General features: G+C 61.0%; 47 protein-coding genes and 2 pseudogenes (1 of these 49 only partly in view). 28 read left to right on the top strand and 21 right to left on the bottom strand.

The window, feature by feature from the left end:
• The 4 genes from HMPREF9720_RS11445 to HMPREF9720_RS11430 form a co-directional block, all read right to left on the bottom strand.
• Nucleotides 1-787, bottom strand: partial view of an SDR family NAD(P)-dependent oxidoreductase gene (locus HMPREF9720_RS11445; protein ID WP_009598519.1) — the 5' portion only. It extends 194 nt beyond the left edge of the window; only the first 787 of its 981 coding nucleotides appear in the window; its start codon is at nt 785-787; the stop codon falls past the left edge of the window.
• A gap of 2 nt (nt 788-789) precedes the next feature.
• Nucleotides 790-2,001 carry an NADH:flavin oxidoreductase gene (locus HMPREF9720_RS11440; protein ID WP_009598505.1) on the bottom strand — a complete coding sequence of 404 codons (1,212 nt, stop codon included), beginning with the start codon at nt 1,999-2,001 and terminating at the stop codon, nt 790-792.
• A gap of 7 nt (nt 2,002-2,008) precedes the next feature.
• Entirely contained in the window at nt 2,009-2,770 is a 762-nt protein-coding gene (locus HMPREF9720_RS11435; protein WP_009598502.1) for a DUF1295 domain-containing protein, read from the bottom strand.
• A gap of 793 nt (nt 2,771-3,563) precedes the next feature.
• Nucleotides 3,564-4,979, bottom strand: coding sequence for a glutamate decarboxylase (locus HMPREF9720_RS11430; RefSeq protein ID WP_009598473.1), 1,416 nt, complete (start codon nt 4,977-4,979; stop codon nt 3,564-3,566).
• A gap of 600 nt (nt 4,980-5,579) precedes the next feature.
• On the opposite strand from HMPREF9720_RS11430, the pseudogene HMPREF9720_RS16055 reads away from it, so the two are divergent.
• From HMPREF9720_RS16055 to HMPREF9720_RS11400, 5 genes and pseudogenes are all read left to right on the top strand, one after another.
• Nucleotides 5,580-5,885, top strand: a pseudogene (locus tag HMPREF9720_RS16055) (SPFH domain-containing protein); the annotation flags it as partial.
• An 11-nt stretch (nt 5,886-5,896) separates the two neighbouring features.
• A pseudogene (locus HMPREF9720_RS11415) lies at nt 5,897-6,076 on the top strand (hypothetical protein); the annotation flags it as partial.
• 395 nt (nt 6,077-6,471) lie between these two features.
• Nucleotides 6,472-6,960 carry a hypothetical protein gene (locus HMPREF9720_RS11410; protein ID WP_254654390.1) on the top strand — a complete coding sequence of 163 codons (489 nt, stop codon included), beginning with the start codon at nt 6,472-6,474 and terminating at the stop codon, nt 6,958-6,960.
• Nucleotides 6,957-7,556 (top strand): hypothetical protein, encoded by a 600-nt coding sequence (locus tag HMPREF9720_RS11405; protein ID WP_039940558.1) that lies wholly within the window; start codon nt 6,957-6,959, stop codon nt 7,554-7,556. Before HMPREF9720_RS11410 ends, HMPREF9720_RS11405 begins: the two co-directional genes overlap by 4 nt.
• A 3-nt stretch (nt 7,557-7,559) precedes the next feature.
• Complete coding sequence (locus HMPREF9720_RS11400; protein WP_009598508.1) at nt 7,560-8,258, top strand: SIR2 family NAD-dependent protein deacylase; 699 nt, start codon at nt 7,560-7,562, stop codon at nt 8,256-8,258.
• Nucleotides 8,259-8,376: 118 nt separating this feature from the next.
• On the opposite strand, the gene meaB is transcribed toward HMPREF9720_RS11400, so the two are convergent.
• Nucleotides 8,377-9,492, bottom strand: a complete 1,116-nt coding sequence (gene meaB / locus HMPREF9720_RS11395; RefSeq protein ID WP_009598497.1) for a methylmalonyl Co-A mutase-associated GTPase MeaB — start codon at nt 9,490-9,492, stop codon at nt 8,377-8,379.
• Between the two features lie 4 nt (nt 9,493-9,496).
• Complete coding sequence (locus HMPREF9720_RS11390; RefSeq protein ID WP_039940556.1) at nt 9,497-9,967, bottom strand: TlpA family protein disulfide reductase; 471 nt, start codon at nt 9,965-9,967, stop codon at nt 9,497-9,499.
• A 69-nt stretch (nt 9,968-10,036) separates the two neighbouring features.
• Here HMPREF9720_RS11390 and HMPREF9720_RS11385 point away from each other — a divergent pair, with 69 nt between their 5' ends.
• From HMPREF9720_RS11385 to tsf, 11 genes are all read left to right on the top strand, one after another.
• The gene (locus HMPREF9720_RS11385) at nt 10,037-11,800 is read left to right on the top strand and encodes a glycosyltransferase (protein ID WP_009598500.1); all 1,764 of its coding nucleotides are present in this window, start codon (nt 10,037-10,039) and stop codon (nt 11,798-11,800) included.
• A gap of 154 nt (nt 11,801-11,954) precedes the next feature.
• The gene (gene mce / locus HMPREF9720_RS11380) at nt 11,955-12,365 is read left to right on the top strand and encodes a methylmalonyl-CoA epimerase (RefSeq protein ID WP_009598511.1); all 411 of its coding nucleotides are present in this window, start codon (nt 11,955-11,957) and stop codon (nt 12,363-12,365) included.
• A 168-nt stretch (nt 12,366-12,533) separates the two neighbouring features.
• Nucleotides 12,534-14,096 carry an acyl-CoA carboxylase subunit beta gene (locus tag HMPREF9720_RS11375; protein WP_009598470.1) on the top strand — a complete coding sequence of 521 codons (1,563 nt, stop codon included), beginning with the start codon at nt 12,534-12,536 and terminating at the stop codon, nt 14,094-14,096.
• Between the two features lies 1 nt (nt 14,097).
• A complete protein-coding gene (locus tag HMPREF9720_RS11370) occupies nt 14,098-14,547 on the top strand; it encodes an OadG family protein (protein WP_009598471.1) in 450 nt (149 codons plus the stop codon).
• Between the two features lie 149 nt (nt 14,548-14,696).
• A complete protein-coding gene (locus tag HMPREF9720_RS11365; protein ID WP_009598478.1) occupies nt 14,697-15,152 on the top strand; it encodes a biotin/lipoyl-containing protein in 456 nt (151 codons plus the stop codon).
• Between the two features lie 4 nt (nt 15,153-15,156).
• Complete coding sequence (locus HMPREF9720_RS11360) at nt 15,157-16,332, top strand: sodium ion-translocating decarboxylase subunit beta (protein ID WP_009598515.1); 1,176 nt, start codon at nt 15,157-15,159, stop codon at nt 16,330-16,332.
• Nucleotides 16,333-16,659: 327 nt separating this feature from the next.
• Nucleotides 16,660-17,094: a DUF3592 domain-containing protein gene (locus HMPREF9720_RS11350; protein ID WP_014776336.1), complete on the top strand. Its 435-nt coding sequence runs from the start codon at nt 16,660-16,662 to the stop codon at nt 17,092-17,094.
• A 377-nt stretch (nt 17,095-17,471) separates the two neighbouring features.
• Nucleotides 17,472-17,927: a 50S ribosomal protein L13 gene (gene rplM, locus HMPREF9720_RS11345; protein WP_009598490.1), complete on the top strand. Its 456-nt coding sequence runs from the start codon at nt 17,472-17,474 to the stop codon at nt 17,925-17,927.
• A gap of 5 nt (nt 17,928-17,932) precedes the next feature.
• A complete protein-coding gene (rpsI, locus tag HMPREF9720_RS11340; protein WP_009598525.1) occupies nt 17,933-18,319 on the top strand; it encodes a 30S ribosomal protein S9 in 387 nt (128 codons plus the stop codon).
• A gap of 183 nt (nt 18,320-18,502) precedes the next feature.
• The gene (rpsB, locus tag HMPREF9720_RS11335) at nt 18,503-19,444 is read left to right on the top strand and encodes a 30S ribosomal protein S2 (RefSeq protein ID WP_009598479.1); all 942 of its coding nucleotides are present in this window, start codon (nt 18,503-18,505) and stop codon (nt 19,442-19,444) included.
• Nucleotides 19,445-19,495: 51 nt separating this feature from the next.
• A complete protein-coding gene (gene tsf, locus HMPREF9720_RS11330; RefSeq protein ID WP_014776337.1) occupies nt 19,496-20,326 on the top strand; it encodes a translation elongation factor Ts in 831 nt (276 codons plus the stop codon).
• A gap of 469 nt (nt 20,327-20,795) precedes the next feature.
• Here tsf and HMPREF9720_RS11325 read toward each other — a convergent pair whose 3' ends face one another.
• The 4 genes from HMPREF9720_RS11325 to HMPREF9720_RS11310 are packed head-to-tail and all read right to left on the bottom strand — an operon-like array spanning nt 20,796 to nt 27,841.
• A complete protein-coding gene (locus HMPREF9720_RS11325) occupies nt 20,796-21,761 on the bottom strand; it encodes a hypothetical protein (protein WP_009598514.1) in 966 nt (321 codons plus the stop codon).
• Nucleotides 21,761-22,750 (bottom strand): hypothetical protein, encoded by a 990-nt coding sequence (locus HMPREF9720_RS11320; protein ID WP_009598534.1) that lies wholly within the window; start codon nt 22,748-22,750, stop codon nt 21,761-21,763. The genes HMPREF9720_RS11325 and HMPREF9720_RS11320 overlap by 1 nt, the downstream gene beginning before the upstream one ends.
• Nucleotides 22,751-22,752: 2 nt before the next feature.
• On the bottom strand, nt 22,753-24,696 hold the full coding sequence (locus HMPREF9720_RS11315) for an ATP-binding cassette domain-containing protein (protein ID WP_009598482.1): 1,944 nt from the start codon (nt 24,694-24,696) through the stop codon (nt 22,753-22,755).
• Nucleotide 24,697: 1 nt separating this feature from the next.
• Complete coding sequence (locus tag HMPREF9720_RS11310; RefSeq protein WP_009598498.1) at nt 24,698-27,841, bottom strand: UvrD-helicase domain-containing protein; 3,144 nt, start codon at nt 27,839-27,841, stop codon at nt 24,698-24,700.
• A gap of 106 nt (nt 27,842-27,947) precedes the next feature.
• On the opposite strand from HMPREF9720_RS11310, the gene HMPREF9720_RS11305 reads away from it, so the two are divergent.
• A complete protein-coding gene (locus HMPREF9720_RS11305; protein ID WP_009598489.1) occupies nt 27,948-28,655 on the top strand; it encodes a GIN domain-containing protein in 708 nt (235 codons plus the stop codon).
• A gap of 218 nt (nt 28,656-28,873) precedes the next feature.
• Nucleotides 28,874-31,756, top strand: coding sequence for a PD-(D/E)XK nuclease family protein (locus HMPREF9720_RS11300; RefSeq protein ID WP_009598486.1), 2,883 nt, complete (start codon nt 28,874-28,876; stop codon nt 31,754-31,756).
• Nucleotides 31,757-31,762: 6 nt separating this feature from the next.
• On the opposite strand, the gene HMPREF9720_RS11295 is transcribed toward HMPREF9720_RS11300, so the two are convergent.
• From HMPREF9720_RS11295 to HMPREF9720_RS11285, 3 genes are all read right to left on the bottom strand, one after another.
• Nucleotides 31,763-32,410 carry an HAD family hydrolase gene (locus tag HMPREF9720_RS11295; RefSeq protein ID WP_009598468.1) on the bottom strand — a complete coding sequence of 216 codons (648 nt, stop codon included), beginning with the start codon at nt 32,408-32,410 and terminating at the stop codon, nt 31,763-31,765.
• A 62-nt stretch (nt 32,411-32,472) separates the two neighbouring features.
• On the bottom strand, nt 32,473-33,423 hold the full coding sequence (locus HMPREF9720_RS11290; protein WP_009598533.1) for a M23 family metallopeptidase: 951 nt from the start codon (nt 33,421-33,423) through the stop codon (nt 32,473-32,475).
• 3 nt (nt 33,424-33,426) lie between these two features.
• On the bottom strand, nt 33,427-34,425 hold the full coding sequence (locus HMPREF9720_RS11285) for a M23 family metallopeptidase (RefSeq protein WP_009598512.1): 999 nt from the start codon (nt 34,423-34,425) through the stop codon (nt 33,427-33,429).
• A gap of 99 nt (nt 34,426-34,524) precedes the next feature.
• On the opposite strand from HMPREF9720_RS11285, the gene alaS reads away from it, so the two are divergent.
• Nucleotides 34,525-37,146: an alanine--tRNA ligase gene (gene alaS, locus HMPREF9720_RS11280; RefSeq protein WP_009598484.1), complete on the top strand. Its 2,622-nt coding sequence runs from the start codon at nt 34,525-34,527 to the stop codon at nt 37,144-37,146.
• Between the two features lie 257 nt (nt 37,147-37,403).
• Nucleotides 37,404-38,930: a 2,3-bisphosphoglycerate-independent phosphoglycerate mutase gene (gene gpmI, locus HMPREF9720_RS11275; RefSeq protein WP_009598467.1), complete on the top strand. Its 1,527-nt coding sequence runs from the start codon at nt 37,404-37,406 to the stop codon at nt 38,928-38,930.
• A gap of 111 nt (nt 38,931-39,041) precedes the next feature.
• Here gpmI and HMPREF9720_RS11270 read toward each other — a convergent pair whose 3' ends face one another.
• From HMPREF9720_RS11270 to HMPREF9720_RS11245, 6 genes are all read right to left on the bottom strand, one after another.
• Nucleotides 39,042-39,494, bottom strand: coding sequence for a hypothetical protein (locus HMPREF9720_RS11270; RefSeq protein ID WP_022044019.1), 453 nt, complete (start codon nt 39,492-39,494; stop codon nt 39,042-39,044).
• A 234-nt stretch (nt 39,495-39,728) separates the two neighbouring features.
• Nucleotides 39,729-40,229 (bottom strand): prolyl-tRNA synthetase associated domain-containing protein, encoded by a 501-nt coding sequence (locus HMPREF9720_RS11265; protein WP_009598491.1) that lies wholly within the window; start codon nt 40,227-40,229, stop codon nt 39,729-39,731.
• Nucleotides 40,230-40,247: 18 nt separating this feature from the next.
• Nucleotides 40,248-41,291 carry a glycosyltransferase family 2 protein gene (locus HMPREF9720_RS14860; protein ID WP_009598528.1) on the bottom strand — a complete coding sequence of 348 codons (1,044 nt, stop codon included), beginning with the start codon at nt 41,289-41,291 and terminating at the stop codon, nt 40,248-40,250.
• Nucleotides 41,291-42,232 carry an NAD(P)-dependent oxidoreductase gene (locus HMPREF9720_RS11255; RefSeq protein ID WP_009598493.1) on the bottom strand — a complete coding sequence of 314 codons (942 nt, stop codon included), beginning with the start codon at nt 42,230-42,232 and terminating at the stop codon, nt 41,291-41,293. The genes HMPREF9720_RS14860 and HMPREF9720_RS11255 overlap by 1 nt, the downstream gene beginning before the upstream one ends.
• 14 nt (nt 42,233-42,246) lie before the next feature.
• Complete coding sequence (locus tag HMPREF9720_RS11250) at nt 42,247-42,975, bottom strand: tRNA threonylcarbamoyladenosine dehydratase (protein WP_175282412.1); 729 nt, start codon at nt 42,973-42,975, stop codon at nt 42,247-42,249.
• Nucleotides 42,976-42,995: 20 nt separating this feature from the next.
• A complete protein-coding gene (locus HMPREF9720_RS11245) occupies nt 42,996-43,631 on the bottom strand; it encodes a TatD family hydrolase (protein WP_039940551.1) in 636 nt (211 codons plus the stop codon).
• A gap of 165 nt (nt 43,632-43,796) precedes the next feature.
• On the opposite strand from HMPREF9720_RS11245, the gene HMPREF9720_RS11240 reads away from it, so the two are divergent.
• From HMPREF9720_RS11240 to HMPREF9720_RS11210, 7 genes are all read left to right on the top strand, one after another.
• Nucleotides 43,797-45,152 carry a Na(+)-translocating NADH-quinone reductase subunit A gene (locus tag HMPREF9720_RS11240; RefSeq protein WP_009598477.1) on the top strand — a complete coding sequence of 452 codons (1,356 nt, stop codon included), beginning with the start codon at nt 43,797-43,799 and terminating at the stop codon, nt 45,150-45,152.
• A gap of 2 nt (nt 45,153-45,154) precedes the next feature.
• A complete protein-coding gene (locus HMPREF9720_RS11235; RefSeq protein ID WP_009598532.1) occupies nt 45,155-46,303 on the top strand; it encodes an NADH:ubiquinone reductase (Na(+)-transporting) subunit B in 1,149 nt (382 codons plus the stop codon).
• Nucleotides 46,304-46,311: 8 nt separating this feature from the next.
• Complete coding sequence (gene nqrC / locus HMPREF9720_RS15970) at nt 46,312-47,181, top strand: NADH:ubiquinone reductase (Na(+)-transporting) subunit C (protein WP_009598541.1); 870 nt, start codon at nt 46,312-46,314, stop codon at nt 47,179-47,181.
• The gene (locus HMPREF9720_RS11225) at nt 47,174-47,830 is read left to right on the top strand and encodes an NADH:ubiquinone reductase (Na(+)-transporting) subunit D (protein ID WP_009598523.1); all 657 of its coding nucleotides are present in this window, start codon (nt 47,174-47,176) and stop codon (nt 47,828-47,830) included. Before nqrC ends, HMPREF9720_RS11225 begins: the two co-directional genes overlap by 8 nt.
• 11 nt (nt 47,831-47,841) lie before the next feature.
• Nucleotides 47,842-48,462, top strand: a complete 621-nt coding sequence (gene nqrE / locus HMPREF9720_RS11220; protein ID WP_009598469.1) for an NADH:ubiquinone reductase (Na(+)-transporting) subunit E — start codon at nt 47,842-47,844, stop codon at nt 48,460-48,462.
• 22 nt (nt 48,463-48,484) lie between these two features.
• Nucleotides 48,485-49,747 carry an NADH:ubiquinone reductase (Na(+)-transporting) subunit F gene (gene nqrF / locus HMPREF9720_RS11215; RefSeq protein WP_009598516.1) on the top strand — a complete coding sequence of 421 codons (1,263 nt, stop codon included), beginning with the start codon at nt 48,485-48,487 and terminating at the stop codon, nt 49,745-49,747.
• Nucleotides 49,748-49,885: 138 nt separating this feature from the next.
• Nucleotides 49,886-52,102 (top strand): sodium-translocating pyrophosphatase, encoded by a 2,217-nt coding sequence (locus HMPREF9720_RS11210; protein WP_039940549.1) that lies wholly within the window; start codon nt 49,886-49,888, stop codon nt 52,100-52,102.
• 305 nt (nt 52,103-52,407) lie between these two features.
• On the opposite strand, the gene HMPREF9720_RS11205 is transcribed toward HMPREF9720_RS11210, so the two are convergent.
• Nucleotides 52,408-53,451 carry a DUF2776 family protein gene (locus HMPREF9720_RS11205; protein WP_009598518.1) on the bottom strand — a complete coding sequence of 348 codons (1,044 nt, stop codon included), beginning with the start codon at nt 53,449-53,451 and terminating at the stop codon, nt 52,408-52,410.
• Nucleotides 53,452-53,520: 69 nt separating this feature from the next.
• On the opposite strand from HMPREF9720_RS11205, the gene HMPREF9720_RS11200 reads away from it, so the two are divergent.
• Nucleotides 53,521-54,108 (top strand): HAD family hydrolase, encoded by a 588-nt coding sequence (locus HMPREF9720_RS11200; protein ID WP_014776355.1) that lies wholly within the window; start codon nt 53,521-53,523, stop codon nt 54,106-54,108.
• A gap of 72 nt (nt 54,109-54,180) precedes the next feature.
• Here the strand turns inward: HMPREF9720_RS11200 and HMPREF9720_RS11195 are convergent, their stop codons facing one another.
• On the bottom strand, nt 54,181-57,465 hold the full coding sequence (locus HMPREF9720_RS11195; RefSeq protein ID WP_009598501.1) for a TonB-dependent receptor: 3,285 nt from the start codon (nt 57,463-57,465) through the stop codon (nt 54,181-54,183).
• Nucleotides 57,466-57,483: the final 18 nt, after the last annotated feature.

Below are 57,483 nucleotides of genomic sequence, written 5' to 3'. Positions count from 1 at the left end.
GCCAGCGGGGCGTCAGCCCGTAAAGGTCGGTCGCCACGCCTGCCGGACAAACCGCCGTGACGCGGATGCCGCGGTCGCGCACCTCCTTGGCGAAAGCCACCGAGAACGACCGCATGTAAGCCTTCGACGCGCTGTACAGCGCCAGTCCCGGAAACGGCATCCACAACGAGTAGGAGGACATGTTGAGAATGTGCCCCCGCACCCCGCGGCGAACCATGTCGGCGGCGTAGAGACGGCATAGCTGCGAGACGGTCAGGTCGTGCAGCAGGATGATGCGTTCGATACGCTCGGCGGGCGTCGTCAGGATGTCGCAGAACGAGAAGATGCCCGCGTTGTTTATCACCACGTCGATTTCGATCCCTTCGGCCGCTGTCCGGTCGTGCAACTCCTGTGCTGCCCCGACCCGCGCGAGGTCCATCGGCATGACCCGGACTTCGGGAAAGGATGCGGAAGCGTTCGCCCCCGCCGCACGGCGTATCTCTCCGGCCACGGCTTCGAGCGGCGCGGCGTTGTTGCCGACGATCACCAGCCGGTAGCCCAGCGCCGCCAGCCGCAGGGCGTAACAGCGTCCGATGCCCGATCCGGCTCCCGTCACCAGCGCCCATGCGCTTCCCGGCCGGACTTCGCCGCGCTTCATCCGCCGGGAATGCCGTGCCGTCTCCTGCCCGGTGCGGATGCCCGGTGCCGTTCCCGTCGTCTCTTGCACGGCGCGGGTGCCCGGCGCGCCTTCGCCGGGCATATGTCCCGATTGCTTGTCCATCGGGTTTGTGTCGTTCTTATGTTCCATGTTTACGGCAGTTTTGCCAGCTCTTCGCGGATTTTGCGCGGCAGGTCGCCGCAGTGCTTGCAGCACTTCATGTCCACCGAGTACATGCGCGCGATGCAGTAGTTGCGGTGGTCGCACTCGCTGCGGGTCGCGGCGTCGCCCTCCCGAAGCTTGTTGACGAACGCAGGGTCGTTGACCAGCGCCCGCGCCATCTGCACCAGTTCGAATCCCGCGTCCAGCGCTCTGTCAATGCCTTCGCGGCTCACCAGCCCGCCCACATAGACCAGCGGGCACTTCAGCTCGGCGCGGAACTTCTTGGCGTCCTCCAGAAAATAGCACTCCTCGAACGGGAACTGCCGGATCATCCACGGCCCGCACCAGCGGATGAAGTAACGCAGCCACAGCGGCGAGTAGTAGCTCATCGTGTAGATCGGAATCAGCCCCCGCATCACGGCCATCGGGGCCTTCGACACGAATCCGCCCGACAGCACGATGCCGTCCACACCGAAACGCTCGATCTCGCGGGCGATTTCGAGACTTTCGGGGATTTCGATGCCGCCCTTGAATCCGTCGTACATGTTATGCTTCACCAGCACGGCCGTCCCGGTCTGCGCCGCGGCTTCCATGACCTCCTCCAGACACATCCGCATGAAGCGCATGCGGTTTTCGAGCGATCCGCCGTACTCGTCGCGGCGGCGGTTGGTGTAGGGCGAAAGGAACTGCGAAATCAGGTAGCCGTGCCCGGCGTGTACCTCCACCGAGTCGAATCCCGCGTCGTGGGCCGTATGGACGGCCCGCCCGAAGTCGCGGGCCACCTGCTCGATCTCGCCGGCCCGCATACCCCGGACCGGCGTGTAGGCGTAGAGGTTGAAGCCCGTGGACGCGCCGATCGGAATCTGCCCCGCCGTGGTCAGGTGGGTCATGTTGCCGCAGTGGCCGATCTGAATTCCCGCCGCCGCGCCTTCGCGGTGCACGGCGTCGGTGATGTCGCGCAGCCCCGGCACGATTTCGGGCCGCAGCCACAGCTGCTTGTCGAACGAAAGCCCGCTGCGGCAGACCGCCGCATAGGCCAGCGTGGTCATGCCCACGCCGCCGCGGGCCACCGATACGTGGTACTCCTTCAACTGCTGCGTCGGGCCGAAATGGCGGCCCATCGACTCGAACGCCGCCGAGCGTATCGTGCGGTTGCGCAGCGTTACGGGGCCTAACTTATAGGGGGTGAAAAGCGATGACATGATAGGGTCAGTAAATGAAAGGTATGATTTTTTTGCGTCCGAGCGACGTGAATTCGTCGCCGAACTCCTTGGCGTAGCGTTTGTTGAGCGATGCGGCGCGGGGCGCGAGGTTGGCGAAGGTCCACCACGCGAACACCGCTCCGGCCCACGACCACGAAGCCACGGCGAAGCCCGTCCATTCGAGCAGTTCGCCGAAGTAGTTGGCCGACGAGACGTAGCGGAACATGCCGCCGCGCGGAATGTAGTGGCGCGTGTCGCCCGGCCGGCGCAGGTTGCGGATGATGTGGTCCGAATGGAGATTCACGGCCATTCCCGCGAGGAACATCGCCCCGCCGATATAAATATAAGGTTGCGCGAACCAGTCGGCGTAGTAGCCTTCGGGCGAGACGTAGAAGATCCACCCGCCCTGCATCAGGGCGTTGAGCGTGTTGAAGCACATGCCCATCACGACGATGCCGAGCGGCATTTTCGACGCGCCGCGCATGAGCAGCGGAAAGATGAACGCCCGTTGCAGGTAGTGGGCCTGAAAGAGCGCGAAGAGCGTCAGCGGCCCGGCTTCCCACGTCCTTTCGGAGAGCAGCCACAGCACGCACATCGCCACGAATACGGGCGACTCCATCAGCACCCAGCCGATCTTGTTGGGCACGGGCGGCCCGTATTTGGGGTTGAAGAGATAGCCGTATCCGGCTTCAAAAAAATGCAGGGCAGCGAAGACCACCAAGGCCAGCAGCGCCATGACGATCAGGAATATATCGAATGTTTGGGCCATATCGGAACGGTTTCGGTAAAACGACATAAAGATAATAAAACTTTCCCGCTCCGACAAGTCCCCGAAAGGGCCGTTTTTGTTCTTTTTGACAGTTGGGAAACGGGTTTCCTCCTGCTTTTTTTTGCACTCTTTTCGCGGCCCATGACGGCTCTGCCTTCTCACCTGCCGGTTTTCTCGTTTTTCGGCGGTTCTTTTTTTTCTCTCTGCAGTCTTTCTTGTCCCGCAACGGTTTTCCTCGGTGTTTTTCAGGGTAAGGGGGCTGCATTTCGCCCGTCTCTTTTTCGCGGCTTGAAATATTGCAAGAGGCCTGATAAAAAAAGGCGGTCGCCGCTGTATGCGGAAGCCGCCTGTCAAGTTCCCGTGGCGCCCGGAAAGTGTGCGTGTCGCGGTCGTGCCCGCCGATCCCCCGAAATCGGACCGAAGCCGGAAGTGTGCTCTTTCGACCGCCGTGACGGGGCGCAGAACCGTGAAAACGAGCTGCCTGCGAGAAAGCGCCGCCTCAGGGCGCACGGGAGTTTGATGTGGTAGCCGAAACCCCGGTCTCGCCTGCCGCGGAACGGGCTGGATCGACCTTTTCCGCAATCTTTGCGACAGACTCCGGGGCGTGTCGGCGCACCGGGATAAAAACCCCTGCCGAAGCAGGGGTGCCGGAAGCGGCGGCCAGCCGGCGGCGTCCCGCCGTTGACTGAACCTCAATAAATGGGAGTCTTTCCGCCTTCCGGCTGTAATGCCGGTCCGGAAACCGGCCGGAAGTCCGGGGCGAACCCCGGACCGCCGGTCCGAATCCCCGATTCTAGTGCGTGAATACCTTGCCCTTCTGGTGCTCCATGTTGTCGTACTTGATGCGCGACGTAGTGGGGTATTCGAGCTGTTCGAACTCTGCGACGGCGTTGCGGATGTCGCCCATCAGCATGTCGGCCATGTCGCGCGACATGCCCTGACGTACCACGATGCGCATCACGACCACGTTCTCGATGTTCTTGGGCATGGTGTACGCGGGAACCATCCAGCCGCTCTGCTGCAGTTTGGCCTGCAGGTCGAAGAGCGTCCATTTGGCCTTCTTGTCGTATTCGGGATCCATCATCCAGATGAAGAGCGGATTGACGACCTCTTTCGAGTAGTTCTTGAAGCACTTCATCGTGCCGATCTGCTGGTGGCAGTACTTGGCGACGTCCATCGAGTTCTGCTGAATCTCCTTGTAGCCCTCGAATCCCAGCCGGATGAAGTTGTAGTACTGGCCCAGAATCTGCGCCGCGGGACGCGAGAAGTTCAGACCCACCTGCGTGATGTTGGCGCCGAGGTAATTGACCGAGAACGACATTTCGTCGGGCAGATACTTCTTGTCCTTCCAGACCACCCAGCCAAGGCCCGGATATACCAGACCGTATTTGTGGCCCGACGTGGAGATCGACAGCACCCATTTGAGGCGGAAGTCCCACTTCTTTTCGGGTTTGAGGAACGGCAGGATGAAACCGCCCGACGCGGCGTCCACGTGGATCGGAATCTCATACCCCGTCTTGGCGTTGTACTCGTCGAGCGCCTTGTCCAGCCCCTCGATGTCGTCGTCCAGACCCGTCCACGTCACACCGGCTATGGGCACGATGCAGATCGTGTTTTCATCGCACATCTCCAGCGCCTGCTTGGGATCGAGCGTGATGTGATCCAGCGTCAGGGGCACGGTGCGCAGTTCGATCTGCCACAACTGGCAGAATTTCTCCCATACGACCTGAAATCCGGCGCTCATCACCAGATTCGGCTTGTCGAAAGGTTTGCCTGCGGCCTTGCGGCGGTTGCGCCAGCGCAGCCATGCGGCCACGCCGCCCAGCATGCAGGCTTCCGACGAACCGATGCCCAGCGCTCCGGTCTTCCACTCGGCCTTTTCGGGGGTGTTCCACAGATTGGCGACGATATTCAGACAGCGGCCGCACATCACCGCGACACGCGGATACTCCGTCTCGTCGATATAGTTGACGTTGATCGCCTCGTTCATCAGGCGCGTGGCGTAATCATCCATGTAGGTCGTCACGAACGTCGCCAGATTGAGCCGCGGCTGCGTCTGCGGATAGGTTTCGTCCTTGACTAACTGGTAGGCGATTTCGGGCGATGTCTTGCCTTTGGGGATAAACTCCGTGGGCGCGGGATTGCGCATCTCTTCCGAACCGAAAATATCGGTCAGCGTGTCCTCGTTGGTGTGTCTTTGCTGATTCATAACGTAAATTTATTTTTGGTTTACGAGCATACGACCTTGCATGAACCGTGCCGTGGTGAGGTTGCCCGGACCTGAAATCCGGCGTGCTTTTTTTGCCTGAAAACCTCCGTCTGCGGCCCGCAAGCCCCTTTCCGCTTTGTACTCAACCTGCTGCCGGACCAACCTCCCGCGGGTGATGCCGTTTTCGGCTCCGAACGGTTGATTTTTTTGCATCATTCCGTCCTGTCCCGTCCCGTCCTGTCCCGTCCCGTTGTCCCGTCCTGTCCCGTCCTGTTCCCGTTTCCGTTTCCGTTTCTGCTTGTTTGCCTTCCGATCCCGCCCCCCCCCCCTGAAAAAAGCGGGGGAATATTTGGAATCCCGGAAAAATTCGATATATTTGTGATATCAAAATAATATCACCTAAAACTTACGGATATGGAGAATGGAAATTTTGTCTACAAGGGCTGGAAATGCAATGGTTTTCTGGCTTTGACGCTGATCTTCGTCGGGTTGGCGCTGGGTGTGTGCGCGATCGTGTTCGGCGCGCAGCGTATCGACGCAGGGCTGGCGTTCGGCGTCGGGCCGGTCGTGATCGGCTCGGTCTGGTGTCTCTGCATGCTGATCTGCATGGCGGGCTTTATGCTGCTGGAACCCAACGATGCCCGCGTCAACTATCTGGCCTATGCCCCCGAAATCGCCGCCGTGATGCTGCGCCGCCAGCAGGCCGACGCCATCATTTCGGCCCGCGAAAAGATCGTCGAGGGCGCCGTGTCGATGGTTCACATGGCCTTGGAGCGTCTGGGCAACGAACATATCGTCGAACTGGACGAGGAGCGCAAGGCGGCGATGGTCACCAACCTGCTCGTCGTGCTCTGCGCCGACGAAGCCGCGCAGCCGGTAGTCAATGCCGGAACCCTTCACCATTGATTTAACTGCCGATGGCTAAAGAGAACAATAACAAGAGTTTCGTACTTCGCATCGACGCCGCGACCATGGAGGCGCTCGAAGGGTGGGCGGCCGACGAGTTCCGCTCGATCAACGGGCAGCTGCAGTGGATCATCGCCGACGCCCTGCGCCGCAGCGGCCGCCTGAAAAAGCCCCGTCCCGCCGGACCGGAGTCCGGCGATTCGACGGGGCTTCCGTCGGGCGATGCCGCTTCTGCAAAACCCCCGGTTCCGCCCCGGAGCGATTATCCCGACGATATTTAACCGATACGCTAATTGATATGTGCAATCTATTGAGCAAAAATCGAATAGGATTGTGTGGAAAACTCCGTGGCTCGCAATCAGACGGGGGCATGTCCGCTTTGTGTCCGGTTCGGAGCGTGTCCGGTGTGCGTCCGGGGCGGGGTGTGTCCGGTTTGCGTCCGGGGCAGGGCATTTCCGCTTTGCGTCCGGTTTGGAGCGTGTCCGGTGTGCGTCCGGGTCGGGGTGTGTCCGCTTTGCGTCCGGGGCAGGGCATTTCCGCTTTGCGTCCGGTTCGGAGCGTGTCCGGTTTACGTCCGGTTCTGGGTGTGTCCGGTTTACGTCCGGGACGGAATATGTCCGGTCGGCGGTATGGGCGGATTGTCTCCGGTTTGCAGGTCGTGGGCGGACTGCTGGTCTTTTTTCTCCTGCTTCGGCCCGACTGGCTGCCCCGCTGGGTCTATTGGGGTGTGCTGGCGCTGGGCGCCGCCCTCACCCTCGGCGAAATGGCGCTCGATTACCGCCGCCGTCGTCCGCGCCGGCGGTGGCGCGATGCGGGGCTGGTGCTGTTGTCGCTTTCGGTGGTCTGGATTGTCATTTTGCCGCCGTTCTTTTTCTGGGGAGTCTCCGGCGAGAAGGAGTTGACCCGCGCCACGCTGGGATTGGGTGTCGCTGCGCTCGTCGCATGCGTCGTCTGCCTGCTGCGCTGGCGGCGTTTGCGCGCCGAGGCTGAAATGCGCCTTTGGAAGCTGAAAGCCGAACGCCGAAGACGCGACATGCTTTGCGCCCGTGCCGCGGCGGAAGGAGGTGGGCGATGAGACTCCGGAGATGGTTTTATGCGATTGCTTCGGTGTTTGCGGTCGCGCTGGTGATGTTCCCGCTCAATTTTTTGTGGGTGGGGCAGTCGCCGCTGCATGCGGCGGTAAGTTCCCTGCTGTTCGGCCTGCCCGCATTGCTCTCGGCATGGACGCCCAAGGAGCGGCGTACCGGCAGGCGCAACGAATCCCGTGGGACTGCCGTGTGTGCGCAATCCCGCAGATGTGCCGGAGCCGGCATCCATGCCGCACCTGCCGGGCGTATTGACTCCGCCGCGAATGCCGGAGCCGCCATGCCAGCCGGGGTCGCAAGGTGCAGCGAATCCGCCGGTCGTGCCGGCGCTGAAAGGTTCGGCGAATCCGCTGCGCATCCGGAATCCTGCGGCCGCACTGCGTCCGCGGACGGCACCGAACCCGCCCGGCGGAAATCCCTGTTGTCGAAAGCCGCGCTGGGGATCGCTTTTTGTGTGCTGGCGGCGATGCTGGCGTACGATATTGTGACCGAAGGCGTGGCCGTCGGCGTTACGAAAGCGGTCGGATTCGTCCTGTTGATATTGGTTGCCGCATTGGGGAGTAGATTGGGTTACCTAAAGTTTTAGTTTATGAAAAGAATAGTCGTTTTTACGGGCGCCGGGGTGAGCGCCGACAGCGGCCTTGCCACGTTCCGCGATTCGGACGGCCTGTGGGCCGACTACCGTATCGAGGATGTCTGCACGCCCGAAGCCTTGGCGCACAACCGCGCCACCGTGATCGAATTTTACAACAAACGCCGCCGCGAGATGCTTGCCGCCGAGCCGAACGCCGGGCATCGGGCCATCGCGGAGCTGGAGCGGGATTTCGAGGTCGAGGTGCTGACACAGAACGTCGATAACCTCCACGAGCGCGCCGGATCGTCGCGGGTGACGCATCTGCACGGCGAGCTGATTCGCCTGCGTTCGTCGCGCGATTCCGGGCTGATCGTCCCGATCGAAGGGTGGGAGCAGCGGCTCGACGCCACGGCTCCCGACGGGTCGCTGCTGCGGCCGCATATCGTCTTTTTCGGCGAGTCGGTGCCGATGTTCGAACGTGCGGCGGAGATCGCGCAGACGGCGGATATCATGGTCGTCGTGGGCACTTCGCTGGCGGTCTATCCTGCGGCGTCGCTGGTGCGTTACGTGCGGCCCGACATTCCGATTTACGTCGTCGATCCCGGCAATCCCGATACGGCGGGCATCCGCAATCCGCTGACCCTGATCCGCAAACGCGCTGCCGAAGGCATGCCCGAACTGGCCGCCCTGCTACGGGAACGCTATGCCGGATAGATAGGGTGTTGCTACGAAAGAGGGTGTCTGCACTGCGGCAGACACCCTCTTTTTTGTTCGTATTTCTCCCAGAAGTTTCCGCAATCCGCAGTTCGCGCGGCGTGCGTCGGCCGGAGGACTATTTCAGGTCCTTGAAATAGATGTCCAGCAGCTCTTTGGCGGCGATGAACGACGAGATCTTGTCGTCCAGCACGCGCTGTTCGTATTCGGCGATGCGCGATTCGACCGCGGGATCGTGGTAGAACGAGTTGCGCAGCACTTCGTTGATCGACTCGTACATCCAGTATTTGTTCTGGCGGTTGCGGTTGTGTCGGAAGTAGCCGTTGGCCTCGATGTGGTCGAGGAACTCTTCGACGCCTTTCCATACCTCTTCCAGTCCCGTTCCGGCTACGGCCGAGCAGGTGTAGACTTTGGGCCGCCAGCCCGATTCCGGCAGAGGGAAGAGCCGCAGCGCCCCCTGAAACTGGGTTTTGGCGAGTTCGGCCTTGTGGATGTTTTCGCCGTCGGCCTTGGTGATTACCATGATGTCGGCCATCTCCATGATGCCGCGCTTGATGCCCTGCAGCTCGTCGCCCGCGCCCGAAATCTGCAGCAGCATGAACATGTCGACCATCGAATGTACGGCCGTTTCGGACTGTCCGACGCCCACCGTCTCGATGAAGATCACGTCGAATCCCGCGGCTTCGCACAGCACGATTGTCTCGCGCGTCTTGCGGGCCACGCCGCCCAGCGATCCCGCCGAGGGCGAAGGGCGGATGAAGACGTCGGGATTGCCCGAAATGCTCTCCATGCGGGTTTTGTCGCCGAGAATCGAGCCGCCGCTGCGTTCCGACGAAGGGTCGATGGCCAGCACGGCGAGCTTGTGCCGCAGCGAGGTGACCATGTTGCCGACGGCTTCGATGAAGGTCGATTTTCCGGCTCCGGGGACGCCCGTGATGCCGATGCGGACCGATTTCCCGGCGTGCGGCAGGCAGCGCTCGATGATCTCCTGCGCCTGCGCGTAGTGCGCAGGGTTGTTGGACTCGATGAGCGTGATGGCCTGCGAAAGGGTGGTGATGTTGCCGGCGAGAATGCCCTCGACGTATTGGTCGGTCGAGAGCTTCGGCTTCTTGCGGCGCGTGAAGTAAGGGTTTACGATCGGCTGATCTTCAACGCCTTCGGTGACGTTCAGAGCCGTGTCGTGGTGCATGTCGGCGTACTCTTTTTCGTAATGGTTTATCTTGGTGAAAGACATGTTGTTATTTGCTTGATTTATCGATGATTTCGGGTGTCAGGTGAAGTGAATTTCCCTGCCAGAGCGCCCTGTTTTTGGAATCGACCAGCACCCCGAACGGAACGTACTGCACGCCGAACGCCGTGAAGATCTTGCCTCCGGCGTCTATCGCCACGGAGATTTGCGGCGATAGGTAGGGTCTGAGCAGGGGGCCTATTTTGTCCTCTTTTTCCTGCGTTATGACAACCACGCGCAGTTTGGTACCCAATTTGTCCGTCATCGCCCGGAGCTGTTTGAGCGACGTGATGCAGGCCGCGTTCGACGACTGGAAGAACTCGACGTAGGTCAGCCGCGGCGTGGCTGCGGGTTTCTGTCCGTCGAGCCATGCCGGGACTTTCAGTTCGGGCACACGCTCGCCCAGAGCGATATTCTGCGCGTCGGCCGCCGCAAAAGGCAGCAGGGCCGCGAAGAGTAAAATAAGCAGTACTTTCTTCATAAGAGCGGACTTATTTTTAGCGAAGATAACAATTATTTGCCACATAGACGAAATTTTTTACTTGGACTTATGAAAATCGGATTCGACGACACCCCGGCCGCACCTGCCGGAACCTATTCCCAACACCTTGCCAGACTTTTGGCCGAGTATGCCCCGGAGCATGAATATATCATTGACGGAAAGCGCTGTAAGGAGTTCGACCTCTACCACGGCTTCCGGCCCGGACTTCCCTTTCCGGTGCTGCTGCGCCGCATACCGTGCGTCATGACGGTCCACAACCTCAATTTCCTGCGCTACCCGCATCTCTATTCGCTGGGCGAGCGGCTGGTGCTGCTGCGCCTATACCGGCGGATGCTGCGTTCGGCCAGCCGGGTGATTACGGTCAACCGCGACGCGCGGGAGGAACTTTCGGACCGGCTGCGGATCGACCCCGGCAGGATCGAGGTCGTGATGCCGCTCGCGGCGCGTATGCCGCAGAATCCGCCCGACGGCGCCGAGCTGGAAGGCGTGCGGCGCAAATATGCTCTGCCGCGCGATTTCGTGCTGATGCTGGGGACGGTCGAGCCGCGCCACAATCAGGAGGTGCTGTTCGAGGCGCTGGCCCTGCTCCGGGAGCGGGAGCGCGAGATGCTCGAAACGAGAGGGGCGGAGATGCCGGCGGCAGCGGAACGGACTGAGGTGCGGGCTGCGGAGCGAACCGGGGCGCAAGCCGGGATGCAAAGCGGGACGGAAGCTGGGACAGAAACCGGGGCGGAAACCGGGACTGAAGCTGGGGCGGAAACTGGGATGCGAACCGGGGCGCGGACCGGGGAACAACCTGCAGGAGGTGCTGCGGAGCGAACCGGGGAGCGGGCAGCCGGACGGAATGTGGAATCGGTTGCGGAAGCGGGGGCTTTTGCGGAGACTGTTGCGCGATCCGTGCGGGAGCCGGACGGCGGCGGGGACCTGAATCCTGAAAATGCAGGCTGGCGCGACGATACGGCGTCGGATGGCGTCGGAGGGTACGGCGACGTGGAAGCTGGGGCCGGGTTGGCAATGCGCGGCGTCGGTGAGGACACTCCGGATGCGAACCGGAATACGGTCGCGGAGTTCGCCCCTGCTGGTCGGGAGCGTGTCCGCCCGGCGGACGGGACCGCTCGGAGCGGCGGCGCCGGAACCGACGGAACCGACGAAACCGCCGGAGTCGTTGGAGTCGGCGAAGCCAGTGGGGCCGCGGACCGCGGTGCCGACATGTCGGTCGAAGGTGTTTGCCGCAGTGCCCGTACATCCGTCGGAGATGCGGGCCGCGACGTCGGTGTGTCCGTTGCGGATGCGGGGCGCAGTGACGCCGCCGTTGCCGCAGGGCGGCGGGGCGCTGCCGGAACCGACGGCCGACCTCCGCTGCCGCAGCGCGTCGGAGTTGTGGTGTGCGGCCGCCGCACGGCGTATGCCGACTTCCTGCTGGGCTATGCACGTGAGCGGCATATGGCGGCGCGGGTGGATTTCATCTACGAACTTTCGCCCGAAGACCTGCCGGCGCTGTTCCGGCTGGCCCGGACTTTCGTCTACCTGCCCGACGCCGAAATCGAGGCTTCGATCGTGCCCGTGGTCGAAGCGCTGAGGGCCGGGCTGCCGATAGTGCTGAGCGATACGCGGCTCAACCGCGAAGCGGCCGGAGACGCGGCAGTTTATGTCGATCCCGAAGCGGTGGGAGAGGTCACCGCGGCATTGGAAAACGTGCTCTGGGACGAGACCTTCCGCAGCGAAATGCGCCGGCGCGAACGCCGCCGCGCCGAGCTTTTTTCGGAATACGCCGTCGCCCGCCGTCTGATCGATATTTACACTTCGTTGTGAAGCGCGCGGCCGGCCCGAAAAGTGACAGATATTCCGAAAAAAATACGATAAAAGGCTTGGGGATTTCGAATTTAATGCCCTATCTTTGTGTTCGTTTTATAACAGTGCCTTGAAATGACACGGAACATCCACTAACTTAAATTAATATTTTGCTATGAAAGTTTCTCATATCGAGCATCTTGGCATCGCGGTGAAGAGCCTCGATGAAGCAATTCCCTATTGGGAGAACGTTTTGGGCCTGAAGTGCTATGCCGTCGAAGAGGTCGCAGACCAGAAGGTCCGCACGGCGTTCTTCATGCTCGGTCAGACCAAGATCGAACTGCTGGAGCCCACTTCGGAGGAGTCTACCATCGCCAAGTACATCGAAAACCGCGGTGTCGGCATTCATCACATGGCGCTTGCCTGCGAGAATATCGAGGAGCAGCTCGCCGACGCCGAGGCCAAGGGCATCCGCCTGATCGACAAAACCCCGCGCAAGGGCGCCGAGGGCATGACCATCGCCTTCCTGCACCCCAAATCGACGCAGGGCATCCTCACCGAGCTTTGCGAGAATAAGAACAAATAGTGTAAAAAGGAATATTACGGAATCTCCGAATTCCGCCAAAGGCGGAACAGAAGTCCCTCCCTTGGGATGGATTTAGGGTGGGGTCAGACCTGTAAACGCGGCAGCAGGCCGCGGGCGATACCTGCCGGGGAATTCCGGGGTTCGGGAAAATTACAAACCTACATACTTATGAGTGAAATTCAAAACAAAATCAACCAGCTCATCGAGAACCGTGCCACCGCACGTCTCGGAGGCGGTCAGAAGCGTATCGACGCCCAGCATGCCAAGGGCAAGTTCACGGCCCGCGAGCGTATCCAGATGCTGCTCGACGAAGGCTCCTTCGAGGAGTTCGACATGTTCGTGACGCACCGCTGCTATGATTTCGGCATGGACAAGAGCCACACCTTCGGCGACGGCGTCGTGACGGGGTACGGTACGATCGACGGACGTCTGGTCTATGTCTTCGCACAGGACTTTACGGTAACGGCGGGTTCGCTGTCACTGTCGATGTCGGACAAGATCTGCAAGGTGATGGACATGGCGCTGCGCAACGGCGCGCCCTGCATCGGCATCAACGATTCGGGCGGCGCCCGAATTCAGGAGGGTGTCAACGCGCTGGCCGGCTACGCCAACATTTTCCAGCGCAACGTGATGTCGTCGGGCGTGATTCCGCAGATTTCGGCCATCTTCGGTCCCTGCGCCGGCGGCGCCGTCTATTCGCCCGCGCTGACCGACTTCATCATCATGAAGAAGGAGACGTCGAACATGTTCCTCACGGGCCCGAAGGTCGTGAAGACCGTGACGGGCGAGGACGTGACGCAGGAGCAGCTGGGAGGCGCCACGATGCACACCACCAAATCGGGCGTGGCGCAGTTCGCCGTAGATACCGAGGAGGAGGGCATCGCGCTGATCCGCAAGCTCATTTCCTATATGCCGCAGAACAACATGGAGGACGCTCCGCTGGCGGTCTGCACCGACAAGATCACCCGTCTGGAGGATTCGCTCAACGAGATCGTTCCTGACAGCGCCAACAAGCCCTACGACATGTCGGAGGTCATCAAGGCGATCGTCGATAACGGCGAGTATCTGGAGTCGGCTCCCGGCTATGCCAAGAACATCATCACCTGCTTCGCCCGTTTCAACGGCCAGAGCGTGGGCATCGTCGCCAACCAGCCCAAGTTCATGGCCGGCGTGCTCGATATCAATGCCAGCCGCAAGGCCGCGCGCTTCATCCGCTTCTGCGACGCGTTCAACATTCCGATCGTGACCCTCGTGGACGTTCCGGGCTTCCTGCCGGGTACGACGCAGGAGTACGGCGGCGTCATTACCCACGGCGCGAAACTGCTCTTCGCATACTGCGAGGCTACGGTTCCCAAGGTTACCGTTACGCTGCGCAAGGCTTACGGCGGCGCATATATCGTGATGTCGTCGAAGCACATCCGCGGCGACATCAACTACGCATGGCCGACGGCCGAGATCGCCGTGATGGGCGCCAGCGGTGCCGTCGAGGTGCTCTACGGCAAGGAGGTCGCAGCGATCGAATCGCCCGAAGAGAAAGCCAAGTTCGTGGCCGAAAAGGAGAAGGAGTACAACGACAAGTTCTCGAACCCCTACAACGCCGCCCGCTACGGCTATATCGACGACGTGATCGAGCCGCGCAACACGCGTTTCCGCATCATCCGCGCCCTGCAGTCGCTCTCTACCAAACGCCTGCAGAACCCGGCCAAGAAACACTCTAACATTCCGTTGTAGTATGAAGCGTGCGATTTTAACAGCAGGATTGCTCTTCGCGGCTTTGGCTGCTTCGGCCAAAGGCGCCGATACGATCCTCGACAAGGACCCCGTCGGCATCTACGTTACGATCGTTTCGGTGGTGACGGTGCTTTCGGCGCTGATCGTCCTCTTTCTGCTGATCCAGCTTTTCGCCAAAGTCATGGTGAAGAGCGCGCAGAAGAAGGCCGCCAAGTCGAAGACCCGCGGCATGCTGGTCGACGACATGAAGGTCTCGGTGCCTGCGGGCTGCGACAGCGTGGTCAACGGCGAGATCATCGCCGCCATCGCGCTGGCCGTGAAGCTCAACAAGGCCGAGATGCACGACCGTGAGAGCGACGTGATTACTATCAACAAGGTGGCGCGCGTCTACTCGCCGTGGAGCTCGAAAATCCACGGTCTGACCCCGATGCCCGAACGAATCAGAAAATAAATTTAGAGAGCGCTCCGCAAGCCGTCCGAAATCCGCTTTCCGCCGCAGGCATGCCGGCCCCGCCGGGGCGGTCCCGATCGGTGCGAACGCCGGAACCGGGACTGCGGTCCGGAACCGGAAGACGGCGCGGAATTAAACAAACGAATTTTATGAAAGAATACAATTTCAAAATCAACGGTAACGACTACACCGTCGGCATCGAGATTCTCAACGACACCGAGGCCGATGTGATCGTCAACGGCGCCTCCTATTCGGTCGAGGTGCTCGACACGACCGTGAAACCCAGCGTGGCGGCCAAACCTCAGGTGGCGGCCGTTCCCGCTTCGCATCCCGTGCAGCCTTCGACCGTTCCGGTTACGAAGCCTGCCGCGGCGGCTCCTGCGGCTGCGGGCGAGTCGCCCGTGAAAAGCCCGCTGCCGGGCGTCATCCTCGACATCCGGATCAAGGAGGGCGACACGGTGGCCGTCGGCCAGACGCTGGTGGTGCTCGAAGCCATGAAGATGGAGAACAATATCGACAGCGACCGCGCCGGCGTTGTCAAGTCGATCAAAGTCAACCGCGGCGACTCCGTGCTGGAGGGCGACGTGCTCATAACTCTCGGATAGGCGTATGTTAGACTTCCTTTCATCGTCGTTCCTCGGCGAAAGCGTATCCAAGTTCGTGCACGAGACGGGATTTGCGCAGCTCTTCCTGCAGGAGGGCGGCTACAAGTACCTCATCATGATCGCCGTGGGGTGCTTCTTCCTCTATCTTGCCATCAAACACAAGTTCGAGCCTATGCTTCTGGTGCCGATCGGCTTCGGTATCATCATCGGCAATATCCCGATGGTGACCGGCCACGGAATCGGCATCTATGAGGAAGGCTCGGTGCTCAACTACCTCTATTTCGGCGTCCGTTACGGCGTCTACCCGCCGCTGATCTTCCTCGGCGTGGGCGCCATGACCGACTTCTCGTCGCTGATTTCGAACCCCAAGCTGATGCTTATCGGCGCTGCTGCGCAGATCGGTATCTTCGCGGCCTACATGGGCGCTCTGGCGCTCGGATTCCCGGCCAATGAGGCCGGTTCGATCGCCATCATCGGCGGCGCCGACGGTCCTACGGCCATCTTCCTGACGAGCCGTCTGGCTCCGGAGTACATGGGCGCCATAGCTATCTGCGCCTATTCGTACATGGCTCTCGTACCGGTCATCCAGCCGCCCGTGATGCGTCTGCTGACCTCGTCGCGCGAACGCCTTATCAAGATGCGTCCGCCGCGTGCCGTCTCCTCCACCGAGAAGATTCTCTTCCCGATCATCGGTTTCCTGCTGACGACGTTCGTCGTGCCTGACGCGATTCCGCTGCTGGGTATGCTCTTCTTGGGCAACCTTCTGAAGGAGTCGGGTGTGGTGAAGCGTCTGGCCACCACGGCCAGCAACCAGCTGATCGACATCATGACGATCCTGATCGGCATCACGGTGGGAGCTTCGACGCAGGCGTCGGTCTTCCTGACTCCCAAGACGCTGGGTATCTTCGTGCTGGGTGCATGCTCGTTCTTCATCGCCACGATGGGCGGCGTGCTGTTCGTCAAGTTGATGAACCTCTTCCTGAAGGAGGGCAACAAGATCAACCCGTTGATCGGCAATGCTGGCGTTTCGGCCGTTCCGGCCGCCGCGCGCGTGTCGCAGGATATGGGTATCCGCTACGACCGTTCGAACTACCTGCTGATGCACGCCATGGGTCCCAATGTGGCCGGTGTGGTCGGGTCGGCAGTCGCCGCAGGTATTCTGCTCTCGTTCCTCGGATAGGGGATTTCGATATTGACAGGGACGGCTTCGGGGCCGTCCGGTGTAAAAGAGGGTTTCGGGTTGCCGAAGCCCTCTTTTCGTGCGACAAGGCGGAGTCGGAGTTTCGGTGTTCGTGGCCGGAGTTTTCAGTGTGAGGGCCGGGGGTACGGGACGGAGTTCGCAGATGCCGGGGGAGGCGGGTGCGGTTGGAGTTGGAGTTGTTGCAGTTGGGGGGGCGGTTGTGGTTGTGGTTGTGGTTGTGGGGGATGTGCGGGCGACGGACTTGCAATTTCTCCTTTGTATGTTTTCGCTGTTTTTCGTATTTTTGCAAACTGAAAAAACGTTTTTATGAACCGGGTGAAGTGGATATTGCTGGGGGTATGTCTCTTCGGGATGCTGATCGGGGCGGCCGTGGCGTATTCCGGCTATGTGAAAAAGCGGCTGGATGCCGATGGGGCGGAGACCCGTGCGGTGCTCACCGCGAGTTTTTCGCGGACCGAATGCGTCGGATACCGGCCCGGATACCGGGGACGGATGCACCGCAATTTCCGTGAAAAGCGCACCGTCTATTATTTCAGATACCGGTTCAGGGTGGGCGGGACCGATTATACCGGCAAGGTCCGCAAAACGGAAAATCTCATGACGGCCCGCATCGGCGATTCGGTCGTCGTGCGTTATCTGCCGGACGATCCCGACGTACATCGCTTGGTCCGCAGCGAGGGCGGCAAATACAGGGTGATACGGCCCCGGCCGCGCAGCCGCGCCCGTCGTTCGGCATCCTGATTCCTCCTGTCTCCGTGGCCGTGCCCGCCGTTCGGCGTCCTGACCCGTCCTGATCCGTCCCCGTCTCCATTGTCGTGTCTGCCGTGCGGCGGCATGCCCCGTCCCGTTTCCGCAGCCGTGCCCGCCGTGCGGCGGCGTGACCCGCCCTGTCTCCATTGCCGTGCCCGCTGCTCCGGCCTTCGGTGCGTTCGCGGCATGCTTTTTTAGCTGTTGCCGGGACTTTAATTGCCTTAAAATAAGAATTTTTCGGCGATTGTTCAAGTTTTTTGTTTTTCGGATTTATTTGTTTTTGCAGTTCGGAAACTTTTTCGTACCTTTGCGCACCCGCTTTCGTGCGGGAAACGGATTACAATAAGTTAAATTAAACGTAAAACAAAGTGGATTCATTAAGCTACAAGACTATCTCGGCCAATGCATCGACGGTGACCAAGGAATGGATCGTCATCGACGCTACGAACGAGGTATTGGGACGTCTTGCATCGCAGATCGCGAAGATCCTCCGAGGCAAGAACAAGCCCAGCTACACGCCCCACGTGGATTGCGGTGACTACGTCATCGTCATCAATGCGGAGAAGGTGAAGCTCACGGGCAACAAGATGACCGAGAAGGTCTACACGCGTCACACCGGATATCCCGGCGGCCAGCGTTTCGCTACCCCGGCCGACTATCTGGCAAAGAAACCGACGTTCATCGTCGAAAAAGCAGTCAAGGGCATGCTGCCCCGCACCCGTCTGGGCGCCGCCCTGCTCAAAAACCTGAAGGTATACGCCGGCTCGGAGCATCCGCACGCCGCGCAGAACCCGAAGACCATTAAATTAAACGAGATTAAGTAAGAGTTATGGAAGTTGTAAACACCGTAGGTCGTCGTAAGGCCGCTGTGGCTCGCGTATACGTGAAGCCGGGTAAGGGTCAGATTACAATCAACCGCAAAGCGCTTGAAGTTTACTTCCCGCTCGAAATTCTCCAGTATCAGGTGAAGCAGCCGCTGCTGGCTACCAACACCGTGGAGAATTACGACATCGCCATCAACCTCGATGGCGGAGGTATCACGGGACAGGCTTCGGCCGCTCGCTTGGGCATCGCACGCGCATTGTGCGAAATCGACGCCGAGATGCGTCCGGTACTGAAGAAGGCCGGATTCCTCACGCGCGATCCCCGCGAGGTTGAGCGTAAGAAGCCCGGTCAGCCCGGAGCACGCCGCAAGTTCCAGTTCAGCAAGCGTTAATCCGAACGACCTATTTTCGGCAGGCACGGCGAGGGTTACAAACCGGAACGACTACCTATATATTATATATATCGCGTATTACCTTCAGGTTGCCCCGCCGCGGAAAATCCGCGGGACCGGCAAGGCCGCTACCCGCCGGATTGAAGAAAAGAGAATTAAAATTATTAAACACATTGAATTAAAATGTCACGTACAGATTTTAATACATTACTGGAAGCCGGTGCGCACTTCGGTCACCTGAAGCGCAAATGGAACCCTAAAATGGCTCCTTACATCTTCATGGAGAAGAACGGCATCCACATCATCGACCTGCACAAGACCGTGCTGAAGATCGATGAGGCCGCTGCAGCCATCAAGCAGATCGCCAAGAGCGGTCGCCGCGTGCTGTTCGTAGCCACCAAGAAACAAGCTAAGGAGATCGTTGCCGAAAAGGTGGCAGCCGTCGGTATGCCTTACGTTACGGAACGTTGGGCCGGCGGTATGCTGACAAACTTCCCCACCATACGTAAAGCCGTCAAGAAAATGTCGACCATCGACAAGATGAACAGTGACGGCACGTTCGATAATTTTTCCAAGCGCGAGAAACTTCAGATCGCACGCCAGCGCGCGAAACTTGAGAAGAACCTCGGTTCCATCGCCGACCTGACGCGCCTTCCGGCCGCCCTGTTCGTCGTTGACGTACAGAAGGAGTCGAATGCGGTAAAAGAGGCCAAGCGCCTGAGCATCCCCGTATTTGCAATGGTAGACACTTGTTGTGATCCGACCGACATTGATTACGTTATCCCTGCAAATGACGATGCCACCAAATCGATTGCCGTAGTGCTCGATGCCATGTGCAGCGCTATCGCCGAAGGTACCGAAGAGCGCAAGCTCGAAAAGGAGAAGGAGGCGCAGGAGGCTGAGGCCGGTGCCGACGCTCCCGTGAAGAAGGAGGGCAAACCCCGCATCAAGAAAGCCGTGAAGGCCGCTATCGATGCCGAGGAGGCCGCCGTAGCCGACGTCGTAGCCGCTGTCGAGACTCCGTTCGAGGAGCCTGCTGAGGTTGCGGCCGAAGAAGCTGCCGTTGTTGCCGAGGAGGCCGCTGCGGTTGCAGCCGAGGAGGTTGCCGAGGCCAAGGCCGAGTAATTCGGGCCTTTGGGAAAAGAAATTAATCACCTAAAAGAAAGGAAAAGTATTATGGAAATCAAAGCTGCTGATGTAATGAAGCTCCGCAAGATGACCGGTGCCGGTATGATGGACTGCAAGAAAGCCCTGATCGAAGCCGAAGGTGACTTTGCACGCGCTCAGGACATTATCCGCGAGAAAGGTAAGCTCGTCGTTGCCAAGCGTGCCGACCGCACCGCTACCGAGGGTGTCGTCGTTACGAAGATCGTAGGTCAGAAGGCCTATATCCTCTGCTTGGCGTGCGAGACCGACTTCGTGGCTCAGAATGCAGAATATACCGCTTCGGCCGAGGCGATGCTGGAGGTTGCCGTAAACAGCGACGCCGCAGACCGCGACGCCCTGATGGCTGCCAAGAACGCCGAAGGCCACACCGTCGAGGAGATGGTGACCGAGAAATCGGGTCAGACGGGTGAGAAGATCGAGTTGGCATACTATGCCCGCATCGAGGCTCCCTACTGCGCTGCTTACGTACACTTCAACAAGAAGCTCGGTACGATTCTCGGCTTCAACAAGGAGGTTCCGGCAGAGGTTGCCCACACCGTCGCCATGCAGGCCACGGCTATGGCTCCCGTGTCGATCTCGGAGGCCGACTGCCCCGCAGAGGTTGTGGAGCATGAGCGCAAGATCGCCGTCGAGGCGATGAAGCAGGACCCCAAGAACGCCAACAAGCCCGAAGCCATCCTTGAGAAGATCGCCGAAGGCAAGATGCGCAAGTTCTTCGAGGAGAACACGCTGCTGGCTCAGGCCGTAGTGGGCGAGAAGGAGTCGATCGCCGACTTCATCCACAAGGCTGACAAAGAGGCGACGGTTATCGCTTACAAGCGTTTCGCACTGGGCGAATAATCCGACCGAAGGACGGCAAGACCGTTCGTATATTGTGAAAGACCGGAACTCTTCGATGAGTTCCGGTCTTTTCGTGTGTATGGTCTTGTGGGAGCCTTTTATAGGGTGTTTCATAGGAGGCCGGCTTCTGTGCGGAGTATGCCTGACGTATAGTCGGCAGCGGCCGGAAAGAAGCCGAATGGCGATTGCCGAAGGGTGTCGGCTTGGCGGTTTCTTGTGTCCTTATGCCGAACGAACGTACGGCGTTTTGCGCTTGCCGGAAATAACGCTGTCCGGATTTTCCCGGAGCGTTTTCCGGTTGTTCTCGATTGTCTGTTTTGCCCGGCTGTATTATGTCGTCGGCTGTTTTTGCGTCGTCTCCGGTTGCGCCCGATCTTTTCGGCCAATCGGTCGGAAACGACCGAAAGGCGCTTTCCCGGTTATTCACGCTCTGTTTTCAAGACTTTTTCGGATGCCGCAAATCCCGGTTCTATCTGATCCCCAGCCGCCAGAGCGCCCGCAGGATGAAGCGTCTGACGGCGGCGGGCAGCGTCAGCCAACAGCGGGACTGTCGTCGCCACCGGCGGGAAGCGGTGGAGACGATGCGGCCGGAAGGGCGGATGACAGCCGTCATAACGGCCGCTATGTCTGTCGCTGCGCAATGTTCGGTCATCCGGTGGTTGCCGTCGCCTGCGAGGGTGAAACGAAGCCGGGGCGGGGCAGGTGCCGTTTCTGCGGGTGTTTGGCCGGGATTGCTGGTCGCTTGGGGATTTTCGGAATTTTCGGGGCGTGCCGGAAGCGGAGGGGTCGCCTTGCCGGTTTCCCGGAGCGCGGGGAGCGGAGCGGGAGTATCTCCGGCGTCGGAGGCTGTTGTCGCCGCAGCTGTTGTCGATGGCGTCGCGGCTGTTACTATGGTTGCCGATGGCGTTGCTGTTGTCGCCGCTTCCGTTGTTGCGGCCGTTGGTATTGCCGACGCTTCGGTTGCCGATGGCGTCGCGGCCGTTGCCGCCGCTTCCGTTGTTGCGGCCGTTGGTATTGCCGACGCTTCCGGTGTCTTTGTTATTGTCTCTACCGTCGTGTTTGCCGATTGCGGGGGCATCTCCCCGCTCTCCGGTTCGATGCGGAGAATGCGGTGGAGGATATGGCGTCCTTCGCAGCGGAACAGCACCACGTCGCCCGGTTGCAGGGCCTGACTTCCGGAGGGAAGACGGTCGGGGTGGGAATTTGCGGCGGTGTCGGGGGCGGTTTCGTTTCGCGCGAGCCTGTTTTGCTTTCGGGCGGCTGCCGCCGTTTCGGAATTTCCGGTGTATCGGGCGATCGGAGTCAGTACTGCGATGTCGCGTTCGCTGCGCAGCAGGGGCCGCATGCTGTGGCCCTTCATGCGGATCTGGACTTCGTGTCCTTCGGCGAGCATCGCTTCGACCTGCTCGAAAAACAGACGGTTCGAAAGCTGCATCACGGGCGGGGATTTGCGGATTCGCCGCCGAAAATCGTGCGGCAGGCCAGTTCGGCCGCCGCCGCGTCGGGCCGGCATTCGAGGTGGTAGACTGGGACCTGCGCCACCACGGCCGAGACGGTTGCGCATACGGCGTCTTCCAGCGTTTCGTCGTGGGCGAACGACGGCGGGCACGAGGGCAGCAGCGCGCCGATGGCCTCGATCGCCCGCAGGCGGCGAATCCGGTTGTGCGGAGCCTGTGACAGCCGTACGATGGCCCGGATCGGCTGGCATACGTTGCGGTAGCAGGGCGTTTTCCCGCTCCACGGCGCACCGAAGACCATGGCCTGCGGTTTTGGGGCGCCGGTTGTCGCTGCGCTTGCGTCCGGAGTTTCAGCCGCAGCTGCGGGGGCGTTCGCCGGATTTTGGACGGCTCCGCAAATCGGGTCTGCATCTGCGGTCTGCACGATGCGGACGATCGGACTGTCGTCGTTGAGCAGCTCCGCGCCGGGGATATGTTCACGCCACAGGCGGGTGTGGGTGCTTTTGCCGGTGCCCGATTCGCCGAGGAACAGCACGGCCCCGTCGTTCAGGCTGATGACCGACGAATGGATGGCTACGGCCTGCCGCGCCACGGCGGCGATGTTGAACATCGACCATAGTCCGAAGCGGAACAGCGCCGGGTTATGCCGCAGTGTGACGTCGGTCGTGACGAGCGGTGCGCCGAACGCCTTGCGGAAACGGGCGGCGGCGCTGCCGTCGCGCGGCGTCATGGTGAGCAGGTAACCCTCCGCGTCGCGGCCGAAACGGCAGTCGGCGTCGGCATCGGCGAAGTCGAATTCGTCGAGTTCGCGGTAGCCGTCCGCTTGGCGGATTTCGCTGCGGGTTTCGACGCTCAGGCCGGCCGGGCCTTTGTCTGCGGCGGCGAAGGGCGCCAGCGCCATGCCGAAAGACCCTGCGGTGAATTCCTGCGGGACGGCGATGCGTATGCCTGCTATGATGTATTCCATAATTATTCTCCTATTGTGATGATTCGGGTGCAGTATTCGAGCGAGCTTTCGCGGTGGGCGATAACCACCAGCGTCAGCCCCTTGTCGCGCGCCGCCAGCTCGGCGACCGAACGGTTGATCTCCTCCTCGGTGCGGCTGTCGAGCGCCGAGGTCGCCTCGTCGAAGAAGAGCACGTCGGCCCGGCGGTAGAGCGCGCGGGCGATGCCGATGCGCTGGCGCTGTCCGCCCGAAAGGCGGCAGCCGCATTCGCCGACATGGGTGTCCATGCCTTTGGAAAGTCCCGCGACGAACTCTCCGAGCCGGGCGGCTTCCAGCGCTTCGGCCACGCGGCCGCGGTCGATTTCGTCGTCGGGAACGCCCAGCGCGACGTTGGCCGCGAAGCTTCCGTCGGCGATGAAAAGGTTTTGCGAGACGTAGCCGATGCGGTTTTGCCATGCGCGGCGGTTGGCGGAGGTGAGGGGCGTGCCGTCGATCGTTATTTCGCCCCCGGTCGGTTCGTAAAGTCCCAGCAGCAGGTTGAAAAGCGTCGTTTTCCCTGCGCCCGATGCGCCGCGGATGCCGATGCGTTCGCCCTTGCGGATCGAGAGCGTGAGACCGCGGAAAAGCTCGTGCCCGTCGTCCGCGAAGCGGAAGCCGAGGTCGCGGACGGCGATTTCATGTTCGAAAGGCAGTATTTCGGGCGCGCATGCTCCGGATGCGCCGCCGGCCGAAACGGGTTTCGTTGATTTTGCGGTGCAGGGCTGTTTGGCCGGGGCTGTTTGTCCGTAAGGAGCCGTTTGTCTGCCGGATGCGGTTCGTTTGTCCGGAGCCGTTCGCCTGCCGCGGGCGGTCTCGCCGCTCTCCGCCGCGGAGTATTCCGACGGCGGGATAGCGGCGGCATCAGTATGGGGGCCTTTCCCGGCTCTCTCGGCGGCTCCGGAGAGCGTGTCCGGCGATGCGGAGGAAGGTTCGTCCCCGGCCGTTGCGTCGCGCAGGACGGCGATCGTGTAGCGGTTGTACTTGATCGAGGTCCAGCCCGCCATGATGCTGCGCACCGAAGGCATCAGGCGCAGCGCGGCTACGGCGAAGACGCCGAAAAGCAGCTGTGCGCGTCCTTCTTCCGCGCCCAGACTCAGCGCGACCAGCAGGGCCATGCCCAGCGCCAGCCCGATTTCGGTAAAGGCCTGCGGAAGCATGCCGATCGCCGTTTCGCGCAGGCGCGTGCGAATCACCTGATCCATCGCCCGGTCGAACGAACGGAGCATCATCGGGAAGGCGTTGTTGATCTCGATGTCGGCATAGCCGCGGAAGGTCTCGGCCACGAGCCGCGCCTTTTCGCGCTGGGCCTTGTTTTCCAGCTCGCCGTAGCGGTTGATGCGGTTGCGCACCAAGCCGTAATAGATCCAGATCGAAGGCAGGAAGACCGCAACGGTCAGAACCGCCGCAACGGGCGCGTACCAGAGCAGCGCCCCGAAAAGCAGCGCCAGCAGCAGCGCTTCGGCGGCGATGGCGGCGGCGGGTTTCAGCACGCCGGCCGTGAAGGCCAGACAGACGACATTGACGTTGCGGGCCAGCACGGCCGAGTTCGACGACTTGACGAACGGCAGTCCCCGGTCGTGGTAGGTGACGTAGAGCCGCCGCGAAAGGGTGCGGTAGAGGTCGTAGATGTAGTTGCGCTCGATGCGCGCCAGCCAGAGATTTGTCAGGCATTTGAGGACGATAACGGCCACCACGGCGGCGCAGACCGTCAGGGCGAAACTGCGCGGCGACGTGAAGCCCAGCGCCGTGTAGATGCGGGCCAGCTGCCCGCCGCCGTCGAGACTCCGGGCGTCGAGCGCCAGCGCCAGCACGGGCAGCAGCACGGCCAGTCCGAGGAAGTTCAGCCCTGCGCGCAGCAGCAGCGTGCAGGCCACGCCGAAGCCCCTGCGGCGGAATTTGTGCGGTATGATGCCGATGATTTCGTTCATGTCATTCCTCCACCTTTTCGATTCTTCCCAGTTTCACGTACCACAAATACCCCTCGGTTTCGGTGTAGCCCATCTGCCGCAGCAGGGCGAGGTATTCGCGCACCTGACGGCGGTAGCGTTCGGGTTCGCGGCCGCCGAACTTGTAGTCCACGACCACGGCCCGCGTGCCGCGGATCATTACGCGGTCGGGACGCCGCGCGGAGGAGCCGCCGGGAATGATGATTTCGTTTTCGTTGCGCACGCGCTCCCAGCCCCCGGCGAACCATTCGCGGGCCGCGGGGTGTGCCAGCGCGCGGGCGATCATCCGCCGCAGGGCGGCGGCTTCGGCGGCGGAAAGCGTGCCGTCGGCCTGCATCCGCTCCACGGCGAGGCGTATCTGCTCCTCGTCGTCGGCGTTTTCGAAGGCCTTGTGCATCAGGATGCCGAAATTGCGGGGCGAGAGTTCCACCTCTTCCTCCTGCTCGAAATAACGCTGCGAGGGCAGGCGCAGGCGCAGGTCGGCGCGCGCCGTGGGGTAGTTTTCCAGCACGACGTGCTCGGCGCCGGACGTTTTGCCGCCGTCGGCGACCGGGCCGCGGAACTGGCCGAATTCGAACCGCTCGCCCGTTTCGGTGACGGTGTAACGCCCTTCGGCGCTGCCCGCGAGGGCTTTGTCGCCGTCGGTGAGGATGCTTTGGAGGAGCAGTCCGCCGACGGTTTTGCCGCCCTTTTGCGGGATGAAGACATGCAGCGATTCGGCGGCGCGCGTCAGCGCCACGTACAGCAGATTGACGTTGTCGACGTGCGAGTAGACCAGTTCCCGGTAGTACTCCGCCGAGAATCCCGATTCGGCCATCGACTTCTTGTATTTCACCGGAAAGCGTCCCACGGCTTCGGCGTCGCCGTGCGCCTCGGCCCAGACGATGTTGGTCACGTTGCCGCCCGACTTGGGGTCCAGCTGCCACGAGCAGTAGGGGATCAGCACCACGCGCTTTTCGAGTCCCTTGGCCTTGTGTATCGTGGTGATCTCGACGGTCGTTTCGCTCTCCTCGACGCTCAGCGAACGGTTCTGCCCCTGCTGCTCCCACCAGTCGAGGAACAGCGCGATGTCGGCGATCTTGCTGGAACAGAAGCCGATGATCTGTTCGTGGATCGCCTGCAGGTAGGCCGTCTGCTGTTTGTCGTCCTGCAGACCGTGCCGCATGACGATGCGTTCGAACGCCTCTTCGGGCGACAGCAGGCGGATCGAGCGGAAGAACGTCCGTTCGTCGTCGGACAGCGGGCGGTCGAAGCCGCGGCCGAGGTAGTGGTTGTAGACGGCGCGGCTCAGCGAGTCGTCGGGGTTGAGCGACAGCCGCAGGGACGCGGCGATGAACGAACTGACGGGGGCGTTGCCCACGATCAGCGCCTCCTGCGTCATCACGTCGAAACGGTAGCGGGGATCGGTGTTGCGGCGTTTGAAGTCGAGCAGCTCGGCGGCGACCTTGGCGCCGTCGGTGGCCCCGCGTACCAGTATCATGATGTCGCGCGGCCGGAATCCCTTGTCCAGCACCTCGCAGATGCGCTCCACGACGGGCGGCTGCTCGGCGAAGGTCGAGACCGAGACGTAGCCCGGCCGGTCGCTCCGGCGGCGGGGAGTCTGCGCGTGTCCGCGATAGGCGTCGCGCAGGGTGTCGTGCAGTGCGGCCGCCGCCGCGGGGTTGATGCCGCCCTTTGCGGCCGCTTCGTCGAGCGTCTCGTTCAGCGCCCGGTTGTCGGTCTCGACCACGCGGCCGATGATCTCGTTGTTGAATTCCACCACGGCGGGCAGGCTGCGGTAATTCTCCCTGAGTATCTCCACCTCGGTGCTGGCCGGGTCGAGCTGCGCCTGTGCCTGCGAGTGGAGGATTTTCCAGTCGCCGCCCCGCCAGCGGTAGATCGACTGCTTGATGTCGCCCACGATCAGCACCGAGGTCGCCTCGCTCTGCGACATGGCGTTTTGCAGCAGGGGCAGGAAGTTCTCCCACTCCTTGACGGAGGTGTCCTGAAATTCGTCGATCATGAAGTGTTCGAAGCGGTTGCCGACCTTCTCGTAGATGAACGGCGCGTCGTTGTGGCCGATGAATTCCGAGAGGATGTATTTGGTCTCCGAGAGGAGCATCATGTTCTGCTCGTCGCACAACTGCTGCACCTTGGCGTAGAGGTCCGACAGCAGCGCGAAGCTGCGGTAGTTCTCGCGCAGCAGGTCGCAGGTGTTCCACGAGCGGACGTTGGCGTCGTACAGATCGCACATTTCGCGCAGCAGGGGTTGCAGCCGGGCGGCGAGCGGCGCGGCGGGCGATCCCTTGGGCGCCCAGCCTTCGGTCGTCAGGCTCATTTTGCCGACCGTGGCGGTGTAGGGTTTCAGCTCTCCGGCCGCGACCGTGAGGAAATAGTGGGCGAAACTGCGGCTCTTGCCCGTGAAGTCCGTCGGCCCGACGCCCGCATCGGCCATGATCCGTACGGCCTCGGCCGCACGCTCCCGCATCTGCTGCTTGGTCGCCGCGGCGCGCGCCGTCGCTTCGCCGACGATGCGGCCCAGCTCCTCGCGCGAGCGGGCGAGGGATAGAGCCTCCTTGTTCTTCTCCTTGAACAGTTCGCCGCCGAGCGTCAGGATGCCGTCGCGGACGTCCCACTTCTTGCCCTCGTCGATGCGCTCCTGCACGAAGTCCGTGAGCCAGCGCTGCAGGTCGCGGTCGGTGGTTATCTGCTCGATGAGCGTGTCGGCGCTCTTGGTCAGCACCGAGGCGGTCTCGATCTCGACATTGTAATTGAGGTCGATGCCCAGCTCCTTGATGAAGGCGCGCAGGATGCGCTGGAAAAAGGTGTCGATGGTCAGCACCGTGAAGCGCGAGTAGTCGTGCAGGATTTTCGAACGCACCTCCGCGGCCCGCCTGCGCACCGTGGCGGCGTCCATGTCCAGTTCGCGGCAGAGGTTTTCGAGGTAGGAGCTTTCGCCGCCCGAAGCCAGCAGGTGTATCTCCTTGAGGATGCGAGACTTCATCTCCTCGGTGGCCTTGTTGGTGAAGGTCACGGCGAGGATGTGGCGGTAGATGGAGGGCTGTTCGACCACGTCGCGCACGTATTTGTATGCCAACTGGTAGGTCTTGCCCGATCCGGCGCTCGCGTTCAGAATTTTCGCTCTCACTGTCCGAAATGTCGTTTTAGGTAGTAAAAGTACAAAACAAATCCCGAACGGCAAACCGAGGTTTGCAATAATTTCGTAAATTAGCAACGTATTAAAACCGAAAAGTATGAAGAAGATGATTCTGAGCGCGGTGATGCTGGTTTTTGCCGCATCGGGTTATGCGCAGGAAACGGGCGCTGCGGGCGCCGGAGAGCGCAACGAGTGGCTGCCCACCTTCGAGGCGGTTGCGGTCGATGCCGATCTGGACGTCAAATTCGTCCGGGTTCCCGACACCGAGGCCCCGAAAATCGTATACGACACCAAAGGCTCTTACACCACCAAGTTCCGCGCCGAGGTCAAGGACAAGACCCTGCGCATCAGCGAGAAGCCCGATTCGCGCCGTCCCGAACGCACCGAGGTGACGGTCTATTACAACGCGCTGCGGGCCGTTTCGCTGTCGGGCGCGGCCGCGACGTTCGTGGGGACGCTCGACGCCGCGGTGCTCGACGTGACGGTCAACCGCAAGGCTTCGCTGACGGCGAAGCTGGACGTCAAGGACCTCAAGATGGAGCAGACGGGATACAGCACGGCGAACCTTTCGGGTTCGGTGCGTTACCTGACGTTGTATGTATCGACGGGCAAGGTGGCCGCATCCGATCTGGAGGTGATGTCGGCCGAGGTCAATGCCCAGAGCAAGGCCGAGGTGTCGTTGTGGATCACCGACCGTTTCGTGGGCAAGACGACGACCAATGCGCGGATCAGCTACAAGGGCGATCCTAAGATCGTACGCGGCGGCGCGAAGTTCATGGGCGGCGAAATCAACCGCGTGGAGTAGCGGATGAAGGGTTTTCGCATATCGGCCCGCCGGAGCGCTCCTGCGGCGGGGCCTGCCGGCTTCTCCGGGCGGGGTGGAACGGGTATTCCTGCGGCGGACGGCGGAGCTGTCTGGCTTTGCCGGTGTAACCGGCGCACCTGTCGGGATACGGAGACGATTCGGCGGGGGCCGGTGGGGATGCCATTGTTTTACGGGACTGAAAACACTGTAGGGCGGCTATGAAAGGATTTCTGGAAGAGGTCGCCGGGGACCTGTATGCCCGATACGGCGAGGGACTGTCCGAGAGGGCCGTGCTCTTTCCGTCGCGGCGTGCGCGGCTGTTTTTCGTCGATGCCCTGACGCGCATCGCCGGGCGGCCCATGTGGCAGCCCGAATGGGTGACCGTCGACGACCTGATGAGCGAAATATCGGGCCTGCATGCGGGCGACCGCGTGCGGCTCATCACCGAACTCTATAAGGTCTATTCGGAATTCCACACCGAGCCGTTCGACAAGTTCTATTTCTGGGGCGACATGCTCCTCACGGACTTCGACACGATCGACAAGTACCGGATCGACGCGCAGATGCTCTTCCGCAACATCTCCGAAATCAAGGAGATCGAAGCCGACATCTCCTACCTGACGCCCGCCCAGCTGCAGATTCTGTCGTTCTGGTCTTCGCTGGGCGAGGAGGCCGATCTTTCGGAGGAGAAACGCCGCTTTCTGGCGATCTGGAAGACGCTCGGCCCCGTTTACCGCAAATTCCGCCGGCGGCTCGTGTCGCTCGGCATCGCCTACAACGGCATGGTCCAGCGGGCCGCCGCCGACCGCATCGCCGAAGGCGCGTTCGCCTTTCCCGAACCGCGGAGGTATGTAGTGGCGGGATTCAACGCCCTGTCGGAGTGCGAAAAGCAGCTCTTCAAATTCCTTGCTGTTGCCGCCGAAACCGATTTCTACTGGGATTACGACGCTTATTATAAGGACAACCCCGAACAGGAGGCCGGGATGTTCGTGCGCTCGAACGTCGCGCTGTTTCCGCCCCGGACCGAATTCGCGCACGACAACATGCGGGGCGAAAAGGAGGTCGTCTCCGTGGCCGCCGTGTCGAACGCCGTGCAGTGCAAATACGCCGCGGCGATTCTCGCGGACCTCGCACGCCGCCGCGCGCAGGAGGACCCCGAAGTCGCCGCCGGGCTGAAGCCCGCCTTGGGCAAGGAGACCGCCGTGGTGCTGACCGACGAAAACCTGCTGCTGCCGCTGCTGTACGCCCTGCCCGCCGATATAGGCCGTGTGAACGTCACGATGGGTTTTCCCCTGCGGCAGAGCCTTGCCTACACCTTCGTCGAACGCCTTGTGGAGCTGCAGAACCACCGCCGCAAAAAGGGCGGCGGCTGGACCTTCTACCATGCCGACGTGGCGGGTATTCTGGCGCATCCCTATGTCGCCGAGTGCGACGCCGCGCTGACCCGCACGATGCACGAGGAGATCGTCCGCGACCGGTGGATTTCGGTCGATGCCGCATGGCTGGGCCGCAACGAACTGCTGAAACGGATCTTTTCGCCCGCGGCGGAGTGGCGCGAGCTGTCCGATTACCTGCTGGGCGTGATCGCCGCCGTGGCGCGCCAGCCCTACGAGGGCGACGACGCCAGACAGCGGGTCGAATTTCTGGCCGTCATCGCCGAGCAGGTGACCAAACTGCGCAACTCGCTCGACGAATGCGACATCGAGCTTGCGACCGAGGTGTATACCTCGCTGCTGCGCCGCCATTTGCAGACGCTGCGCATCCCCTTCGAGGGCGAACCGCTGGAGGGGATTCAGATCATGGGTATTCTGGAGACCCGCAATGTCGATTTCGAGAACGTCATCCTTCTCTCGATGAACGACGACAATTTTCCGGGCAACCACGTCGCGCAGTCGTCGTTCATTCCCTACAACCTGCGTGCGGCCTACGAACTGCCCACGCCCGAACACCACGAAGGGGTCTATGCCTACTATTTCTACCGTCTGATCCAGCGCGCGAAGAGTGTGCATATGCTCTACTGTTCGCATGCCGACGACAAATCGACGGGCGAGCCGAGCCGCTATATCTACCAGCTGGATTACGAGAGCGGCTTCGACGTGCGCAAGATCGAGGTGGGGGTGGACGTGAACCTCGCCGAGACGGCTCCGATCGAGGTGGCGAAGGACGGGGAGGTGATGCGGCGGCTGGAACGCTTCGTCGATGCCGAAAGTCCCGCCGCGCTTTCGCCGACGGCGTTTTTCCGCTACGTGGCCTGCCCGCTGCGCTTCTATTTCCACTCCGTGGCCCGGCTCGAAGCCGACGACGAGATTTCGGAGGAGGTCGATGCGCCGATGTTCGGCACGATCCTTCACGCCGCCGTGCAGACGCTCTACGCCCGGATCGTGGGCGAGGAGCATCCCGGCCAGACCCTGCGGGCGATGATCCGTTCGGGCGAGGTCGCCGCGGCGGTCGAGCGGGCGATCAACGAAAATTATTTGCAGGACGAACGCGCTTCGGCCGAAGATTATACGGGCAACCTGCTGCTGGTGAAGGATATCGTCACGCGCTACCTGCGTGGCGGGGTGATGCCTTACGATGCGGCGCACGATGCGTTCGCCGTGTCGGGACTGGAGGAGCGGGTGGCTTATTCCTTCCCGTTCCGCGCCGGGGAGCGCGAGCTGGAGATGAAGTTCGGGGGCATCGCCGACCGTATCGACATGCTCGGCGACGGCGCGCTGCGGGTCGTGGACTACAAGACCGGGGCGCCGCATCTGGAGTTCGACGGCGTGGAGAGCCTTTTCACCGGAACCGGCAAACAGCGGCTGTCCAATATCCTGCAGACGCTGCTCTATTCGATGATCCTGCACCATACACGGGGCTGCGACGCCGAACCCGCGCTCTACTACGTCCGCAGCATGAACCGCCCCGACTATTCGCCGCAGCTGGACGACAAGCAGCTGGGCGTCAGGGGGGCGCGCTATACGCTTTACCGCGAACGTTTCGAGGAGCTGCTGCGCGCGCAGCTGGCCGAAATGTACGACCCCGCGGTGCCGTTCCGCCAGTGCGAGGACGCCGATACGTGCAAGTTCTGCGATTTCCGGATAATCTGCAAACGGGGCTGAGACGGCTCAGAGTTTCACCCTGAAATACGACGCTCCGCTGCGGCGGGCCGCTTCGAGACCGATCTCGGAATCCTCGAAAATCAGGGTTTCGCGCGGCGTGCAGCCCTCGCGGCGCATGGCTTCCAGAAAACAGTCCGGGGCGGGTTTGCTGCGCGCGACGTCGGCGCCCGAAAGAATCCCGTCCACCGCGTTTTCCTCCGGCAGTCTCTCTTCTTTGCGTGACGTGTCTTCGTCCGGCGTTTCGAGACGTCGGACGGCTTGCGGTCCGGCGATTCCCAGATGCCGCATGGCGTTGTCGATATTGGCGCGGCTGCCCGTCGAGACGATCCACACGCGGCCGCCCTGCGCACGGAACTGCCGGCAGAAATCCCATAACGGCCTATTGAGCCGCACGGTGTCGAAAAACGTGGGGTAGAGCGCGATCTTGCGCAGCCGCAGCCGTTCGCGTTCGGCCGGGTCGGCGATGCCGATCCGGGTCAGGAACTCGTCGCACCGCATGCCGAAATAGCGGGCCGCATACTCCTTTTCGGTGAGCGTATAACCCGCTTCGCGCAGCGTGGCGACATAGGCGAGCGTGTTGGCACGCCGGGTGTCGGCCAGCGTGCCGTCGAAATCCAGAAGGATCAGTTTTATTTCGGAGCCGGGGTGTGTCATGTCGTGGCGGAAAATAGGGAACGCCGCAGAAGGCGCGGTTTTTTGAGTTTCGGTGCAGACTGTCAATCGAACGACTGCATGCCCGACTGGGCGATGCGCATCAGACGCTGGTATTCGGTGGGCGAAAGCTCCATGAAGAAGTAGTGGATCGGGTCCACGCGCATGCCGTTGTAGCGGACTTCGTAATGGAGGTGGGGCGCCAGCGAAAGGCCCGTGTCGCCCGAAAGGGCGATGATGTCGCCGCGGCGCACCTGCTGGCCCTTGCGGACGTCGATCTTCGAGAGGTGGTTGTACGAAGTCTCGTAGCCGTTGCCGTGGTCGATGACGACGGTCTGTCCCGACGTCGAGTTGCGCTGGGCCACCTCGCGCACCGTTCCGTCGGCCGTGGCGAAGACGCGCGACCCTTCGGGAATGGTGTAGTCCACGCCCTGATGCGATTGCAGCGTCTTGTAGAAGGGGTGGATGCGCATGCCGTACGAAGCCGTGAGCAGCGTCAGCTGCTTGTTGATCACGGGCTGGATCGACGGGATGTTGTCGCACCGGCTGCCGGCCGAGTCGATGCGCGCCTGCAGGTCGAGGTAGGTGTCGTTCAGCTCGTCGAGCCGCGTCTCCATTTCGGCCACGCGTTCGCGCAGCTCGCGTTTGAGACGGCGCGACGAACGGTTGAAGATGTTTTCGTAGGTGGCGGCCTGCTTGCGCTCGTACTCCGAGTCGAAGTCGTAGGGGTCCGACTCGAAGAGGATGCGGAAGACGTTGCGGTCGCGTTCCGAGAGGTTGCGCATCACCGTCGTCAGCGTGTCGTATCGCTGGACGAGGGCCGTGTATTCGCGGCGCAGGCGGTCGGTCGAGTGCTTGAGCTCGTACTCGACGGGCGTGTCGAAGAACACCGAGAAACCGATGTAGTAGAGCACGGCGACGCCCGCCCATACGAAGAAATGGATCGTGGCGCGTATGATGTTCTGTTTGCGGCGCTTACGCTTGCGAAGCCGTATCAGGTCCTTTTTTCCGGCCATACGTTACATTTCGAAATTGGTTTCACGCATCCGCGCCATCAGGTCGTCGTATTCGGCGGCGGTCATGTCGCGGTTGAAATAGTTGACCGGATTCACGGGCGTACCCTTGTGAATCACTTCGTAGTGGAGATGGGGGCCTGTCGAGCGGCCCGTGTTGCCCGTTTCGGCGATCACCTGACCGCGGGTCACGCGTTCGCCCGGTTTGACCAGCACCTTGCTCAGGTGGGCGTAGCGGGTCTTGTAGCCGAAACCGTGGTTTACGAGCACCTGATAGCCGTAGCCGCCGTTGTAGCCGCTGCCGACGGCCAGTTCCACCTCGCCGTCGCCGGTGGCGTATACCGGCGTACCCCGGTCGCAGCCGAAATCGACGCCCGTGTGGGCCTGCACGCGGTGGAGTACGGGGTGGTAGCGGCGCGGCGAAAATGCGCCGATGTGGTTGTTGTGCAGCGCCGAACGGTCGATGGGCCAGATGGCCGGAACCGCCGCCGACATCTTCTCCTTGTCCTGCGAGAAGGCCTGCAGTTCGTCGAACGACACCGATTCGAGGTAGAGCGTGCGGGCCAGCGCGTCGAGCTGCCGCCACGTGCCGACCATCAGAGGGGCGTAGTCGTCGTCGAGCAGCGCGGCGTATTTGGTGTCGGGGTAGGGCTGCCAGACGCCTTCGATCGACATCGTGTCGGTCGAGAAGAGCGAACGGTAGACGTAGTTGTCGCGGTGGCGTATTTCGTCCACGTGGCGCTGCGCCGTGCGGATGCGGTCCTGCAGGATGCGGTATTTGATCACCAGATCGCGGTTCTCGCGGATGATGCGGTACATCTTCGGGGTGTAGAAGAAGTAGGAGAAGAGTACGTTGGCGATCGAGACGAGAATGAAGCCGATGAGTATCTTGCGGATCAGACGGTAGGTGCGCAGGCGGAACGGGGCGGTGACCACGTCGCGCGTCAGTGTCTGCGCCTCGTGCGTCAGCGTGTGTGTATCCGATCTTTGCCCTTTTTGCCCCATCGTGGAAAAAACTCCTGTTAATAGGATGCAAATTTAACTTTAATTGTGTAATTTTGCAACCCGAAATCACAAACGAAAGAATCGGATAAAATCTTATATATGGAATCGAATAAAATTCGCCGCGCCTTTCTCGACTTCTTCGAGAGCAAGGGCCATGTGATCGTGCCTTCGGCGCCGATGGTCGTGAAGGGCGACCCCACGCTGATGTTCACCAATGCGGGCATGAACCAGTTCAAGGACATCTTTCTGGGCAACGCGCCCCGCAAATATCCGCGTGCGGCCGATACCCAGAAGTGCCTGCGCGTGTCGGGCAAGCACAACGACCTCGAAGAGGTGGGCCACGACACCTATCACCACACGATGTTCGAGATGCTGGGCAACTGGTCTTACGGCGACTACTTCAAGAAGGAGGCGATCGAGTGGGCGTGGGAGCTGCTGGGCGGCGTCTACAAACTGCCGGCCGACCGCATGTACGCCACGGTTTTCGAAGGCTCGGAGGAGGACGGCGTGCCCTTCGATCAGGAGGCTTACGACTACTGGAAGCAATTCCTGCCCGAAGACCACATCATCCGCGGCAACAAGCACGACAACTTCTGGGAGATGGGTGAGACGGGTCCCTGCGGTCCCTGCTCGGAGATTCATTTCGACCTGCGCGATGAGGCGGAGATCGCCGCCAAGCCGGGCCGCGAGATGGTCAATGCGGGCCATCCGCAGGTGATCGAGATCTGGAACCTCGTCTTCATGCAGTTCAACCGCAAGGCCAACGGCTCGCTGGAGCCGCTGCCGGCCCGCAATGTCGATACGGGCATGGGCTTCGAGCGTCTGTGCATGATTCTGCAGGGCAAGAAGTCCAATTACGACACCGATGTCTTCCAGCCTACGATCCAGCGTATTTCGCAGCTGTCGGGCAAGGCTTACGGCGCCGACGCCAAGTGCGACGTGGCGATGCGCGTCATCGCCGACCACCTGCGCGCCATCGCCTTTTCGATCGCCGACGGCCAGCTGCCGTCGAACGTCAAGGCCGGTTACGTCATCCGCCGCATCCTGCGCCGCGCCGTGCGTTACGGCTATACCTACCTCGGCTTTACGGAGCCGACGATCTGCAAGCTCGTTCCCGGACTGGTGGAGCAGATGGGGGAGCAGTTCCCCGAACTGAAGGCCCAGCAGTCGCTGATCGAAAAGGTGATCGAGGAGGAGGAGGCTTCGTTCCTGCGTACGCTGGCCACGGGCATCAACCTGCTGGACGGCGTGATCGAAAAGACCAAGGGCGAGGGCCGGGAGCTGATTTCGGGCAAGGACGCCTTCGAACTCTACGATACGTTCGGCTTCCCGATCGACCTGACGGAGCTGATCGCCCGCGAGCAGGGCGTCGGCGTGGACCTCGCGGCCTTCGAGACCGAACTGCAGGCCCAGAAGGAGCGTTCGCGCAACGCCGCAGCCGTCGATACCGACGACTGGGTGGAGTTGTTCCCCATCAGGGAGAGCCTCTTCACGGGGTACGATACGCTGACCGAGCAGGTCCGGATCGCCCGCTACCGCCGCGTGACCTCCAAAGGCAAGACCTCTTACCAGCTGGTCTTCGACCGCACGCCGTTCTACGGCAATTCGGGCGGTCAGATCGGCGACATCGGCTATATCGAGAACGCCGACGAGCGCATCGCGGTCGTGGCCACCGAGAAGGAAAACGGACTGATTATCCATATCGTCAAGGAGCTGCCCGAAAATCCCGCGGCCGGGTTCACGGCCGTCGTGGACGCCGCGAAGCGTCAGTCCGCGGCCAACAACCATACGGCCACGCACCTCATGCACGAGGCGCTGCGCAAGGTCCTCGGACAGCATGTCGAGCAGAAAGGCTCGATGGTGACGCCCGAAGTCCTGCGTTTCGACTTCTCGCATTTCCAGAAGATGACCCCGCAGGAGCTGCGCGAGGTCGAGATGCTCGTAAACCGCGCCGTGCGGGCCAACTATCCGCTCGAAGAGAACCGCGAAGCCACCAAGGAGGAGGCCGAGAAATGCGGCGCGATGATGCTCTTCGGCGAGAAGTACGGCGACAAGGTGCGCATGGTCCGCTTCGGCTCGTCGGTCGAGTTGTGCGGCGGTACGCATACCAGCGCCACGGGCAACATCGGCTTCTTCAAGATCCTGAACGAAAGCGCCATTTCGGCCGGCGTGCGCCGTATCGAGGCCGTGACGGGCGAGCGCGCCGAGCAGATCATCTATGCCGCCGAGGATACGATGCGCGACATCAGCGACTATCTGCATAACCCGCAGGTGCTGCAGGCCGTCAAGAAGATGTTCGAAAGCAACGAAGCGCTGTCGAAGGAGGTCGAGACCATGCGCCGCGAGCAGGTTGCGCAGTGGGCCGATAAGATCATCGCCTCGACGCCCGAACGCCGCGGCGTGCAGCTGATCGCCACGCAGACCGACCGTACGCCCGAATTCGTCAAGGATCTGGCCTATTGTCTGCGTGCGCGTGCTCCGAAACTGGTGCTCGTGCAGGGTTCGGTCAACGACGGCAAGCCGATGCTGACGGTGATGCTCGGCGAAGAGATCACGGCGCAGGGCGTAAATGCCGGAGCCGTGGTGCGCGAAGCTGCGAAACTGATGCAGGGCGGCGGCGGCGGTCAGGCGTTCTTCGCCACGGCCGGCGGCAAGAACCCCGACGGGTTGCAGGCGGCCATCGACAAGGCCGTGGAGCTGATAATGGCGCAGCTGCATTAGGCCGTCCGATTCCGGCGGCGAACCGCCTTTTGGCAAGTTGCCGGCTGATGAATTTGCGGCGGGGCGGTTGTGATTTTCCGGCGATAATTTCCGGCGGCGAATTCCCGGTCGCAATGTCTGGCGGTGGTTCCGACACGGTTCCCGATCGCGCTGCGGCGGAAATTTGCCGGGTGGGGAATCGGCGGTGCGCAGGCCAAACGGTGCGACGGCATGGGCCGGAGCGAAACAGATGAGATAATTACTAAAAACAAACGATTATGAATAACAAGGTATTATTGATGATCCTCGACGGCTGGGGCAACGGCCATCACGACAAGGCCGATGTGATTTCGACCGTGCATCCCGAATATATCTCGGCCATGACGGAGAAATATCCCCACGCCCAGCTGCGCACCGACGGCGAGAACGTCGGCCTGCCCGAAGGACAGATGGGCAACTCGGAGGTCGGACACCTCAATATCGGCGCCGGCCGCGTGGTTTATCAGGATCTCGTGAAGATCAACCGCGCCTGCCGCGACAACTCGATCATGGAGAATCCTGAGGTGAAGGCGGCGTTCGAATACGCCAAAAAGAACGGTGCGAACATGCACTTCATGGGGCTGGTGTCGGACGGCGGCGTACACTCGTCGCTGGAGCACCTCTTCAAGTTGTGCGACATTTCGGCGGCCTACGGCCTCGACAATACCTACGTGCATTGCTTTATGGACGGCCGCGACACCGACCCGCGCAGCGGCAAGGGTTTCATCGCCGACCTCGAAAAGCACCTCGCCGCCACGACGGGCAGGATCGCTACGGTGATCGGCCGTTATTACGCCATGGACCGCGACAAGCGCTGGGAGCGTGTGAAGATCGCATACGACGCGCTGGTCAACGGCATCGGCGAACGTTCGTCGGACATGGTCGAAGCCGTCCAGAAGTCGTATGACGAGGGCGTGACGGATGAGTTCATCAAGCCTTTCGTGCGCATCGACGAGAACGGACAGCCCGTCGGCATGATCCGCCCGAACGACGTGGTGATCTTTTTCAACTACCGCAACGACCGCGCCAAGGAGCTGACCGTCGTGCTGACGCAGGAGGACATGCCGGCCGAAGGGATGCACACCATGCCGCTCTACTACTGCTGCATGACGCCCTATGACGCCAAGTTCACGGGCCTGCACATCCTCTTCGACAAGGAGAACGTACCCAACACCATCGGCGAGTACGTCTCGAAGCTGGGCCTGCGGCAGCTGCGCATCGCCGAGACCGAGAAATACGCCCACGTCACGTTCTTCCTGAACGGCGGCCGCGAAGCGGAGTTCGAAGGCGAAGAGCGTATCCTCGTCGCGTCGCCCAAGGTCGCCACGTACGACCTCCAGCCCGAAATGAGCGCTCCGGAAGTGGCTGACAAGCTGGCCGCCGCGCTCGGTGAGCAAAAATTCGACTTCATCTGCCTGAACTTCGCCAACGGCGACATGGTGGGCCATACGGGCGTTTACGAGGCCATCGTCAAAGCGGTGAAGGCCGTAGACGGATGCGTCGCCAAGGTCGTCGAAGCGGCCAAGGCCAACGGTTACGAGGTCGTGATGATCGCCGACCACGGCAATGCCGACAACGCCGTCAATGCCGACGGTACGCCCAATACGGCGCACTCGCTCAATCCGGTGCCCATCGTGGTCGTTTCGGACCGCGTGAAGTCGGTGCACGACGGCATCTTGGCCGACGTGGCTCCCACGGTGCTCCGCCTGATGGGCCTCGAACAGCCTGCCGAAATGACCGGCAAGGCGCTCGTGGAGCTGAAATAGCCCGCTTGCTGACACAAAAAATCCCGCACCGTAAAGTGCGGGATTTTTGTTTCGGGGCGGAATTCGGTTCCGGGTGCGGAACGGTTTCCGGTCGGATGCTTCGCGCTGCTCTTAGTCGAGCTCCTCCTTGAACTTCTCGATCCAGCCGGGTAGGAGACGCAGGGCGTGCGCCATCTGGTATTCGGTATTCGTCCGGTTGTTTGTGATGAATTCCATGGCGACCTTGAAGCAGTTGTCCTCTCCGTCTCGCTCCGCCGAACACTTGCAAACGAATTTGTCCCGGTTCTGATCGTTGGAAATCGCCAGCAGTTTGTCATAAGGGACGTCGGCAGTGAAATTCGCCGATACCTCCACGTAGGCGTAATCCATGTCCGCCACTTCTTTTATGATGGCGTAGTAGTTGATTCCCTGTACTTTGAACAGAATGTCCCTGTCTTCGTCGAACGTCGGGACATAGCCTTCGCGCTTCAGAAAAGCGAAGATATCCTCCCGGACGCTCTGCTGGGCGAAGAGCGCGGAAACCGTGCCGAAAATCAGGAGCAGGGTGAGCGTAAATTTCTTCATGCCGATTCTTTTTTTTGGTTTTGCAATAGTCAAAGATAATGAATTCCTGCGCATGGTGGAGCGGAACCGGACGAAATTTGTGCGGGTGTGGGTTCCTCCGAACAACGTCTGCTGTTTCGGCAATCGTACCGCCTTCTGCAGAAGCTTCGCGCCGCGGACCTCCGGGGCTGCCTTGGGTGATGGCGCGGACCGGAAGTTTTTCGTCTGCGGCGATCGCTGCTGCGCATGACGGAGTCAGTAGAGTTCGATGAATTCGTACGTATTGCCTACGGCGGCGAGGTAGCGCAGGAACTCGCTGCGGGAGACGACCACCGTGGCGCGGTTGTCGTTGGGGTGGAACGAATAGGCCGGGAATCTCTCCAGATTCCGGTCCAGAAACAGGTGTACGTGGCGCTCCGGGTCGTTGATCAGCCCGAAGGGCGACACCGAGCCGGGACGCAGTCCGAGCCAGCGCTCCATGCGCTGTTCCGACGCGAACGAGAGCTTGCCCTGCCGCAGGCGGCGTTCGAGGTCGTGGATGGCGAGGTTCTGCTCGCAGTCGAACGCCACGAGGTAGTGGCGGTTGCCCTTGTGGTTACGGAAAAAAAGGTTCTTGCAGTGCTTCGAGCCGTCGTCGCGCCAGTATCGGCGTGCGATTTCGATGGTCGGGGCTTCGGGGTGTTCGTACCACGTGTAGGCGATGCCGTGGCTGTCGAGCCAGTCGAAGACTTTTTGGCGTCGGTCGGTCGTTTCCATCGTTATTGAAACTGTTTTTCAGTAATATATGGGCCGTCCCTTGATTCTCCGGATGAAATGGCGGAACCGGACGATCCAATGGGGCAGCAGGTGAAGCGATTCGGGAAGGGTGAGGTACATCCACAGGATTTTCTTTCCGACGATGGGATGATGCATCGAATCGGCGTCGAAATATTGCCTGAACAGCTCCCGGTTGCGGATGATTTCGCGCTGCAAAGCGCGGTTGTCGGCCGCATCTGTCGTACTGATCGACCTTGCCAGATTTGTCAGTCCGTGTTCCGAATAGGCTTCGGCCAGATATTCGGGATCGGTGATCCCGAACCGTTCGGTCAGCGCCTGCTGTTTGGCTAGTATCGACACTCCGGCGCGAAATGTTTCGGCGGCGGGCTGCCGCCGCTGCGAAAGCGACGTTCCGTCGGGGCAGACCTGATAATGGTAATAGGTACCCGAACGCAGAATGATCTGCCGGACGTGGCTCAGGTATCCGAGTACGAAGACGAGATCCTCGCAAATGGAGAGCCCGGTGTCGAACCGGAGCGCTTCCCGGCGGATCAGCGGGAGGGAGAACAGTTTGCAGTAGGTCCATCCGTCGCGCAGCAGGCGGTTTTCGACGATTATTTTCCCCAGCTCGCCTTGCGTGCCGGTGGTGTCGGGGTAGTCGTAAAGCTCCGTGCGGTTTTGGGCGATGTATTCGATGGCGACGCCTTGGCTGACCAGCAGGTCGCCGTCGGGCAGCGGGGTGCGGAAAAATGCAGCCAGATATTGGGGATCAACCCGGTCGTCGCAGTCCATGAATGCGACGTAACGGCTTTCGGCCATCTCCAGTCCCCGGTTCCGGGCCGCGGAGACTCCGCCGTGCGGCAGACGCATGACCCGGATGCGCGGATCGCGTCTGGCGTATTGCTCGCCGATGTCGGCCGTCCGGTCGGTGGAGCCGTCGTCCATCACCAGCACTTCGAAATCCCGGAACGTCTGGGCCAGCAGGTCGTCGAGACAGTTCGGGAGATAATTTGCGGCGTTATAGGCGGGAACGATAAGGGTCAGCAGAGGTCTCCCGGTCATTATCCTATGTGATAAAATGTTTTGATATTCTCTTCGACGCATCCTACCAGCACGTCCACGGCTTCGCGGGGCGACCATGCGTTGTGGGGCGAGAGCAGCAGGCGGTCGGGTTCGCGGATGCCGAGCAGCGGACTGTCGGCGGCGAAGGGTTCGCGCGAGAAGACGTCGAGGGCCGCGCCGGCGATCGAACCCCGGTCGAGTGCTTCGGCCAGCGCCGCTTCATCGACGATGCCGCCGCGGGCGACGTTTATGAGGAGGGCCGAGCGTTTCATGACCGACAGTTCCGGCGCGCCGATCAGTCCGCGGGTGCGGTCGTTCAGCGGGGCGTGGATCGAGACGATGTCGGAGCGGCCCAGCAGTTCGGTGAGCGGAAGCGCGGGGTAAGGCTCTTCGCGTACGACGCCCGACGTCGAGGTGTAGCACACTTCGCAGCCGAATGCCGCTGCCAGCCGTGCTACCTCGCGGCCGATGGCGCCGAGTCCGACGATGCCCCATTTCGAGCCGTAGAGCTGGTGGGTGGGCAGTGCGAAATGGAACTGCTGTCCGGCGGCGGAGTAGGCGCCGCTCTTGACGTAACGGTCGTAATAGACGATGTTGCGACGCAGTGCGATGGCCGCTCCGAGGGTGGTTTCGGCCACGGAGTGCGTCGAGTAGCCTGCGGCGTTCTTTACCTCGATCCCCAGCTCGGCCGCGGCTTCGAGGTCGATGTTGTTGGTGCCGGTGGCGGCTACGCAGATCAGCCGCAGCCGGGGCAGGGACTGAAGCGTTTCGTGGCGCAGGACCACCTTGTTGGTGATTATCACGTCGGCTTCGCGGCAGCGGTCGGGAAGCTCTTCCGGCGTCGTGCGGGCGTAACCCTTGTATTCGCCCAAGGCTTGGAGCCGGCCGAGGTCGGCGCCTCCGAGTGTGTACTCGTCCAGAAATACGATGTTCGGTTTCATAAGGATATGCGTTTTTAGTTCATTTCTCCGATCAGGCCGCGGATTACGACCGACGCGCAGCCGATGCCGAACAGCGCGGGGATGTAGGATATGGTGCCGACGTTCGACTTCTTGTTCTGCTCCTCGCAGAGGATCAGCGCCCCTTCGCGCATCGGTTCGGGCGAGTAGACGGCCCTGAAACCGCTGCGGACGCCGATTTTGTGGAGCCGCTTGCGCAGCATGTGGGCCAGCGGACAGTGGTGGGTCTTGGAGATGTCGGCGATCTCCATCTTCGTCGGGTCGGTCTTGGCCCCTGCGCCCATCGAGCTGACCAGCGGCAGCGAACGGTCCAAAGCACCCTTTATCAGCGCCAGTTTGGGCGAGAGGGTGTCGATGGCGTCCACTGCGTAGTCGTATTTCGCGGCGTCGAGCAGCAGGTCAGTCTCCTCGTCCTTGATATAGCGGCTGACCACCGTGAGTTCTATCTCCGGGTTGATGTCGCGCAGGCGTTCGGCCAGAATTTCGGCTTTCTGGCGGCCGACGGTCGAGTGGAGGGCGACCAGCTGGCGGTTGATGTTGCTCGGCGCCACGGCGTCGGCATCGGCGATGGTCATGCGGCCCACGCCGGCCCGGACGATCATCTCGGCGGCATAGGCTCCCACGCCGCCCAGCCCGACGACCAGTACGTGGGCCTTTCGGAGCAGGTCGAGTTTCTCTTTGCCGAGCAGCAGCTCGGTGCGTTCAAGCCAATTATCCGTATTCATTTTCAATTGCTGTGTTCGTTTTATCGGGCCGGGAGCGGCGGCGTTCCGGCCGCCTTGTCCTGCCCTTGCGGCCCGGTCGTAAATATCCGTCCGTAGTTTTCCAGCGTCGCCCGTTGCAGTTCCTCCGGCGTGACGCCTTTTACTTTCGCAGCGCGCGCGTAAATCTCTTCGATCGGGACGTCGCTGTCGTCGGTTTCGAGAAAAAGCTGCGAGAGGGGCGTTTCGCGCAGGGATTCCAGCGTCTTGGGCGATGCGAAGGCGCGCAGGCCGAACGAGAGGTAATAGCCTTTTAAGACGGCCCGGCGGGCCTGTTCGGGCGATCCGATGAAGCCGTGGAAGATCGCTGCGCGGGGCCGGCAGGCGTCCAGTTCGCGCATGACCGGCTCGAAAGCCCTGACGCAGTGCAGAACCACGGGCAGCCGCCGTTCGCGCGCCAGCGCGAGCTGCGCCCTGAACGCCGCCAACTGTGTTTCACGGTCGGCGCCATGCACGAAATCGAGTCCCGTTTCGCCGACGGCCTGCACGTCGCCGAGCAACGGCACGATCGTGCTAACGTCTTCTTTGTCAGCATTCCACGGATGAATTCCGGCTGTCCGCAGTTCGATGCCGCGGCCGGTCGGGCGGTGGGTGTGTATGTTGACGAATTGATCGGTCATCGCGACAAATGTACGAATTTTAAGTAAATTAAAAAATAATAGATATTGCATACCGGATTCTCGGAAAAAATTCGTATTTTCGCACGCGAATTATGGCTGTTAGCACACTAACAACGCACGACGAACCCAAAATATATCCAAACATAACAATCAAAATCTTTAACCATGTCGAAAATCATTACACTACGCAAGGGTCTCGACATCAATCTCCGGGGAAAGGCTCAGGAGTCTCTGGCCGACGCGCCGCTGGCTTCGGAGTATGCCCTCTCGCCTCTCGATTTCGAGGGCGTGACTCCCAAGTTGCTGGTTAAGGTGGGCGATGAGGTGAAAGCCGGTACGCCGCTGTTCTTCAACAAGTACAGCGAGCGCATCCTCTTCACGTCGCCCGTCAGCGGTACGGTTGCGGCCGTCAACCGCGGCGAGAAGCGCAAGATTCTCTCCGTGACCGTGACGCCCGCCTCCGTACAGAGCTACGAGGAGTTCGCGAAGCCCGATCTGCAGAAGGCTTCCCGCGAGGAGATTGTCGAGCTGCTGCTCAAGTCGGGTCTCTGGCCCATGATCGTGCAGCGACCCTACGGCGTTATCGCCGACCCGAACGACACGCCGAAAGCGGTCTTCATCTCCGCCTTCGATTCCGCGCCGCTGGCTCCGGACTACAACTACGTCCTGCGCGCCGAGCAGAAGAACCTCCAGACCGGTATCGACGTAATGCGCAAACTCACTTCGGGCAAGGTGCATCTTTCGGTGCGCGCCAAGGCCGAGGGGCAGATGACTGCGCTCAAGGGCGCCGAGACGCATGCCTTCGCGGGCAAGCACCCCGTCGGCAACGTCGGCGTGCAGATCCACCACATCGACCCCGTGAACAAGGGCGAAGTCGTGTGGACGGTCAACATTCAGGATCTGGCGATCATCGGCCGTCTGTTCAACGAGGGCCGCGTCGATATGACGAAGATCATCGCCGTGGCCGGCTCGGAGATCGAAAAGCCGCAGTACTGCCGCATCATCGCGGGCGCCAAGGTCGATTCGATCCTCAAGGGCAACGTGAAGCCTCAGAAGGAGGGCGACCATGTGCGCATCATTTCGGGCAACGTGCTCACGGGTGCGAAAACCGCGGCCGACGGCTTCATCGGTTTCTATGCCAACCAGCTGACGGTGATTCCCGAAGGCGACAAGTTCGAGCTGCTGGGCTGGGCGATGCCCCGTTTCAACAAATTCTCCGTATCGCGCGCCTACTTCTCGTGGCTCTGCCCCAAGAAGGAGTACAATCTCGATACCAACATGAACGGCGGCGAGCGTCCGTTCGTGGTGACGGGCCTTTACGAGCGGTATCTGCCGATGGACATCTACCCGATGTACCTGCTCAAGGCGTGTCTCGCCGGCGACATCGACAAGATGGAAAACCTCGGCATCTACGAAGTGGTCGAAGAGGATTTCGCGCTTTGCGAGTTCGTCGATCCCTCGAAGATCGAGATTCAGCAGATCATCCGCGACGGTATTAACTTAATGATTAAGGAGGCTTAACGATGAGCGCATTACGCAATTTAGTAGACAAGCTCAAGCCCACGTTCACCAAGGGTGGCAAGCTGGGCTTCTTGGAATCGACGTTCGATGCGTTCGAAACGTTCCTGTTCGTACCCGACACGACGACTTCCAAAGGCGCGCATATCCGCGACTGCAACGACATGAAGCGTACGATGATCATGGTGGTCGTCGCCCTGATGCCGGCGCTTCTGTTCGGTTTCTATAACACGGGTTACATGCACTTCCTCTCGCAGGGCGTGCAGCCCGAATTCTGGGCTTCGCTCTGGTTCGGATTCCTCAAGGTGCTCCCCCTGATCGTCGTTTCGTACGTCGTGGGTCTGGGCATCGAGTTCGCATTCGCCCAGTTCCGCGGCCACGAGGTCAACGAGGGCTTCTTGGTGTCGGGTCTGCTGATCCCGATGATCATGCCGGTGGACATTCCGCTCTGGATGGTGGCTCTCTCGACCGCCTTCGCCGTCGTCTTCGGCAAGGAGGTGTTCGGCGGTACGGGCATGAACGTCTTCAATCCCGCGCTGCTGGCGCGCGCCTTCGCCTTCTTCGCCTATACGCCTTCGATGTCGGGCGCGACGGTGTGGATCGCGGGCATGACCTCCGGCGAGGGCGTGGTGGACGGCTTCTCCGGCGCAACGGCGCTCGAAAACCTGAGCACCACGGGCCAGATGGGCTATTCGGCCATGGACGCCTTCCTCGGTTTCATTCCGGGCTGCGTGGGCGAGACTTCGACGCTGGCGATCCTGATCGGCGCGGCGATCCTGCTCTTCACGGGCGTCGCTTCGTGGCGCACGATGGTCTCGGTATTCGTCGGCGGTCTGGCGATGGGCTATCTCTTCCAAGCGCTCGGCGTGACGACCTATCCGGCATGGTGGCACCTGATCGTCGGCGGTTTCGCTTTCGGTGCGGTCTTCATGGCCACCGATCCCGTCACCTCGGCGCAGACCGACAAGGGCAAATACATCGTGGGTCTGATGACCGGTGCGCTGGCCGTGCTGATCCGCGTGGTCAATCCGGCCTATCCCGAAGGCATGATGCTGTCGATCCTCTTCATGAATGCGCTGGCTCCGCTGGTGGACTACTATGTGGTCGAGGCGAACATCTCGCGCAGAAAGAAACGTGTTAAACTGGCAAAATAGGGGAGAATATGGCAACGAAAAAATTCAAATGCACCGTTTGCGGCTACATTCACGAAGGAGACGCCGCACCCGAAAAATGCCCGGTCTGCATGGCCCCCGCCTCGGCGTTCGTCGAACTGAAGGACGAGAAGAAAAAGGGGCTGTTCAGCGACAAGAACGGCAACGCATATATTATAATGTACTCGACGGTGATGGTGGTCATCGTAGCGACGCTGCTGGCCGTGGCCGCACTTTCGCTCCAGTCGCGCCAGTACGCCAACGAGCTGAACGAGAAGAAGCAGTCGATCCTTTCGTCGCTCTCGGCGCAGGGTGAGAATTACGACGCCTTCATCAAGGGCTACGTGCTCGACGCCGACGGCAACGAGCTCGAAGGCGAGGATGTCTTCGAGCTGCTGAAGGACCTTCAGGGCGCTTTCGACGACGGCAAGTTCCCCGTATTCGAAGCCGCCGACGGCCGCGTGGTGATTCCCGTGACCGGCATGGGCCTCTGGGGACCCGTCTGGGGCTATATCGCCCTCGAAAAGGATATGGACACCGTGGCCGGTATCATCATGGCCCACAAGGGCGAGACCCCCGGTCTGGGCGCCGAGATCGCAACGCCGAAATATCAGGCGCAGTTCGTCGGCAAGAAGATCTTCAAAGGCGACGAGTTCGTCTCCGTGAAACTGCGCAAGGGCGGCGCTCAGGACCCCGAACATGAGGTCGATGCCATTTCCGGCGGTACGAAGACCTCGGACGGCGTGACGGCGATGCTCTACAACAGCATGGAACACTACCTGCCGCTGCTCGAAGCCAAGCGCAAGGCCGCGGTCGAGCAGGTCGTATTTGCTCCCGTGCGGGATGAGTCTAACGAAGAAAATGTAGAAAACAATGAGTAAGAACGAAAAAGAGCCTTTGTTTTCGGCTAAGAACATGAAGTTCCTGACGGGGCCGTTCTCCGCGAACAACCCGGTCATCGTGCAGATTCTGGGTATCTGCTCGGCGCTGGCCGTCACCGTACAGCTCAAACCCGCCATCGTCATGGCCTTGTCCGTGACGGTCGTGACGGGATTCTCGAATCTGGTGATGTCGCTGCTGCGCAACGGCGTGCCCTCGCGCATCCGCATCATCGTACAGCTGGTGGTTATCGCCGCGCTGGTAATTCTGGTCGATCAGGTGCTTAAAGCCTACGTTTTCGAGGTTTCCAAGCAGCTGTCGGTTTACGTGGGCCTTATCATCACCAACTGTATCGTCATGGGCCGCATCGAGGCCTTCGCGCTGGCCAACAAGCCGTGGGCGTCACTGCTCGACGGTATCGGCAACGGTCTGGGCTACGGCCTGATTCTGGTGATCGTGGCTTTCTTCCGCGAGCTTTTCGGTTCGGGTTCGCTGCTGGGCTTCCGCATCGTTCCTGAGAGCTGGTATATCGCCGAGGGCGGTTTCTACTCCAACTGCGGCCTGATGCTCTTCCCGCCGATGGCGCTGATCATCGTGGGCTGCATCATCTGGGTGCACCGTTCGCGCAACAAGGATTTACAGGAAAAATAGGAGAATAGCGTATGGAATCATTGAATATCTTTATCCGGTCGATCTTTATCGACAACATGGTCTTCGCGTTCTTCTTCGGCATGTGTTCCTACATCGCCGTTTCGAAGAGCGTCAAAACCGCCCTCGGCCTCGGCGCCGCCGTTACGTTCGTAATGGTGATGACCGTGCCGCTGAACTACTTCCTGTATGAATACGTACTCAAGGCGGGCGCCCTCGCGTGGGCCGGGCTTCCGGACGTCAATCTGGACTTCCTGACCTTCATCGTCTTCATCGCCACCATCGCGGCTTTCGTGCAGCTGGTGGAGATGGCCGTCGAGAAGTTCTCGCCGACGCTTTACAGCCAGCTGGGCATCTTCCTGCCGCTGATCGCCGTGAACTGCGCCATCATGGGCGGCTCGCTCTTCATGCAGCAGAAAGTCGATGCGCTGGAGCTTACGTCGCTCTGGCAGTCGATCGTCTACGGTCTGGGCTCCGGTCTGGGCTGGTGGCTGGCTATCGTGATGATGGCCGCGATCCGCGAGAAGACGACTTACTCGCAGATTCCTGCGGCGCTCAAGGGGCCGGGTATCGCCTTTATCATCACCGGCCTGATGGGTATCGCCTTCATGATCTTCTCCGGTATTCAGTTCTAACCTTAAAAGAGATTCGGAAAACATGGAATTGACTATTATAGTTGCAATCATTGCCTTTCTGGCTGTAACCCTCCTCTTGGTGGGGCTGCTTCTCTTCGCAAAGGCTAAACTGACCTCGTCGGGCGAAGTGACCATCGACATCAACGACGGCGAGAAGGTCATCACCGCCGAGAGCGGCTCGACGCTGCTTTCGACGCTGGCCAACAACAAGGTGTTCCTGCCTTCGGCCTGCGGCGGCGGCGGTTCGTGCGGCATGTGCAAATGTCAGGTGCTCGAAGGCGGCGGCGATATTCTGCCGACCGAAACCGGATTCATTTCGCGCAAGCTGGCCAAGGACCACTGGCGTCTGGGCTGTCAGGTCAAGGTGAAGGAAAACCTCAGGATCAAGGTGCCCGAAGCCGTGCTCGGTGTCAAGAAGTGGGAGTGTACGGTCGTCTCCAACCGCAACATTTCGACCTTCCTCAAGGAGTTCGTCGTGAAGCTGCCCGAAGGCGAGAACCTCAAGTTCCGCAGTGGCGGTTACATTCAGATCGACATCCCGAAGTACGACGCCATCAAGTTCTCGGACATGGACGTCGATGAGAAGTACCGCGCCGACTGGGACAAGTTCAAGATGTGGGATCTGGTTACGACCAACCCCGAAGACACGTTCCGCGCCTACTCGATGGCCAACCACCCGGCCGAGGGCAATATCATCATGCTCAACATCCGTATCGCCACTCCGCCGTTCGACAAGGCGACGGGCGGCTTCATGAAGGTCAATCCGGGTATCTGCTCGTCGTATGTCTTCTCGCGCAAGCCGGGCGACAAGATCACGATTTCGGGTCCTTACGGCGAGTTCTTCCTGCCGGACGACCTGCCCGATACGCAGGAGCTGATCTTCATCGGCGGCGGCGCCGGCATGGCGCCCATGCGCAGCCACCTGATGCACCTGTTCAAGACCGAGAAGACCAAGCGTCCCGTTTCGTTCTGGTACGGCGCGCGTGCGCTGAAGGAGGTTCCCTATCTCGACGAGTTCCACGCCATCGAGAAGGATTTCCCCAACTTCTCGTTCAATCTGGCGCTCGACCGTCCCGATCCCGAAGCGGACGCCGCAGGCGTGAAGTACACGCCGGGCTTCGTCCACAACGTGCTGTATGAGAATTACCTGAAGAACCATCAGGCGCCTGAGGACTGCATCTACCTCATGTGCGGACCTCCGATGATGATCGCTTCGGTGGTGAAGATGCTCGACAGTCTCGGCGTGCCGCCCGAAAATATCCTCTACGACAACTTCGGTTCGTAATCCGATTTGTCGGTATTCGAATCCCCGGACAGCTGTCCGGGGATTTTTTTGTGCTACGGAACGGTCCCTTTGCGGGGGCGGCGTTTCGGGAATTTTATTATATTTGTAGTAATAACCTTAAAACCAAATTCTATTGAAATGAACATTCCTTCCATTTTCTGGTTCATTCCCGCTGCCGCGGTTATCGCCCTGTTGCTGGCTTGGGCGTTTTACCGTGCGATGAAGCGCGAGGATGAAGGCACGCCGCGCATGCGCGAGATCGCCGGGCACGTGCGCCGGGGCGCCATGGCCTACCTGCGCCAGCAGTACAAGGTCGTCGCCATCGTATTCGTGGTGCTGGCGCTGTTTTTCGCCTATCTGGCCTACGGCGCCGGGGTGCAGAACCCGTGGGTGCCCTTCGCCTTCCTGACGGGCGGATTCTTTTCGGGACTGGCCGGCTATTTCGGCATGAAGACCGCGACCTACGCTTCGGCGCGTACGGCCAACGCCGCGCGCCAGTCGCTCGACCGCGGCCTGAAGGTCGCATTCCGCAGCGGCGCGGTGATGGGGCTGGTCGTAGTGGGGCTGGGCCTGCTCGACATTTCGTTCTGGTACGTCATCCTCGAATATTTCGTCGATGTCACCGGACCGCAGAAACTCGTCGTCATCACGACCACCATGCTGACCTTCGGCATGGGCGCTTCGACGCAGGCGCTCTTCGCGCGCGTCGGCGGCGGCATCTATACCAAGGCGGCCGACGTGGGCGCCGACCTCGTGGGCAAGGTCGAGGCGGGAATTCCCGAAGACGACCCGCGCAATCCCGCGACCATCGCCGACAATGTGGGCGACAACGTGGGCGACGTGGCCGGCATGGGCGCCGACCTTTACGAAAGCTACTGCGGCTCGATACTCGCCACCGCGGCTCTCGGAGCCGCCGCCTTCGCTTCGGCGGACGGGATGGCCATGCAGCTGTGCGCCGTGCTGGCGCCGATGCTGATCGCTGCCGTGGGCATCGTGCTTTCGATCATCGGCATCTTCCTCGTGCGCACCAAGGAGGGCGCCACGATGCGCGAACTGCTCCGTTCGCTGGGTGTGGGCGTCAATTTCAGTTCGCTGCTGATCGCCGGCGCGACGTTCGGCATCCTCTATCTGCTGGGAATCGAGAACTGGATCGGACTGTCGTTCTCGGTCATCACGGGACTCTTGGCCGGCATCATCATCGGGCAGGCCACCGAGTATTACACCTCGCACTCCTACGAGCCGACGCAGAAGATCGCCGGAAGCGCACAGACGGGACCCGCCACCGTGATTATCGCGGGTATCGGGTCGGGCATGATCTCGACGGCTGTTCCGGTCCTGACGATCGGCGTGGCGATTATCCTCGCCTACCTTTGCGCCATCGGCTTCGACATGGAGCATATCATGTCCGCGCAGAGTATGTCGCTGGGCCTTTACGGCATCGGCATCGCGGCGGTCGGCATGCTCTCGACGCTGGGCATCACCCTTGCCACGGACGCTTACGGCCCGATCGCCGACAATGCCGGCGGCAATGCCGAGATGAGCGGGCTGGGGCCCGAAGTGCGCAAACGCACCGATGCGCTTGATGCGCTGGGCAACACGACGGCCGCCACGGGCAAGGGTTTCGCCATCGGTTCGGCCGCGCTGACGGCTCTCGCGCTGCTGGCCTCCTATATTGAGGAGATACGCATCGGACTGCTGCACAACGGCGTGACGGCCCTCGACCTGCCCAACGGCACGACGCAGCTGGTCGAGAAGGCTTCGCTCCTCGATTTTATGGAGTATTACCACGTGTCGCTGATGAATCCGACGGTGCTGATCGGCGTGTTTGTCGGCGCGATGATGTCGTTCCTGTTCTGCGGCCTGACGATGAACGCCGTGGGGCGTGCGGCCCAGAGCATGGTGAACGAGGTGCGCCGCCAGTTCCGCGAGATCAAGGGCATCCTTACGGGCGAGGGCACTCCCGACTATGCCCGGTGCGTCGAGATTTCGACGCGCGGCGCCCAGCGCGAGATGCTGCTGCCGAGTCTGCTTGCTATCGTCGTGCCGGTGGTCGTCGGCTTGGTGTTCGGCGTGGCGGGCGTCATGGGACTGCTTGTCGGCGGCCTGAGTTCGGGCTTCGTGCTGGCCGTGTTCATGGCCAATGCAGGCGGCGCGTGGGACAACGCCAAGAAGATGGTCGAAGAGGGACATTTCGGCGGTAAAGGCTCCGACTGCCACAAGGCGACCGTCGTGGGCGATACCGTGGGCGACCCCTTCAAGGATACGTCGGGTCCGTCGCTCAATATCCTCATCAAACTGATGTCGATGGTCTCGATCGTCATGGCCGGCCTGACGGTGGCTTTCCACCTTTTTTAGTCTGCCGGAATTCCTTGCTGCGACGGCTGCCCGCATCTGCGGGCGGCCGTCGCTGATTCGGCGGGAGTGCGGATTCGAGACGGAGCATCCAGTCCGACGCTCTTGAGACGTTCTCCGCAGTCTGCTGCTGGCTGGCTGTCGTCCGCCGTCGGTTGTCCGCAGCCTGCCTCTCTCCGGCGGCGGTTCTCTGCGCGTCGCTTTGTATCTGCCGCACCGCCGTCCGCCGCCATATGTGAAAAAGCCTTTCGGCCATAACGGACGAAAGGCTTTCGTGTGTCGGAAGATGATGTTATCCGGAGGTGCCGTTATTTCTTGTTCGCGCCGCTTTCGAGAATCGAGACGATGGAGTAGAGCGTGAAGCAGATGGCGCCGAATCCCGTCAGTACGCGCGCCGGAACGAAGTATTTGGTTTCGAACAGCGCCGCTTCGTAGAGGAACGCGGCGAGGAAAAGGCACGCCAGCGCCGTGAGTACCGGAATGATCGGGATGCGGTTGGCCAGCGGGAAATCGGCGTGCCAGATTTTCGCCAGCAGGATCACCTTGCTCGAAATGCTCCAGCAGATCAGCGCCAGTCCGATCAGTACGAAGCCCACGAAATTGATCGACTCGCCCCGGAATGTGAAGATCAGGATCAGCCCCAGCACGAAAGCCAGTCCGCCCATGCAGAGCACCAGACTCATCCAGCGGCGGCGTTCGCCCATCGTGTAGCTGCCCCGTGCCTGACGGGCGATGCTGGCGACCAGCGCGATCAGCGAGGTGCAGACGCAGGCGATGCCGAACATGACGCTGCCCGCGACGATATGCGCCGGGAGCGTCCCGATCGAAAACAGCAGGATGCACCAGAGCCATGCTCCGGCGGCCACGGCCGATACGATGAAGATCAGCAGCGAGCTTTGTCCGCGCGAGAATCCCGCAGGATTGATCGAGAAGCTGCTGTCGCCTGAGTTTTTGGGAATCAGGCTGAATCTGGTCGAGGAGGTGGCGGCCGTCGAGACGCAGGCCGTGATGAGTCCGAGTCCGCAGACCACATGCCCCGTGACGTATGCGCCCGTCATGTTCGACGTGATGATGAAGATTCCGCAGATGACCGTCATGGCGGCGAAAGCGTAACCGACGGCCGGGAAAAGGTACTTCGCGGCGGCGCTGTAGGTGCCGATGATCTGGCGGATGATGGTCGCGGCCGTGCAGTAGAGCGCGACGCAGATCGAGCCGAGAAAAAAGACGACGGGACCTGCGATCAGCCGTGAAGGATCGCTTCCGGCGGCGAAGACGTAGGCTCCGTAACCGAAACAGAATGCCGCCATCGCGAGGGGTATGGCGCGGAAAAGAATGCTTATGCCGTGGTTCATAAACTGAGTTTTTGTTCGAACGCAGACCTGCAAATCCCGAACCAAAGAAAAAATGGCTATCTTTACGCCATGAAAAATATCGTTTTCGACCTCGGCGGGGTGCTTTTCGCCCGCGACAAAAATAAGTCCACGCAGGAATTCCATGAATTTTTCAGCTTCATCCGCTCGGAGCGGATGCCCCTTTTCTGGGAGGAGTACGACCGGGGCGCATCGACGCTCGGCGAGGTGACCGACATTCTCGCCCGGACGACCGGCTGCCCGCGCGAAAAGTGCGAACGTTTTCTGCTGCTGTCGATCGACATGCAGGAGCCCGTCGCGCCGACCGAACGGCTCGTCGGCGACCTGAAGGCCGCGGGGTACAGGCTTTACGTGCTTTCGAACATGTCGCGCGAGTTCATCGCCTTCCTGCGCCGTTTTCCCGTCTACCGGCTTTTCGACGGCGAGGTGGTCTCCTGCGAGGAGGGGACGGTAAAGCCCGAACCGCGGATTTACGAAATCCTGCTGGAACGCTACGGACTCGATCCCGCCGAAACCCTTTTCATCGACGACCGCGCGGCGAATATCGCCGCCGCCGAAGGGCTGGGCATCGCCGGATACCTTTTCGACCACCGGAATCCCGCCGCCGCATGCGACGAGCTGCGCCGCAGGCTGCTGTAACAATAGGAAGCGATAAAAATAAGAGAGGCCGGTGAAAACCGGCCTCTCTTTGCATTGCAGTCTTTCGGAGACTTAGTTGAACGTGTAGCGGATGCTGAACATGGCTGACCAAGTCGCAACCGTGCTCGCATACTTCGACCAAACGGGCTTGGTGAAGTTGTAGGCGTTGGTCTTGGTGTTGTATTTCAGAATCTGCGACGATTCGAGACGGTCGATGCCGCACCAGTTGCGGTTGATCAGGTTGGCGAGGTTGTTGATATCGACGCCCAGCGTGATCGTGTTGCGCTTGCCGTTGATATTGATGTAGAAATCCTGCGAGAATTTGAAATTCACCATGTGCTGCCACGGCATCACGGCGCCGCCGCGCTTCGAGTATTCGCCGATGTGCTTCGACAGGTAGGAATCCTTGTTGATGAATGCCCAGAAGTCGTTTTTCTGGTCGGCGGCCGAGTAGATGACCTTGCCGTTGTCCACCAGATCGGCGAACGTCATCTTGTCGAGCTGTTCGCGGGTCGGGATGTAGAGAAGCAGGGCTGCACCGCCGTCGCCGGTGACGTTACCCATCGTATAGGAGTAGCGCGAGTAGGAGTAACCGCCGATATAGCCGTGCTGGAACGCTTCGTAGTAGAGTCCGAAGTTCGATGCGCCGTTCTTCTGCGCCAGACGGTAGCCTACGTTGAAGAGAATGCGGTGGGGCGATACGTACGATGCGTATCCCAGTTCGGGCGTGTTCGAACCGTTGCGGTTGAACGTATTGGTGTTATATGCCGAAGTCACTTGGTCGCCGATGCCGTCGATCACGTTCTTGGCGCTCGAATAGGTGTAGGCAGCCATCAGCGAGAGACCGAAGCCCCAGCGTTTCGACACCTGAGCGGAAACCGATGCGTAATATCCGTCGATATCGGCGTTGTTGATCAGGTAAGGATTGATGGAGTATTTCTCTTCGGGATTCTTGTTTCTGATATTCTGGCTCTTCCATGCCTTGCGCAGAGCAGGTTCGCCCGGAAGCTGAATGCCTGCGGGGTTCTCTTCGATACCGAGTTTGGTTACGGTTACCGAGTTGAAATCCTTGTTGTAGATTCCCTCGATATTCAGGTCAACGTCACCCGGCAGTTTCAGATCCAGCGCCAGCGAGGTCTTCCACGTGGAGGGCATCTTGAGCTTCTTGTCCAGAATGGTAGGCTGCGTGTTGGCCGCCAGATCCTGCTGTTTGTAGGTGCCGCCGTAAATGTTCTTCAGCATGTCGTTGACGTTGGTGTGGAAGCTGGGCATGCGCGAATCGCCCTTGTAGAGCGAGAGTCCGTTCTGGATGCAGTTGCTGTTTCCGGCCACCGACACCAGCCATACGAACGGCAGACGGCCGTTGAAGACGCCCGTACCGCCGCGGAGAATGTATTTGCGTTCGCCGGTCATATCCCAGTTGAAACCTACGCGGGGAGCTACGGCCAGACGTGCTTTGGGCATGTCCGAGGTCTTATAGCCGCCGTAGTTGGCGAAAGCCTGCGTGAAGTCCTTGTTCTCGTTGTTGTCGATGGAGGGGTAGGAGGGCACTTCGAAACGGATGCCGACCGTGGCCTTGAAGCGCTCGCTGAAATTGATCTCGTCCTGCAGGTAGATCGAATACTGCATGTAGGTGAACTGGGGATACTCCTGAGCCAGCGCGTCGTTGTTGCCGTGGGCGATACGGAACGCCAGCGGTTCGCGGTCGTTCTTGAAATCGTCCCATGTCTCATAGACGTAGTAGCCGGCGCCGCCCTGCAGGTAGCCGTTCTTGGCCACGTTGTGCTCGAACTGCAGACCGGCGACGAAACGGTTCTTGCCGACCGTATAGCCGATTTCGTCCGTCACGACGTGCGTGCTGACCTCGCGCAGGTTGCCGTACGTGAAGGGGTCGAGACCGAACGAGGCGTATACGGCGCGGTTGCCTTGGTATTCTTCCAGAATGTCTACGGTCGGGAAGAGCTTGCCGTCGTAGCTGCGCGGCTCGTACTGATGCGAGTAGGTGTAGCGCAGCGTGTTGGTCAGACGGCCTTCGAGGAAGCGCGAATTCAGCTCGGCGGCTACCGACGTGAAGTTCTGCTCCTGATAGTAGCGCGAATTCTGGAAATACATGGCGTAATTCGAAGTACGGCCGTAGTTGTTGCGGTCATAGGCCAGTTTGCTGTCCAGCGGGCTGATCGAACTGGACGGCGACGACGAATACTTGTTCTGGGTACGGCTGAAGCGTACGTTGAGCGAGTTGTTGCGGTTGATGTTCCAGTCTACGCGGGCCATGAGTTTGTAGCCGGGCGTTTTTACCGAATAGCCTTGGTAGGGACCGGGGTTGTAGCCGTATTTGTCGATCAGGAAATTGCTGATTTCGTCGAGTTTTTCGACCGTCGGACGGTTGTACTGCGAGCCGCCGCCGAAGCTCTGGCCCTCGCTGGTGCGTGCCAGACGCGACGTTCCCGGCGTGGTGTTCCACTCGCGCTCGAAGTTGGCGAACACGAAGAGCTTGTCCTTGACGATCGGGGCGCCGATGCTGAAGCCGAGGGTGGTGTTGCGCATTTCGCTCAGCGACAGTTTGCCGCCGTCGTACTTGTCGCCCTGAAGCTGGTCGCTTTTGGCGAAAACATATGCCGAAGCCTTGAATTCGTTGGTTCCCGACTTGGTTACGGCGTTGATCGCACCGCCCGTAAAGCCGCTCTGGCGAACGTCGTAGGGGGTGACCGATACCGACATCTGCTCCAGTGCGTCGAGCGAGATGGGCGAGCCGCCTGCGGGCAGGTTGCCGCCGATGCCGAAGGCGTTGTTGAACGCGGCGCCGTCAACCGTTACGTACGACTGACGGTAGTTACCGCCGCCGATCGCCAGACCCGACGTGGTGGTCGAAGCCTGCGGCGTGAGTTTCATGATGTCGTTCATGCTGCGGCTTACCGAAGGCATCAGCTCGATCTGCTCGCTGGAGATGCTCGTAACGGCGCCTGCGCGGTTTACGTTCATCGAGCTGTTGCGGCCGTCGGCCGTAACGACTACGGCTTCGAGCGTCTGGCTGTCCTTCAGGAAAGCGTTGCGCGTGAGGGTTTCGCCCAGCTGCAGTTCGAGTCCGGGGAACTCGACGCCCTGATAACCCACGAACGAGAAGGTTACGGTGTAGGGACCGCCCGTACGCAGGCCCTGCAGGTTGTAGCGGCCGTCCTTGTTGGTCACGGCGCCGTACTGCGTACCCGAAGGGGTGTGCACGGCGATAACGGTGGCGCCGGCGAGGGGCTGGCCCTGTTCGTCGGTAACCGTACCGTTCATGCCCGAAGTCGTCACCTGCGCGGAAGCCGCGGCGACGGTGAAAATCGAGAGCATCAGAATGAAAAGTTTCTTCATACCAAATAATTTAGTTAA

Source organism: Alistipes sp. HGB5, assembly GCF_000183485.2.
In the GTDB taxonomy this organism is placed as follows: domain Bacteria; phylum Bacteroidota; class Bacteroidia; order Bacteroidales; family Rikenellaceae; genus Alistipes; species Alistipes finegoldii.
Note: the sequence above shows the minus strand (reverse complement) of the source record. Positions and strands in the feature narration are given on the sequence as shown.

Coding starts and splice junctions, on each gene's coding strand:
- HMPREF9720_RS11440 (WP_009598505.1), bottom strand. CDS start 2,001: ATGTCATCGCTTTTCACCCCCTATAAGTTAGGCCCCGTAACGCTGCGC.
- HMPREF9720_RS11435 (WP_009598502.1), bottom strand. CDS start 2,770: ATGGCCCAAACATTCGATATATTCCTGATCGTCATGGCGCTGCTGGCC.
- HMPREF9720_RS11430 (WP_009598473.1), bottom strand. CDS start 4,979: ATGAATCAGCAAAGACACACCAACGAGGACACGCTGACCGATATTTTC.
- HMPREF9720_RS11405 (WP_039940558.1), top strand. CDS start 6,957: ATGAGACTCCGGAGATGGTTTTATGCGATTGCTTCGGTGTTTGCGGTC.
- HMPREF9720_RS11400 (WP_009598508.1), top strand. CDS start 7,560: ATGAAAAGAATAGTCGTTTTTACGGGCGCCGGGGTGAGCGCCGACAGC.
- meaB (WP_009598497.1), bottom strand. CDS start 9,492: ATGTCTTTCACCAAGATAAACCATTACGAAAAAGAGTACGCCGACATG.
- HMPREF9720_RS11390 (WP_039940556.1), bottom strand. CDS start 9,967: ATGAAGAAAGTACTGCTTATTTTACTCTTCGCGGCCCTGCTGCCTTTT.
- HMPREF9720_RS11385 (WP_009598500.1), top strand. CDS start 10,037: ATGAAAATCGGATTCGACGACACCCCGGCCGCACCTGCCGGAACCTAT.
- mce (WP_009598511.1), top strand. CDS start 11,955: ATGAAAGTTTCTCATATCGAGCATCTTGGCATCGCGGTGAAGAGCCTC.
- HMPREF9720_RS11375 (WP_009598470.1), top strand. CDS start 12,534: ATGAGTGAAATTCAAAACAAAATCAACCAGCTCATCGAGAACCGTGCC.
- HMPREF9720_RS11370 (WP_009598471.1), top strand. CDS start 14,098: ATGAAGCGTGCGATTTTAACAGCAGGATTGCTCTTCGCGGCTTTGGCT.
- HMPREF9720_RS11365 (WP_009598478.1), top strand. CDS start 14,697: ATGAAAGAATACAATTTCAAAATCAACGGTAACGACTACACCGTCGGC.
- HMPREF9720_RS11360 (WP_009598515.1), top strand. CDS start 15,157: ATGTTAGACTTCCTTTCATCGTCGTTCCTCGGCGAAAGCGTATCCAAG.
- HMPREF9720_RS11350 (WP_014776336.1), top strand. CDS start 16,660: ATGAACCGGGTGAAGTGGATATTGCTGGGGGTATGTCTCTTCGGGATG.
- rpsI (WP_009598525.1), top strand. CDS start 17,933: ATGGAAGTTGTAAACACCGTAGGTCGTCGTAAGGCCGCTGTGGCTCGC.
- rpsB (WP_009598479.1), top strand. CDS start 18,503: ATGTCACGTACAGATTTTAATACATTACTGGAAGCCGGTGCGCACTTC.
- tsf (WP_014776337.1), top strand. CDS start 19,496: ATGGAAATCAAAGCTGCTGATGTAATGAAGCTCCGCAAGATGACCGGT.
- HMPREF9720_RS11325 (WP_009598514.1), bottom strand. CDS start 21,761: ATGCAGCTTTCGAACCGTCTGTTTTTCGAGCAGGTCGAAGCGATGCTC.
- HMPREF9720_RS11320 (WP_009598534.1), bottom strand. CDS start 22,750: ATGGAATACATCATAGCAGGCATACGCATCGCCGTCCCGCAGGAATTC.
- HMPREF9720_RS11315 (WP_009598482.1), bottom strand. CDS start 24,696: ATGAACGAAATCATCGGCATCATACCGCACAAATTCCGCCGCAGGGGC.
- HMPREF9720_RS11305 (WP_009598489.1), top strand. CDS start 27,948: ATGAAGAAGATGATTCTGAGCGCGGTGATGCTGGTTTTTGCCGCATCG.
- HMPREF9720_RS11300 (WP_009598486.1), top strand. CDS start 28,874: ATGAAAGGATTTCTGGAAGAGGTCGCCGGGGACCTGTATGCCCGATAC.
- HMPREF9720_RS11295 (WP_009598468.1), bottom strand. CDS start 32,410: ATGACACACCCCGGCTCCGAAATAAAACTGATCCTTCTGGATTTCGAC.
- HMPREF9720_RS11290 (WP_009598533.1), bottom strand. CDS start 33,423: ATGGCCGGAAAAAAGGACCTGATACGGCTTCGCAAGCGTAAGCGCCGC.
- HMPREF9720_RS11285 (WP_009598512.1), bottom strand. CDS start 34,425: ATGGGGCAAAAAGGGCAAAGATCGGATACACACACGCTGACGCACGAG.
- alaS (WP_009598484.1), top strand. CDS start 34,525: ATGGAATCGAATAAAATTCGCCGCGCCTTTCTCGACTTCTTCGAGAGC.
- gpmI (WP_009598467.1), top strand. CDS start 37,404: ATGAATAACAAGGTATTATTGATGATCCTCGACGGCTGGGGCAACGGC.
- HMPREF9720_RS11270 (WP_022044019.1), bottom strand. CDS start 39,494: ATGAAGAAATTTACGCTCACCCTGCTCCTGATTTTCGGCACGGTTTCC.
- HMPREF9720_RS11265 (WP_009598491.1), bottom strand. CDS start 40,229: ATGGAAACGACCGACCGACGCCAAAAAGTCTTCGACTGGCTCGACAGC.
- HMPREF9720_RS14860 (WP_009598528.1), bottom strand. CDS start 41,291: ATGACCGGGAGACCTCTGCTGACCCTTATCGTTCCCGCCTATAACGCC.
- HMPREF9720_RS11255 (WP_009598493.1), bottom strand. CDS start 42,232: ATGAAACCGAACATCGTATTTCTGGACGAGTACACACTCGGAGGCGCC.
- HMPREF9720_RS11250 (WP_175282412.1), bottom strand. CDS start 42,975: ATGAATACGGATAATTGGCTTGAACGCACCGAGCTGCTGCTCGGCAAA.
- HMPREF9720_RS11245 (WP_039940551.1), bottom strand. CDS start 43,631: ATGACCGATCAATTCGTCAACATACACACCCACCGCCCGACCGGCCGC.
- HMPREF9720_RS11240 (WP_009598477.1), top strand. CDS start 43,797: ATGTCGAAAATCATTACACTACGCAAGGGTCTCGACATCAATCTCCGG.
- HMPREF9720_RS11235 (WP_009598532.1), top strand. CDS start 45,155: ATGAGCGCATTACGCAATTTAGTAGACAAGCTCAAGCCCACGTTCACC.
- nqrC (WP_009598541.1), top strand. CDS start 46,312: ATGGCAACGAAAAAATTCAAATGCACCGTTTGCGGCTACATTCACGAA.
- HMPREF9720_RS11225 (WP_009598523.1), top strand. CDS start 47,174: ATGAGTAAGAACGAAAAAGAGCCTTTGTTTTCGGCTAAGAACATGAAG.
- nqrE (WP_009598469.1), top strand. CDS start 47,842: ATGGAATCATTGAATATCTTTATCCGGTCGATCTTTATCGACAACATG.
- nqrF (WP_009598516.1), top strand. CDS start 48,485: ATGGAATTGACTATTATAGTTGCAATCATTGCCTTTCTGGCTGTAACC.
- HMPREF9720_RS11210 (WP_039940549.1), top strand. CDS start 49,886: ATGAACATTCCTTCCATTTTCTGGTTCATTCCCGCTGCCGCGGTTATC.
- HMPREF9720_RS11205 (WP_009598518.1), bottom strand. CDS start 53,451: ATGAACCACGGCATAAGCATTCTTTTCCGCGCCATACCCCTCGCGATG.
- HMPREF9720_RS11200 (WP_014776355.1), top strand. CDS start 53,521: ATGAAAAATATCGTTTTCGACCTCGGCGGGGTGCTTTTCGCCCGCGAC.
- HMPREF9720_RS11195 (WP_009598501.1), bottom strand. CDS start 57,465: ATGAAGAAACTTTTCATTCTGATGCTCTCGATTTTCACCGTCGCCGCG.